Source organism: uncultured Pseudophaeobacter sp. (assembly GCA_905479575.1).
Lineage (GTDB): Bacteria > Pseudomonadota > Alphaproteobacteria > Rhodobacterales > Rhodobacteraceae > Pseudophaeobacter.
Map to the genome: position 1 here is coordinate 1 of CAJQNB010000033.1, position 41,054 is coordinate 41,054.

Annotated in this window: 36 protein-coding genes and 1 pseudogene; 18 read left to right on the forward strand and 19 right to left on the reverse strand. The window is 59.9% G+C overall.

Annotated features, from left to right (window positions below; translation table 11 throughout):
• The first annotated feature begins 47 nt into the window (after nt 1-47).
• Nucleotides 48-698 (forward strand): ATP-binding cassette domain-containing protein, encoded by a 651-nt coding sequence (locus QZ268_RS10600; RefSeq protein ID WP_295452165.1) that lies wholly within the window; start codon nt 48-50, stop codon nt 696-698.
• Nucleotides 695-1,498, forward strand: a complete 804-nt coding sequence (locus QZ268_RS10605; protein WP_295452079.1) for a substrate-binding domain-containing protein — start codon at nt 695-697, stop codon at nt 1,496-1,498. The genes QZ268_RS10600 and QZ268_RS10605 overlap by 4 nt, the downstream gene beginning before the upstream one ends.
• A 71-nt stretch (nt 1,499-1,569) precedes the next feature.
• Here QZ268_RS10605 and phnF read toward each other — a convergent pair whose 3' ends face one another.
• Complete coding sequence (gene phnF / locus QZ268_RS10610) at nt 1,570-2,319, reverse strand: phosphonate metabolism transcriptional regulator PhnF (RefSeq protein ID WP_295452080.1); 750 nt, start codon at nt 2,317-2,319, stop codon at nt 1,570-1,572.
• Between the two features lie 107 nt (nt 2,320-2,426).
• On the opposite strand from phnF, the gene phnG reads away from it, so the two are divergent.
• From phnG to QZ268_RS10625, 3 genes are read left to right on the forward strand one after another with little or no spacing between them, the layout of a single operon-like run.
• Nucleotides 2,427-2,879, forward strand: coding sequence for a phosphonate C-P lyase system protein PhnG (gene phnG / locus QZ268_RS10615; protein ID WP_295452082.1), 453 nt, complete (start codon nt 2,427-2,429; stop codon nt 2,877-2,879).
• On the forward strand, nt 2,879-3,463 hold the full coding sequence (gene phnH / locus QZ268_RS10620) for a phosphonate C-P lyase system protein PhnH (protein ID WP_295452083.1): 585 nt from the start codon (nt 2,879-2,881) through the stop codon (nt 3,461-3,463). The genes phnG and phnH overlap by 1 nt, the downstream gene beginning before the upstream one ends.
• 4 nt (nt 3,464-3,467) lie before the next feature.
• Nucleotides 3,468-4,568, forward strand: a complete 1,101-nt coding sequence (locus QZ268_RS10625) for a carbon-phosphorus lyase complex subunit PhnI (protein ID WP_295452084.1) — start codon at nt 3,468-3,470, stop codon at nt 4,566-4,568.
• A gap of 2 nt (nt 4,569-4,570) precedes the next feature.
• Here QZ268_RS10625 and QZ268_RS10630 read toward each other — a convergent pair whose 3' ends face one another.
• Nucleotides 4,571-4,750 carry a hypothetical protein gene (locus QZ268_RS10630; protein ID WP_295452085.1) on the reverse strand — a complete coding sequence of 60 codons (180 nt, stop codon included), beginning with the start codon at nt 4,748-4,750 and terminating at the stop codon, nt 4,571-4,573.
• A gap of 46 nt (nt 4,751-4,796) precedes the next feature.
• Between QZ268_RS10630 and QZ268_RS10635 the strand changes: the two genes are divergently transcribed.
• Genes QZ268_RS10635 through phnN form a run of 4 tightly spaced genes read left to right on the forward strand, consistent with a single transcriptional unit; the run spans nt 4,797 to nt 7,725 of the window.
• On the forward strand, nt 4,797-5,663 hold the full coding sequence (locus QZ268_RS10635) for an alpha-D-ribose 1-methylphosphonate 5-phosphate C-P-lyase PhnJ (protein WP_295452089.1): 867 nt from the start codon (nt 4,797-4,799) through the stop codon (nt 5,661-5,663).
• A gap of 26 nt (nt 5,664-5,689) precedes the next feature.
• Complete coding sequence (gene phnK / locus QZ268_RS10640) at nt 5,690-6,460, forward strand: phosphonate C-P lyase system protein PhnK (RefSeq protein WP_295452167.1); 771 nt, start codon at nt 5,690-5,692, stop codon at nt 6,458-6,460.
• A 12-nt stretch (nt 6,461-6,472) separates the two neighbouring features.
• Nucleotides 6,473-7,156, forward strand: coding sequence for a phosphonate C-P lyase system protein PhnL (gene phnL, locus QZ268_RS10645; RefSeq protein WP_295452092.1), 684 nt, complete (start codon nt 6,473-6,475; stop codon nt 7,154-7,156).
• Nucleotides 7,153-7,725 (forward strand): phosphonate metabolism protein/1,5-bisphosphokinase (PRPP-forming) PhnN, encoded by a 573-nt coding sequence (phnN, locus tag QZ268_RS10650; protein ID WP_295452096.1) that lies wholly within the window; start codon nt 7,153-7,155, stop codon nt 7,723-7,725. Before phnL ends, phnN begins: the two co-directional genes overlap by 4 nt.
• Here the strand turns inward: phnN and QZ268_RS10655 are convergent.
• Nucleotides 7,695-8,390: a DUF1045 domain-containing protein gene (locus QZ268_RS10655; protein WP_295452098.1), complete on the reverse strand. Its 696-nt coding sequence runs from the start codon at nt 8,388-8,390 to the stop codon at nt 7,695-7,697. The two genes, phnN and QZ268_RS10655, sit on opposite strands and share 31 nt — an antisense overlap.
• A 52-nt stretch (nt 8,391-8,442) precedes the next feature.
• Here QZ268_RS10655 and QZ268_RS10660 point away from each other — a divergent pair, with 52 nt between their 5' ends.
• From QZ268_RS10660 to QZ268_RS10670, 3 genes and pseudogenes are all read left to right on the forward strand, one after another.
• A complete protein-coding gene (locus QZ268_RS10660; protein WP_295452101.1) occupies nt 8,443-9,585 on the forward strand; it encodes an alpha-D-ribose 1-methylphosphonate 5-triphosphate diphosphatase in 1,143 nt (380 codons plus the stop codon).
• A 318-nt stretch (nt 9,586-9,903) separates the two neighbouring features.
• Nucleotides 9,904-10,101, forward strand: a pseudogene (locus QZ268_RS10665) (DUF333 domain-containing protein); the annotation flags it as partial.
• A 24-nt stretch (nt 10,102-10,125) separates the two neighbouring features.
• Entirely contained in the window at nt 10,126-12,000 is a 1,875-nt protein-coding gene (locus QZ268_RS10670) for an amidohydrolase (protein WP_349376665.1), read from the forward strand.
• A gap of 167 nt (nt 12,001-12,167) precedes the next feature.
• Here QZ268_RS10670 and QZ268_RS10675 read toward each other — a convergent pair whose 3' ends face one another.
• From QZ268_RS10675 to QZ268_RS10705, 7 genes are read right to left on the reverse strand one after another with little or no spacing between them, the layout of a single operon-like run.
• Nucleotides 12,168-12,644, reverse strand: coding sequence for a class I SAM-dependent methyltransferase (locus QZ268_RS10675; protein WP_295452104.1), 477 nt, complete (start codon nt 12,642-12,644; stop codon nt 12,168-12,170).
• Nucleotides 12,641-13,405, reverse strand: coding sequence for a polysaccharide deacetylase family protein (locus QZ268_RS10680; protein ID WP_295452173.1), 765 nt, complete (start codon nt 13,403-13,405; stop codon nt 12,641-12,643). The genes QZ268_RS10675 and QZ268_RS10680 overlap by 4 nt, the downstream gene beginning before the upstream one ends.
• A 20-nt stretch (nt 13,406-13,425) precedes the next feature.
• On the reverse strand, nt 13,426-14,562 hold the full coding sequence (locus tag QZ268_RS10685) for a glycosyltransferase (protein ID WP_295452107.1): 1,137 nt from the start codon (nt 14,560-14,562) through the stop codon (nt 13,426-13,428).
• Nucleotides 14,559-15,146 carry a histidine phosphatase family protein gene (locus QZ268_RS10690; RefSeq protein WP_295452110.1) on the reverse strand — a complete coding sequence of 196 codons (588 nt, stop codon included), beginning with the start codon at nt 15,144-15,146 and terminating at the stop codon, nt 14,559-14,561. The genes QZ268_RS10685 and QZ268_RS10690 overlap by 4 nt, the downstream gene beginning before the upstream one ends.
• Nucleotides 15,143-16,243, reverse strand: coding sequence for a glycosyltransferase (locus QZ268_RS10695; RefSeq protein WP_295452115.1), 1,101 nt, complete (start codon nt 16,241-16,243; stop codon nt 15,143-15,145). Before QZ268_RS10695 ends, QZ268_RS10690 begins: the two co-directional genes overlap by 4 nt.
• A complete protein-coding gene (locus QZ268_RS10700; protein ID WP_295452117.1) occupies nt 16,240-17,484 on the reverse strand; it encodes a glycosyltransferase family 4 protein in 1,245 nt (414 codons plus the stop codon). Before QZ268_RS10700 ends, QZ268_RS10695 begins: the two co-directional genes overlap by 4 nt.
• On the reverse strand, nt 17,481-18,707 hold the full coding sequence (locus QZ268_RS10705) for a hypothetical protein (protein WP_295452119.1): 1,227 nt from the start codon (nt 18,705-18,707) through the stop codon (nt 17,481-17,483). The genes QZ268_RS10700 and QZ268_RS10705 overlap by 4 nt, the downstream gene beginning before the upstream one ends.
• A gap of 371 nt (nt 18,708-19,078) precedes the next feature.
• Here QZ268_RS10705 and QZ268_RS10710 point away from each other — a divergent pair, with 371 nt between their 5' ends.
• Entirely contained in the window at nt 19,079-21,430 is a 2,352-nt protein-coding gene (locus tag QZ268_RS10710) for a mechanosensitive ion channel family protein (protein ID WP_295452122.1), read from the forward strand.
• 237 nt (nt 21,431-21,667) lie between these two features.
• Here QZ268_RS10710 and QZ268_RS10715 read toward each other — a convergent pair whose 3' ends face one another.
• The 5 genes from QZ268_RS10715 to QZ268_RS10735 are packed head-to-tail and all read right to left on the reverse strand — an operon-like array spanning nt 21,668 to nt 28,892.
• Complete coding sequence (locus QZ268_RS10715) at nt 21,668-23,017, reverse strand: CoA transferase (protein WP_295452124.1); 1,350 nt, start codon at nt 23,015-23,017, stop codon at nt 21,668-21,670.
• On the reverse strand, nt 23,014-24,168 hold the full coding sequence (locus QZ268_RS10720; protein WP_295452127.1) for an ABC transporter permease: 1,155 nt from the start codon (nt 24,166-24,168) through the stop codon (nt 23,014-23,016). The genes QZ268_RS10715 and QZ268_RS10720 overlap by 4 nt, the downstream gene beginning before the upstream one ends.
• Nucleotides 24,165-25,193: an ABC transporter permease gene (locus tag QZ268_RS10725; RefSeq protein ID WP_295452129.1), complete on the reverse strand. Its 1,029-nt coding sequence runs from the start codon at nt 25,191-25,193 to the stop codon at nt 24,165-24,167. The genes QZ268_RS10720 and QZ268_RS10725 overlap by 4 nt, the downstream gene beginning before the upstream one ends.
• The gene (locus QZ268_RS10730; protein WP_295452131.1) at nt 25,193-27,127 is read right to left on the reverse strand and encodes an ABC transporter substrate-binding protein; all 1,935 of its coding nucleotides are present in this window, start codon (nt 27,125-27,127) and stop codon (nt 25,193-25,195) included. The genes QZ268_RS10725 and QZ268_RS10730 overlap by 1 nt, the downstream gene beginning before the upstream one ends.
• Nucleotides 27,120-28,892, reverse strand: a complete 1,773-nt coding sequence (locus tag QZ268_RS10735) for an ABC transporter ATP-binding protein (RefSeq protein ID WP_295452134.1) — start codon at nt 28,890-28,892, stop codon at nt 27,120-27,122. The genes QZ268_RS10730 and QZ268_RS10735 overlap by 8 nt, the downstream gene beginning before the upstream one ends.
• Nucleotides 28,893-29,192: 300 nt before the next feature.
• Between QZ268_RS10735 and QZ268_RS10740 the strand changes: the two genes are divergently transcribed.
• The 3 genes from QZ268_RS10740 to QZ268_RS10750 all read left to right on the forward strand — a co-directional run bounded on the left by QZ268_RS10740 (nt 29,193) and on the right by QZ268_RS10750 (nt 31,192).
• Nucleotides 29,193-29,687 carry a class I SAM-dependent methyltransferase gene (locus tag QZ268_RS10740; protein ID WP_295452136.1) on the forward strand — a complete coding sequence of 165 codons (495 nt, stop codon included), beginning with the start codon at nt 29,193-29,195 and terminating at the stop codon, nt 29,685-29,687.
• A 100-nt stretch (nt 29,688-29,787) separates the two neighbouring features.
• Nucleotides 29,788-30,417, forward strand: a complete 630-nt coding sequence (locus QZ268_RS10745; RefSeq protein WP_295452139.1) for a glutathione S-transferase — start codon at nt 29,788-29,790, stop codon at nt 30,415-30,417.
• A 109-nt stretch (nt 30,418-30,526) separates the two neighbouring features.
• Nucleotides 30,527-31,192: a TetR/AcrR family transcriptional regulator gene (locus QZ268_RS10750; protein ID WP_295452141.1), complete on the forward strand. Its 666-nt coding sequence runs from the start codon at nt 30,527-30,529 to the stop codon at nt 31,190-31,192.
• Nucleotides 31,193-31,239: 47 nt separating this feature from the next.
• Here the strand turns inward: QZ268_RS10750 and QZ268_RS10755 are convergent, their stop codons facing one another.
• Entirely contained in the window at nt 31,240-34,662 is a 3,423-nt protein-coding gene (locus QZ268_RS10755) for an indolepyruvate ferredoxin oxidoreductase family protein (protein WP_295452145.1), read from the reverse strand.
• Between the two features lie 155 nt (nt 34,663-34,817).
• Here QZ268_RS10755 and QZ268_RS10760 point away from each other — a divergent pair, with 155 nt between their 5' ends.
• Nucleotides 34,818-35,285, forward strand: coding sequence for an Lrp/AsnC family transcriptional regulator (locus tag QZ268_RS10760; RefSeq protein WP_295452148.1), 468 nt, complete (start codon nt 34,818-34,820; stop codon nt 35,283-35,285).
• A 68-nt stretch (nt 35,286-35,353) separates the two neighbouring features.
• Here the strand turns inward: QZ268_RS10760 and QZ268_RS10765 are convergent, their stop codons facing one another.
• Nucleotides 35,354-35,749, reverse strand: a complete 396-nt coding sequence (locus QZ268_RS10765) for a DUF3307 domain-containing protein (protein WP_295452157.1) — start codon at nt 35,747-35,749, stop codon at nt 35,354-35,356.
• Nucleotides 35,750-36,008: 259 nt separating this feature from the next.
• Here QZ268_RS10765 and QZ268_RS10770 point away from each other — a divergent pair, with 259 nt between their 5' ends.
• A complete protein-coding gene (locus QZ268_RS10770; RefSeq protein WP_295452160.1) occupies nt 36,009-38,954 on the forward strand; it encodes an ABC transporter transmembrane domain-containing protein in 2,946 nt (981 codons plus the stop codon).
• Between the two features lie 223 nt (nt 38,955-39,177).
• On the opposite strand, the gene QZ268_RS10775 is transcribed toward QZ268_RS10770, so the two are convergent.
• A complete protein-coding gene (locus QZ268_RS10775) occupies nt 39,178-39,465 on the reverse strand; it encodes a metalloregulator ArsR/SmtB family transcription factor (protein ID WP_295452177.1) in 288 nt (95 codons plus the stop codon).
• Between the two features lie 177 nt (nt 39,466-39,642).
• Nucleotides 39,643-40,872, reverse strand: coding sequence for a mandelate racemase/muconate lactonizing enzyme family protein (locus tag QZ268_RS10780; protein ID WP_295452162.1), 1,230 nt, complete (start codon nt 40,870-40,872; stop codon nt 39,643-39,645).
• Nucleotides 40,873-41,054: the final 182 nt, after the last annotated feature.

Sequence of the window (41,054 nt, forward strand, 5' to 3'; positions counted from 1 at the left end):
TGGTAACACTCGACCGGATCGGCAAGAAGTTTGATCAATCCACGGTCATAGACCAACTTTCTTTCAGTGTGCACCAGGGCGAGATTTTCGGATTTCTTGGCCCCAATGGCGCTGGCAAGACCACGCTGCTGAAAATGCTACACGGGATCGTGCGGATGAACGGCGGCACGCTGGATTGGGCCTGTTCCAGAGAAGAGGCGCAGCGGCGACAGGCCTTTGTGTTTCAAACCCCGATAATGATGCGCCGCTCTGTGGTGGATAATATCGCCTATCCCCTGCAACTGATCGGTGTCGCCCGCGCAGAGGCGCGGGCGCGCGCGGCGCTGTGGGCCGAGCAGATCAATCTGGGCGATGCGCTGGACCGGCAGGCCACCTTGCTGTCCGGGGGCGAACGGCAGAAGCTGGCGCTGGCCCGGGCGTTGATCCGCGAGCCGGACTTATTGTTTCTGGACGAACCCTGCGCCTCGCTGGATGGTCGGGCCACCCGCGAGATCGAAGAGATCCTGTTGCGGGCCGCAGCTTCGGGGACGCGGCTCATTATGTCGACCCATAACATGGGGCAGGCGCAGCGCCTGGCCGATGAGATCTTGTTTGTTTTGCAAGGGTGTATTCACGAATTTTCTTTGGCCCGGGAGTTCTTTGAGGGGCCAAAGACCACACAAGCACATGCTTTTCTAAGAGGAGATATTGTAGAATGAAGCAGCTATTATTGGGTACTATTACAGGTCTGCTATTGACCGGCGCGGCCTGGGCCGATGAGATGAAACTGGCGGTCACCACCTCCTTTCACAACTCGGGCTTGGCGGAAATTTTGCTGCCGGAAATCAAGGCTGATCTGGATCTGGATGTTCAGCTTTTGGTGGTTGGCACAGGCCAGGCAATCCGTCTGGGCGAAGCTGGCGATGTGGATGCCATTCTGGTGCATTCGCAAAAGGCAGAGGAAAAATTCCTTGCTGGTGGCAACGGCACTCATCGCCGTGAAATCATGTATAATGATTTTGTCTTTATCGGTCCCAAAACCGATACTGCCGGGGTTGCCAAAGCTGAGGATGCAGCCTCCGCGTTGCAGTTGATTGCTGAGGCTTCGGCCCCCTTTGTCAGCCGTGGCGACGACAGTGGCACCCACAAAAAAGAGCTGAGCCTATGGGCTGCAGCGGGTCTGGATGCCGCAGGGTTTGACAGCTGGTACCGCGCAGTTGGTGCCGGTATGGGTGCGGCGCTGAACACGGCTTCAGGTATGGAGGCCTATATCATGGCGGACCGGGCCAGCTGGCTGAACTTTGGCAACAAGGGCAATCTGGAGCTGCTGTTTGCAGGCGATCCGGTCTTGTTCAACCAATATGCCTATCTGCCGGTGAATCCTGAAAAGCACTCCCATGCCAAAAACGATCTGGCGATGAAGCTGGAAGCCTGGCTGACCTCGGATCGGGCCAAGGAGCTGATCAACGCCTATAAGATCAACGGCGAAACCCTGTTTGTCTTTAACGCCAAACAGTAACGCCCCTGTCTATTGTAATGATTGGGCCCTCGTCTGGTGACGGGGGCCTTTTCCTTTTTGCAAGCGTCGGCCTATGGCTCTTGCCCGTCAATGGTGAGCGTCACCCGATCACCGGCAAACCAGGTGCGGCCAAATTCAACCGGGCGACCCGTTGGGTCGATGTTGACCCCCGTGGTGCGCAGAATCGGTGCGCCTTCTGAAATGCGCAGGTGCAGGGCCTGGGTTGCAGTTGCCAGTTTGGCGGTAATGCGGGTTTCCAGCCTGGTGTAATCGGCAATGCCGCAGGCCTTGAGCGCCGCCGTGACCGATTGCATATCTTCCAGAGAGGTCAGCATGTTGGGCAGAACCTGCGCGGGAAAGACGCTTTGAAACAGGGCGATGGGTTGCTCATCCGCCAGGGAGAGCCCGTCATAGACATGCACAATGTCGCCGAGTTCTAAATCCAGCGCTGCGGCCTCAGTCTTGTCGGCGGCGCGGGTTTCCAGTGCCAGAATGCGTTTGGCGGGGATCTGGCCGCCGCGGGTGATATTTTGGTGAAACCGCACCCGTTTGCCGATGGGGTAATCGGTTGGGGCGGCTGCAACAAAGACCCCAGAGCCGCGCCTGGCATGCACCAAGCCCTGCTCGGCCATTGCCGCCAGCGCGCGTCTGACCGTATGGCGGTTGACGCCAAAACGCGCCGCCAGTTGTGCCTCTGAGGGCAGTTTGTCGCCGCTGCTATAGCGCCCCTGTGCGATGTCATCCGTGAGCGAAATTGTGATGGATTTCCAAACGGCTGTGCGGTTTCCAGGGGTGGGCGTCTTGGGGCCGTTTGCGGACATGTCACTAAACTTTCACAAGGTTTCGATTGCGCTTTGGGGGCGGGCTTCGCTATGATTTGTCTAGTTGTATAGAACATGTAGACAAGCTGGCCAAGAGGCTCTGAAAGATGAAGACAGAAATTTCCGCCACGGCGCGCAAGACCTGGATGAGCCTTTTGGCCCAGGCAGATGAACGTGAGCTTAGCCAATTGTGGGGGGGCTTTGATCACGACCCCGCGTTTGATTGGCTGCGTCCCCCAGAAGCGGGCGGCGTGATGGTGCGGGGCCGCATGGGCGGCGGCGGCGCGCCTTTTAACCTGGGCGAAATGACGGTGACGCGCTGTGCGCTGACGCTGGCGGATGGCACCGTAGGCCATGCCTATGTGCAGGGGCGCTCAAAACCTAAGGCCGAGATCGCCGCCAAGGTGGATGCCTTGATGCAGACCAAAGTGGCAGATGATCTGCGCCAGGCGGTGTTGGAGCCGCTGCAGCAGGCGCAGCAATCGCGCAAAGAAGCGCGCGCAGCCAAAGCCGCAGCCACCAAGGTCGAATTTTTCACAATGGTTCGGGGAGAGGATTGATGTCCCTAGATATCGAAACCAACAGCTACGGCGGTGGCTTTGCCACGCCGCCCGTGGATGCGGCAAATGCCTTTCGCGCGGCGATGAGCGCCATGGCCCGTCCCGGCACTGTTCAGGACATCACCGGCGCAGAGCCGCCTGCGGGTATTTCTGCGGCTGCTGGTTGTCTGTTGCTGACGCTGTGTGACCCGGAAACGGGCGTCTACCTGGCGCCGGATGTCGACAGCCCTGCGCTGCGATCCTGGCTGGCCTTCCACACCGGTGCGCCCTTTGTGGCGGCTGATCGGGCGGATTTTGCCCTGGGCAGCTGGGGGGCGCTGATGCCGCTGTCGCAATATCGGATCGGCACGCCGGAATACCCGGATCGCTCGGCCACTCTGATTGTCGAACTGGCGGATTTTGCCGCTGCAAATGCCACCCTGTCCGGTCCGGGCATCAAGGAGCAGAACCATTTGGCGCTGCCGGATGTGGTGGCCTGTCAGGGCAATGCAGCGCAGTTCCCGCTGGGGGTGGATTTCTTCTTTACCTGTGCGGCGCAACTGGCGGCGCTGCCGCGTTCGACCACCATATTGGCAAAGGACTGATCCGATGTATGTAGCCGTAAAGGGTGGCGAACGCGCCATCGACAATGCCCATGCCTGGCTCGCCGAAGAGCGTCGCGGTGATACCGGTGTTGCGGAACTCAGCCTGGCCCAGATCCGCGAACAGATGAGCCTCGCCGTCAATCGCGTCATGGCCGAGGGGTCGTTGTATGATCCGGATCTGGCAGCCCTGGCGATCAAACAGTCGCGCGGGGATCTGATCGAGGCGATCTTTCTGATCCGTGCCTACCGCACCACCTTGCCGCGCTTTGGCTATAGCGAAGCGGTGGATACCGGTGTCATGGCCTGTGATCGCCGCATCTCGGCCACCTTCAAGGATGCACCTGGTGGGCAGGTGCTGGGGCCAACCTTTGACTACACCCATCGTTTGCTGGATTTCAAACTGGCCGCAGATGGTGAGGTGCCGCAGGCCGCAACCGCGCCGCCGCGTATGGAAACAACCCCGCATATCACCGAATTCCTGCAGGGGGAGGATATCATTGAGCGCGAGCCAAGCTCAGAAGCCGTGCCCGGTGATCTGACCCGCGAACCGATGAGCTTTCCGGCGGGGCGCGCCGTGCGCCTGCAGTCGCTGGCACGCGGCGATGAGGGCTTTATCCTCGGCATGGCCTATTCCACCCAGCGCGGCTATGCGCGCAACCATGCTTTTGTTGGCGAGCTGCGCATCGGCAAAGTGCCGGTGGAGATGGAGATCCCCGAACTGGGATTTGCTATCGAGATCGGCGAGGTAGAGCTGACCGAATGTGAGACGGTGAACCAGTTTAAGGGTTCCAAAACCGTGCCGCCGCAGTTCACCCGTGGTTATGGTCTGGTCTTTGGCCAGTCAGAGCGCAAAAGCATCGCCATGGCGCTGGTCGACCGGGCGCTGCGCTGGGAGGAGCTGGGCGAAGACAACCTAGGTGCGGCCGCGCAGGATGAGGAATTTGTCCTTAGCCACTCCGACAATATTCAGGCGACGGGTTTCCTGGAGCACATCAAGCTGCCGCATTACGTGGATTTCCAGTCAGAGCTGGAACTGGTGCGCAAACTGCGCCGCGAGGCGCAGGAGCTGGCGGATCAGATGGCCGCACAGGAGGCGGCGGAATGAGCTCAGTCGCCTCTCCCGTCTCCATCGACGGAAACATCATCAATGCCATGGGTGAATGTCGATCGGCTGCGCAGTTTCTTATGCGTTTTCGGGCGGTAGAACATGGCCGCCAAGATCAAGCCAATAACCACCACAACAATGGCGATACCCAAGACGGTGCCAAGCAGTTCATTGGACGTCATATCTCAAATCTCCTTTGGGAAAAATCAGCTGGGGAAAGGGCATATCATGTCTGACTACAACTTTGCCTATTTGGACGAACAAACCAAGCGGATGATCCGTCGGGCCATTTTGAAAGGTCTGGCAGTGCCTGGCTATCAGGTGCCCTTTGCCAGCCGTGAAATGCCGATGCCCTATGGCTGGGGCACTGGCGGCGTGCAGGTCTCAGCGGCAACGCTGACGCCGGATGATACGCTCAAGGTGATCGACCAGGGTGCCGATGACACCACCAATGCGGTGTCGATCCGCAAGTTCTTTGAACGCACCGCCGGGGTCGCCACCACTGAGGAAACCACCAAGGCCAGCGTTATCCAGACCCGCCACCGGATCCCCGAGGCCGAGCTCACCGAGGATCAGATCCTGGTGTACCAGGTGCCAATCCCGGAACCGCTGCGCTTTTTGGAACCGCGCGAGACGGAAACCCGCAAGATGCACAGTCTTGAGGAATATGGCCTGATGCATGTGAAACTATATGAGGATATCAGCCAGCACGGCGATATCGCCACTTCCTACGCCTATCCGGTCAAGGTCGAAGACCGCTATGTGATGGACCCTTCGCCTATTCCAAAGTTCGATAACCCAAAGCTGGAGATGGCAGCGATCCAGCTGTTTGGCGCGGGGCGCGAGCAGCGGATCTATGCGGTGCCGCCCTATACACGTGTCGTCAGCCTGGATTTTGAGGACTACCCCTTTGAAGCCACCAAAGCTGATCATCCCTGTGATCTCTGCAATTCAGAGGACAGCTATTTGGATGAGGTGATCCTGGATGATGCGGGCAGTCGAATGTTTGTCTGCTCTGACACCGATTACTGCCGCGCACGGCGCGCCGAGGGCCATGTGGGGCGTTTGGGCGAAACCGAAGGGGAGGCTGCGTGATGAGCTCTCAGACAGGAGACCAGGAGATGACCCCGCTGTTGCAGGTGAACGCCCTGACAAAAATGTACGGACCCCGCATTGGCTGCAAGGATGTCAGCTTTGATCTATACCCCGGTGAGGTCATGGGCATCGTTGGCGAAAGCGGGTCTGGCAAATCGACGCTGTTGAATGCCATGGCAGGCCATCACCCGCCGGATCGCGGCGAAGTGGTTTTTGACACCCGCGCCGATGGACCGGTGGACACGTTGAAAATGTCAGAGCCAGAGCGCCGAATGCTGGGCCGCACCGACTGGGCCTTTGTGCATCAGCATGCCCGTGATGGGCTGCGCATGTCGGTTTCGGCTGGCGGCAACATTGGCGAGCGTTTGATGGCCGTGGGAGGGCGTCACTATGGCGAGATCCGCACCCAGGCTGCCGACTGGCTGGGCCGGGTGGAAATCAGCGACAGCCGTATCGATGACCGGCCCTCGGCCTTTTCCGGCGGCATGCAGCAGCGGCTGCAAATTGCCCGCAATCTGGTCACCGGCCCGCGGCTGGTGTTTATGGATGAACCCACAGGTGGTCTGGATGTGTCGGTGCAGGCACGGCTGCTGGATCTGCTGCGCAGCCTGGTGCGCGAAATGGGGTTGAGCGCCATCATTGTGACCCATGATCTGGCCGTTGTGCGCCTGTTGGCGGATCGGTTGATGGTGATGAAAGACGGTCATGTGGTTGAAAGCGGCCTCACCGATCAGGTGCTGGATGACCCACAACATGCCTATACCCAGCTCTTGGTTTCCTCGGTGCTGCAGGTCTGAAGGATAAAGACGATGATTGAACTTGAAAATGTGAGCAAGAGCTTCACCCTGCACAATCAGGGCAGCGCGGTGATCCCGGTGATGGAGCGGGTCAACCTGGCCGTCGCTGCCGGGGAATGTGTCGGATTGGTTGGCGCGTCGGGGGCGGGGAAATCCACCCTGATGCGCGTGATCTATGGCAACTACCTGGCGGCCTCGGGGCGGGTCATGGTGGGGGATCTGGATGTGGCTCAGGCCGAGCCGCGCCAGATCATCGCTCTGCGCCGTGAAACCCTGGGCTATGTCAGTCAGTTCCTGCGGGTGGTGCCCCGGGTGGCGGCACTCGATGTGGTGGCCGAGCCGCTGTTGGCGGTTGGCACCCCGATTGAGGCCGCGCGGGATAAGGCCGCCAGTCTGTTGGCAGAGCTGAATATTCCAGAGCGGCTCTGGTCGTTGAGCCCGACAACCTTTTCCGGCGGCGAGCAACAACGGGTGAACATTGCCCGGGGCTTTGCCTATGACTATCCGGCGCTGCTGCTGGATGAGCCCACTGCCAGTCTGGATGCCAAGAACCGCGCCACGGTGCTGCGGCTCATTGAGGGCGCCAAGGCGCGCGGGGCTGCCATTATCGGCATTTTCCATGATGAGGCTGCCCGCGACCAGGTCTGCGACAGCTTTATCGATGTCTCGGCGTTTTCGCCGCAGGTGGCAGCATGACAGAAACCTCTGCAATGGGGCCGGTGATCGCTGTCGTTGGGCCTTCGGGCGTGGGTAAAGACAGTCTGATGGAGGCCCTGGCTGCTGGGGACCAAAACCTCTGCCTGATGCGCCGGGTGGTGACCCGCGCGCCAGAGGCCGGCGGCGAGGACTACGATGCAGTGAGCGAAAGCGCGTTCAGCAAGCTGGTAGAGGATGGGCATTTTGCCCTGCATTGGCCTGCCCATGGGCTGCACTATGGCATCCCGCATCAGATCGAGGCGCTGCGGGCTGAGGGCAGAGGCGTACTGGTCAATCTCTCGCGTGCGGTGTTGCTTCAGGCGCAAGAGGTTTTTGGCGATTTCATTGTTCTTTCTGTAACCGCCCGCCCGGAGGTTCTGGCAGAACGGTTGACACAGCGCGGGCGCGAGGACAGCGCCGAGGTTCAACGTCGCCTTGCCCGCGCCCGCCAGCCGCTGCCTGCGGGGTTACGGCGGCTGCACCAGATCGACAACAGTGGAGATCTGCAACAGGCGGTCGCAGCGGCACGTGCGGCGATCTATTCTACCGCTGTGCCAGAGAGGGCGTAGCGGTGGATCAGATGAAACCTGCCATCGCTGTCTTCGCCCACAAGTGCGATATCGCTGATCGCCAATGGCCGGGGCAACAAGGGCATCAAATGTGCCTCAAGGGCGGCCTCTACAGCCGGCAGCTCCGCTTTGGGAAGCTTGCCAGTAAGGGTGAGGTGAAAGCGGAACTGCTCCAGCACGTAAGGATAGCCCCAGGTCACCAGATTGGCCTCTTGCGCAGGGGTGAGCCCCGCCGCACGGCGCTTTTCCAGCTCGGTCTGCGGCGCGGGCGCACGCAAGCCGTCCAGATCCCGAACGCAGGCCGCCGCAAGCCTGCCAAGGGCGGTTTCATCACCGCTGACACGCAGAGCCAGAAAACGCCCCAGGCGGGCCAGATGCAGCCCCTCCAACACGACCGGAGCCTGGCTGGCCGCCAGGGCCGTGCAGGCCTGTTGCAGGTCGGTCAGGCTGTAGCCCTCGGCCAGCCGCATCGGCGGCTTCAGCGTTGCATGCAGCCCGTATTTGCGCGGCACTGCAGTGATGCCCGCCAGATCCAGGCCAGAAATTTCCGGTTGGGCAGCGACCTGTCCAGCCGCCATATCCCAGCCCAGCCACTGGGTTGCAAAGACGCTCCAATCGGCTGCGGCCGGGGGCGCGTAATAGATCGCATATCGCGTGAATGTCACATTGGCCTCCTATACGTGGCCATTCCTATAGCTCGAAAGACGTGAAGCCCAGATGACAGATGAAATGATCCTTGCCAATGCCACCCTTGTGCTGCCCAGTGAAACACTGCGCGGCCAGGTTAAACTCCTGGGCGGAGAGATTGCGGATATTGCTGAGGGGACTTCTGTACCCCAGGGCGCAGTGGACTGTGCGGGCGACTATCTTTGCCCCGGTCTGGTTGAATTGCACACGGATAACCTGGAGCGCCATATCCAGCCGCGTCCCTCGGTTGACTGGCCCCATGCGGCCGCCATCATGGCCCATGATGCGGAACTGGCAGGCACCGGGATCACCACCGTTTTTGACGCCATGAGGGTCGGGTCGGTCAGCCGCAAAGAGAGCCGGTATGGCTCTTATGCGCGTGGGCTGGCGAATGAGCTTCTGGAGCTACGGGCAGCAGATGCGCTGAAGATCTCACATTTCCTGCACCTGCGGGCAGAGGTCTGTTCGGATACTTTGGTCGAAGAGCTGGCAGAGTTTGGCGAGGCGGACCGGGTTGGTCTGGTCTCTTTGATGGATCACACGCCGGGGCAGCGCCAGTTTCGTGACATTTCCAAGCTGGAGGCCTATGTCAAAGGCAAGCACGGGTTTAACGACGCAGAGTTTGCGGCGCATGTTGCCCATCTGAAAGCCCTGCGCGACAGCCATGGGGATCTGCATGAGGTCGAGGCGGTCAAAGCCGCACGCCGCTTTGGCGCGGTGCTGGCCAGCCATGATGACACCACAGCTGAGCAGGTGGCCACCTCGGCCAAGCATGGCATCCATCTGGCCGAATTCCCCACTACAGTCGAGGCGGCACGGGCCTGCCATAGCCATGGCATCAAGGTGATGATGGGGGCCCCCAACCTGATCCGGGGCGGCTCGCATTCAGGCAATGTGGCCGCACGGGAACTGGCTGATCTGGAACTGCTGGATATCATCTCGTCAGACTACGTACCGGCCGCGCTGTTGATGTCGGCGGTCAAGCTGGGCGAAATCTGGGGCGATATGGCACGCGGATTGTCTACTGTCACCCAGGCACCAGCGGATGCGGTTGAACTGTCTGACCGGGGCCGCATTGCGGTGGGCAAACGGGCGGATCTGATCCGGTTCAAGCTAATCGACAACACCCCGGCGCTGCGCGGCACCTGGGCGCGGGGGCAACGGGTGGCCTAACTTGGGCAAGTGTCACGTGGATCTGCAATCTAATTTGATGCAGGTCTGTGTGGTATCCGAAATGAACTGAAGGGGGATGGTTTTGCTGGGGGCGCAGCAGAGGCGGCAGAGAAGACATAATTTGTCCGCTGTGAGCCCATTTAGACTGACGAGCATCTCGACGCCAATGTACGCTTGGACGCTTGACAGATGATTGCAACCTTCCCGATAGTGCAGGAGTGTTGTCGATTTTCCCCCGGGCCTTAGAACCGCAAGCTTGGCGGAACTCAACACGCCAACGCTACTGTGCAGATCACCTAAATAGATGGGTCCTCCATTATGCTTCGTTACGTCTCAGTTATAGCCAGCTTGATCGTGGCCTGTATTACAAGCAATGCAACCGCTTTGGAGCTCCCCAACCCAGCAGCTAAATTTTGCACTGAACAAGGCGGGACATATTTCCTCGTAGAGGATACCGCTGGCCAACGCGGGATTTGTACCCTCGCCGACGGCAGTGAGGTAGACGCTTGGACGTATTTCCGGGAGCAACATGCCTCTGCTGTGGAGAGCAGACTGATTGCCGACCAAATTTGGCTGGGCGGCCCAATCCTGACCATGAACGATGATGCGATGCACGTTGAAGCGTTGGCAGAAAAAGACGGTGAGATTATCGGCGTTGGTGACGCGGACGACGTAATGGCCTTACAGGGCCCTGAGACTGAGATCATTGATCTGGCAGGCCGCACCATGATCCCGGGTTTCGTGGATGCCCACGGCCATGTGTTCATGATCGGCATTCAGGCGCTGTCGGCCAACATGCTGCCCGCGCCTGATGGCACGGTGAATGACATCCCCACGTTGCAGCAGGTGCTGCGCGACTTTGCCAAAGCCCAACCCGAGCGTGTCGGTGCCGCAGGTCTGATCCTTGGCTTCGGCTATGACGACGCACAGCTTGCCGAGCAGCGTCACCCGACGCGAGATGAACTTGACGCTGTCTCAACCGACATACCGGTCTATGTCGTTCACCAATCCGGTCACCTTGGCGTTGCGAACTCCAAGGCGCTGGAACTGGCGGGCATCACTGCGGATACGCCAGACCCCGCAGGCGGTGTGATCCGGCGGCGCGAAGGCAGCTCCGAGCCCAACGGCGTGCTGGAAGAAAACGCGGCAACTGTTGTGATTGGCGGCTTGCTGGGCGGACTGGATCAACAGGCCAACCGCGCGATTTTCCGCGCTGGCGTCGAATTGATCTCCTCTTTCGGATACACCACAGCACAGGAAGGGCGTTCGATACCCGCTGTGGCTAACCTGATGCAGGCGGTCGCCACCGAGGAAGGGCTGGACATAGATGTGGTGACCTATCCCGATGTGTTGGTGGACCGCGACTATATTCGGGCGAACCACTCCCGCAACTATACAGACCGTTTCCGCGTCGGGGGCGCAAAGCTGACCATCGACGGCTCGCCGCAGGGCTTCACCGCGCTGCGCGACCGCCCGTATTACAACCCACCCGAAGGATTTCGGGCGGACTATGCAGGCTATGCTTCGGCATCGAATAACCAGGTCTTTGACGCCATCGACTGGGCGTTCGAAAACAACATTCAAATCCTTGTACACGCCAATGGTGAGGGCGCGTCGGATATTTTGATCGGCGCCATCGACACCGCGACGCAAACGCACGGGCCAGCCGACCGACGCCCGGTTCTGATCCACGGGCAGTTCATGCGCGAAGATCAGGTGGATGCCTATAACCGACTGGATGTTTTCCCGTCCTTGTTTCCCATGCACACTTTCTATTGGGGCGATTGGCACCGTGATCGCACGGTTGGTCCCGTGGCAGCGGATAACATTTCACCCACCGGATGGGTTCGCGAACGTGGCATGATGTTTTCAAGTCACCATGATGCGCCTGTGGCTTTTCCCGACAGTATGCGCATTCTTGATGCCACCGTGACCCGTCGGTCGCGCTCAAACGACATCATCGGTCCGGCGCAGCGGGTCGATGTGTTGACGGCACTCAAATCCCTAACGATTTGGCCCGCGTATCAGCATTTCGAAGAGGGTCGCAAAGGATCGCTAGAGGTCGGGAAACTTGCCGATCTGGTTATTCTGTCCAAGGACCCCACAGCGATTGACCCCGAAACGCTCGATACCATCGTGGTGCTGGAAACGATCAAGGAAGGCGATACAATCTATGAAGCCAGTCAGCGCGAAGGGCGTCTGAATTATCGCCCCCGCAACGACGGCACGGACCCTTATGCCGATTTTCTGCGCATCTTCACCGTGTCACACGAAATGCAGGGCGCCCCAAGATCGTTCAGTGCAATGCGTCCTTCACTTTTCGCGACCGCACCGCACTCCGGTGCCTGTATAGCGCGCACTTTGAGCGATATCATGACCGCCTCGCTTGTGACGGAAAGCTCTGGCAAAGAGTAGCTAGAGCAATGTGTTCGGCGAAATGCAGACATTTGTTCGATTTGCAGGAAAGTAAACAAAGTCCGCAAAGCTGACATTTCGAATATGCGCCTCTATGAGACACTGATGCCTTTCAGTGAACGAGATCCAGGGGGATAAGCCTGGTCGAAATTTTGTTTCAGCGGAGCTCAGGCGCGATAAAATAGGTAACGCCCTTCGGGGATGCCTTCGGGGCCTTTGAGTTCTTCAAAACCGACCAGGGGCTGACCTGACACCACGATGCCACCCTTGGCCATGACAGAGGCGATCACCGGCGACATGGCTGCGGCCTCTGCCACATCCTGTTCCTTGACGCCAAAGCCAAAGTCATAGTGGGCTAGGACAATTTTGTGGCCCTCGGATTTGAGACGTTCCAGCATCGGAACCGCCTCGCCCTGCAAAAAGTCTGCTTCGGGGGGCACACAGGAGGGATGGCACTGCAGGACCCGGTCAATGACCCAGACCCGGCGGTCGGGCAGGATTTCCCGCAGGTGGTCATAGGTGCGGCCATTGCCCAGCCCCATGTCCAGCACATGTCCAGCAACCCCTGCGATTTCTGCCGCAGCCCAGTTCAGCCCGTCGCGCTGGGCGGTAAAACGGCGCAGCATAGAATCCAATCGGCTCATTTCAGATCGTCCTTTGTGTCAAATTTCCAGACCTGTCCCGGCCCCTGCATCAGGCGCGCTATCAGCGCCTCGGTGAACTCCCAGATGGCCGCATCATGCACCAGGTGATGGGTGAGGATACCATAGGGCTCGCGGGTGTCTGCCATGCCTTTGCGGCGCGCGCGCAGCTGGTCGCAGATCTGCGCGATCAATCGCTCTGGCGCGGCCAGTGATCGGCTGCCTTTCCAGTCGATTGGGTCCAGATGGGTATTGATCTGCGCCAGCCCAGGCGCAGCCAGGGGGCTTGGGCGCGGGGTAAAGGTCGACAGGGCGGCAAAGCCCAGATCCGCGAGCGCGGGCACCAGATCCAGGGCAATCCGGTTCCAGGGCGGCACAAACATCGGCAGCAGCCGGGGGCCAAACAGCGCCTGCAAGCGGGCCAGTCCCTGCTGTATCTCGCCAAGTGCCACCTGCGCCGGGCGCTGGTCCGGGAATTCACATTTCTTTTGACCCTCGGGCGCCTGGTTCTGGTGGGCCCAGCCATGCACAACGGGAATGAGCTGAGGATGCTGCGCCACATAGGAGGCCAGTGCGGATTGCGCCGTCTCGGGGATCACCGCCAGATGGACCGGCAGCCCCAGTTTTTGCGACACCGCACTCAGCTGGTCCAATTGCGTGGTTGGCGCAATGGCATCGTCGTCGCGCCACCACAGGGGCAGCTGCAGCCCCTCGGCCTGCCATTTGGCCAGTTCGGCATCAAGCGGGCTCCAATCGGCGGTCATGGCTGTGCTCATATCCGTGCTCATACCTGTGCTTTGACCAGATCATGGGCAATCTCTACCGCACGCCGGGCGCCGTCAAACTGAAACTGATCGGCTGAGCGGCGCGGCGCGCAACGCGCCTTTCCGACGGCTGCAATCAGGCGCTCCGGGGTCAGTTCGGCGGTGCGCAAAGCCTCAAAGCCTGCCAGCGGTGTCAGGCTTTGGGCGCGCAGGCTTTGTTCTACTTCTTTGCCGGCATCAAAGGGGATGAGCACGGAAGGTGTTTCTGCCTGCAACAGATCCAGCGCGGTGTTGTAGCCGCACATGCTGACCGAGGCCGCCACATGGGTAAGCATCTGGCGAAAGTCCGGGCGGGCGGGCTCCATTTTGGCTGGCGAAGGGGTTTGGGACAGCTTTTCAATCCGGGCTTTGGCATCGCTGCCGCCCACCAGCAGGCGCCAGGGGGTGTCGGGCATCAACCGCGCCGCCTGTAGGGCTGTCTGATAGATTTCATCGCCAACACTGCCGCCGCCGGCACTGACCAGTATCTCGCCACTGCCTTCGGCCGCAGGATGTGGCCCGGCGGCGGCCGGGGCGACAAATCCTGTGTAGTGCAATTTGGCGGCCAGCAAGTCAGAGACCGGCCAGCTCAGCTCCAGCCGGGTGGCCTTTGGGTCGGAATGCACCAGAACAGCGTCATAGAACTCTGCGATCACCGCATCTGCTTTGACGGCTTTTTCCGGCTTTGAGGGCGGCGCCAGAATATCGCGGATCGAGGCAAGGATTTTTGGCGGCTTGGGAAGCGCCTTGGCTGCCCGCAGCAGGGCGCGAAATTCATGGCGCAGGGAACGACGGCCAAAGGGATATAGCTCGGAGATCAGCAGATCTGGCTGCAGGTGTTGCAGGGCCTGACACATGGCCGACTGGCGCTGGTGATAATACCGCTCACCCGCCAGCGCTCCGCCGGGGGTCAGAAGCTGGGTGAAATTCACCCCGTCCGAGCGCAAGGCAGGCAGTTGCAGCAGATCTATGTCACCGGTGGCGAGCTGCGGCGCGGGGAAGCCGCCCGAGACGATCTGCACCCGATCGCCGGCAGCCTGAAAGGCGCGCCCCAGGGTCAGCGCCCGCGACAGATGCCCGGTGCCAAGCAGATGGGTGACGACGATCATGACCTTCATGGCGTGGGCCGTTTCAACAGGCGCACTGGTTCGGCCCAGGGGGACAGATCCTCGCCGTTCAGCTCAATAACAAAAAGCCGGTTACGTTTGATGCGAAAGGGGGCGGGGCCGTCGAAATTCCACTGATAGGCCTGCGCCAGGATCATCCGCATGATGCCGATATGGCAGACCGCAACCGTGTCGCGCTCCAGGCTGGTCAGCCAGGGTTTGATCCGCATCCAGACCTCGGCGGGGCTCTCGCCGCCGGGCGGGCGGTAGTCCCAGCCCCAGTGTTCAATATCGCGAAAGCCACTGTCTGGCTCCGCTTTCAGCTCCAGGCCTTTCTTGCCCTCCCAGTCGCCCCAGAACATCTCTGTTAAGTTGGGGGCGGTTCGCGGGGTTTTGCCTGTGACCAGCTGGGCGGTTTCCACCGCCCGCGTCAGCGGGCTGGACCAGAGCGCGGCCTGATCCCAGGGGCTGGGCAGGGCAAATTCGGATAGCTCGGCACGGGCCTGGGCGTCGAGCGGGATATCGCTGCGCCCCTGGATCTGGCCTGCGCGGTTCCAGGCGGTATGGCCATGGCGCAAAAGAGCAAGGCGGATCATGGGCATTCCTCAAGTAAGGGGGTGACGGCGCGCCAGAACCGAGCGCTGGCCGCCGGGGCCAGGTGGTTGGCCGCGATCATCTCGCGGGCCTGAGTGCCTAGGGTCTGCCGCAGGCCTCGGTTGGATAACAGCTGTTGCAGTCTGGCGGTTAGCGCTGCGGCGCCAAGGGACACCTCTGGATAGTTCTCAGGCTGGTCATTGGGCGCCAGAATGTCCCGCATGCCGGGGCGATCCTGCGCCACCACCGGAACCCCGTGGCTTTGCGCTTCGAGATAGACCATGCCAAAGGCCTCGTTGACACCGGGCCAGAAAAACAGGCTGGCCTGTTCATAGGCCTTGGCCAGTTCCGTGCGGGAGAGTTGGCCCAGAAAGGTAACCCGCTGGGCAAAGGGCGCCATCAGGGCCTCAACCTCGGGCCGGGCGGGGCCATCCCCGGCGATCTGCAACTGCCAGTTGCCCTGTAGCCCCCGCAGGCTGTCTGCGATGATCTGATAGGAGGCGAGCTTATCCCCGTGGCGCATCATGCCAACACTCAGCATGGGGCCATCCAATGTGCTGGCAGGCGGCAGGTTGGCAGCTGGCAGAAACGGGGGCAGGCTGTGCAGCGATTGGTCGGGGTGTTTGTCGCGGTCCAGCGTGATCAGGTCATTGGCGGTGAAATAGAAAATCACCGCTGCGGCATCTGCGGCCGCATGGGCAGACTGGGCAAATTCCGCCCAGGGGCCGGTCAAGCGCCGGGAGGCCCGGGTGCTTTCGATCTGTACATAGGGAATACCGCGGGTCCGCGCGACCTGGGGACCAATGAGATCAGGGGCCTTGTAGTAGTTGTGATAGGTGACCCAAAAATCCACGGCGGGCATCTCGGCACAGAGACGACGGACCTCCTGGGTGGCTTTGTCCCGTAGCAGCGCCTGAAGCGCCGCATCGCCAGTCTTGTCAAAAACCTTCAGCTCGGTCACCAGATCAACCTCGGCGCCACCGGCCGCGATAATGTCGATCAGGTTGCGCGCCATTTCCCGATCGCCCGAAGGCACAGGGTGGCGCGGCGATTTCATCGGCGCATAAAAGGCGATCCGCTTGGTGCCTGCGGTGGTCATGAGCCCTGCAGCATGGTGTCCAGCCGGGTCACCAGCTGGGCAATGCCGGGGTCCATGCCAAAGTCGCGCCGCAGTCGTAACAGCGCGGCCTCGGCCATGTCTTGCGCCATCTTGGGATTGTGGGCCAGCGACAGGATCGCCTCGGCCAGGGCCTCTGGGTCATCCTTGCTGAGCAGCCCATGGGTGCCGCTGTCGATGAATTCGGGAATGGCAGAAACTGGCGTTGACAGGATTGGCAGCAATTGCGAGGCCGCCTCCATCAGCACATTGGGCAACCCATCACGATCCCCGTCCGCCGCAACCCGGCTGGGCAGGACAAACAGGTCAGAGGCCCGCATCGCCGCGATGACTTCGGGCTGATCACAGGCGCCCCGCCAGGTAATTCGCTGCGCGATACCGGCGTCCTGAGCCATGTCCTGCAACAGGTCATTGAGACCGCCGCCGCCAATATGGGTCCAGTGCCAGTCCAGATCCTGCGGCAGCAAGGCCATAGCGGCAATCAGCCGGTCAAAGCCCTTTTTCTCCACCAGGCGGCCAACCGACATCAGCTTCAGAGGGTCGCCCGCAGCCCGCCACTCTCGGGTGGGGGGGGCTGGGAAGCGTGCCAGATCCAACCCGTGATAGATCAGATCAATGCGGCTCGGGTCGTCTGACATTTGTTGCAGATGGCGGGCGCCAAAGCCGGTGCAGGTGGCCCCAAAGGCTGCGCCGTGATGCTGGCTTGATAGTTTTTCGCTGATTTCCCAGTCCGGTGAGGTCCAGATGTCCTTGGCATGGGCCGAAAAGCTCCAGGGCAATCCGCGCATGATGGCGGCATAGCGCGCCACAGAGGCGGGGGTATGCAGGAAATGCGCGTAGAGCCCCAGCACCTCGGCGGGGGCTTCGGCGGCCAGAACGCAGGCCTGGCCAAAGCGGCGGATGCGGTTGCGGCTGGGATCGCGGGCCAGATCTGCACGCCAGATGCGGTAAGCCTCTGCATAGCCCGGCAAGGCCTGCGCCACGGCGCGGGCGGCCCAGACGCGGTCAGGTTCCTGATACAGATATTCGGGCAGATAGCGCACCTTTGCCTTCAACCGCTCATGCAGTGGATGGCGTTTGACATCGGTGGGGTGGCGCAGCGACCAGATCTCAAAATCCAGGCCAGCCTCTTCCAGGGCGACAAGCTCTTGGGCGATAAAGGTTTCCGAGAGCCGTGGCCAGCCTTTGACCAAAACCGCCAGGGAAGGGTGCTCTGTGCTCATTCAGCGGCCTTTCGCGGCAAGTCGTGCAATAGGGACGCAACCCGCCGGGTGACGCAGTCCAGCCCATCCAGCAACCCTTCTGAGAAGGCGGCTGAGGGTGGTTTTTGCGTCGCCAAGGCGCGGATCGCCTTGGTCATGGCCTTTGGCGTCCAGCCATCGCGCTTTTCATCTAGCATGGAAACCAGGCCCAGCTCCTCGGCGCGGCTGGCGCGGATCCATTGTTCCAGCCGTGGCGTAGTGCGGGGCACGATAACAGCCGGTTTATCAAAGGAGAGCACCTCGCAGAAGGTGTTGTAGCCGCCCATGCAGACAACGCCCTGGGCGCCGGAGAACAGCGTCTCAATTCGCGATTCAAACCCCACAGAGGTAACCCGGCCATCAAGAGCGGCAACACGGGTCTCAAAGGCCTCGCGGGTTTCGCCAGAGAGGAAAGGGCCGTAGACCAGCACGGCGCGTGGTGACAGTGCTGGGTCTTGTTCATAGGCTGACAACACCAGATCCACCATCATGGCGCCGTCGCCGCCACCGCCGGGGGTGATCAGCACATATGGCTGCTCGGGCGGGTCATCCCAGGCCCCGAGATCGCGCCGCAGATAGCCGGTCCAGTGCATCCTTGCCCGTGTGGCCGGGCTGAGCTCCAGCCCCTGGGTTGGATCGTAGATGGTGGACAGGCCATAGACCCAAATTTCGTCGTAGTAATTTTCGGTGGCCTCAACCGCCTCTTTGCGGGCCCATTCTGCGGCCAGGACGTCAGGCTCGTCCAGCACATCGCGCAGACCCAGGACCAGCTTTGTCCGGGCCTGCTCTGCCAGCAGTTTCAGCGTCGGCAGCAGTTCACCACGAAAGCCGGTGGGTTCTTTGTCCACGATCAACACATCCGGGACATATTGTTCTGCCACGGAGCGGATCAAGCCACTGCGCAATTTGGTTGTCTCTTCGATGTTCATGCCCATGGTGCGCGAGGCATAACTGCCGTCAGAGCGTTTGATCACCCCAGGCAGGCGCATATGATCGACACGGCTGGGAAAGGCAAAACGGCCCGCCACCGGCGACCCCGTCAAGATCAGAGCCGAAGCGGAGGGATCTGCAGCAGTAATTGCCCCTGCCAAGGCTCGGGAGCGGCGCAGGTGCCCCAGCCCGAATGTATCATGGCTATACAGCATTACCCGAGGGCCGCGTTGTTTGGCATTTTGCTCGAGCGAGAGATCTTTAGTCGAAGTCATTGGCTAGCCTGCAGCTGTACTACAGTTTGGGTGGTGCAATAGGAAAGTGCCGAAATCAAGGGGGTTAACCTTTCAAACTCCCGAAATTGGGCGAAATGGCAGGCAGGTGACAGCTCTTTGCCGTCTGACAGCCGTTCCCTGGGCGCAAGCAGACACAGCAACGCGTCGGGGCTGTGGTGCTGTCTGTGCTGAATTTTCCGGGGGGCAGCCGGGGCGGAACACTGGTTCGCGACACTGAGGCGAGACATGGGCGAGGGTGCTGTTTCTGCACTCTGTTCAAATTCTCTTGTGGTGAAACCCGCTGCTTACAATTGTGGAGAGGGGGTCTTGTCGTTACCGTGAAAATACCATTTGAGCGGAGCCCGTCAGTTATGATTCATAGATTTTCCCAGTTTCTCTGTTTCAGCCTCGTGCTGTTTGTCTGCGCGGTGGTGCTCCCGGGTGCTGGCCTTGCACAGGATGCAGCGGATGCGGCCCCTGATCCGGTGGCCCGGGCGGTGGAGCTGGCGGCGGAAAGTGGTCTTGGGGTGATTATTGTCGATGGCAATGGGTCTGTCACCTCACCCTCTCCTGTGGCGACCAAGGTTGCCCCCTCGCCGATGGAAGGACATTCGTCGTTGATGAAGGCGCAGACGGAGTTTCAGGCTTTCCGCCAGGAGCTTAACAGCCGTCTTGAGGCGCTGCCCTATTCGATCTTTGAGATGAAATACATCCTGCGCCAAACCAGCCCGGACGGGCGCATCCGCACCTATGCCGAGGTCCTGGGGTGGAGCCTGTTGTTTCTGCTGATCGGGCGCTGGCTGTCGGTTGAGATCTACGGCAAACGCATTGCCAAACGCTATGTCGTGGCCCGGATCAAGGCAGAACCAGAAGGCTATTACGAGAAAATGCCCTTTCTGGTCTATCGCTTCTTTATGGGGGGAGTGGGAACCATCGTTGCGATGGTTTTTGCCTTGCTGGCCTCGTTGATCATTTTTGGTGCATCGGGCGACAGTTCCGTCGAGTTCACCGTGACCGCGATCTATACCGCGTTTTTTGTTGCCAGCATCGTGTCTGACCTGTGGCGGATGGTGCTGTCGCCCTATCTCAGCCAATATCGGATGCCGGTGTTTTCCGATAGCGACGCCAGGCGGCTGTATCTTTCGGCTTCTGTACTGGCGACCTATGATGTCTTTTCATTGATTTTTGCCACCTGGGTTCACGATTTTGGGCTGAACTACAATGTCTACGCATTGGTCTCTGGCTTTCTGGCTTTGCTTGGGGCCTTGGGCGGTCTGGCCCTGATCGGCTTCAATGGCAGGGCTATTTCAAACGCAATCCGGGCAGGGCGCAGCAAGGAAGACTGCTCCTGGCTGCTGCGCGTTCTGTCGATGGCCTGGGCGCCCGTCATGGTCGTTTATATCGTCTTTGGTTGGTTGAACCTGGCGTTTGATCTGGTGTTGGAGCGGGAGATGTCAGTGCCCTTGATGGCTGGGACCTACATGGTTCTGACCTCCATTCTGGTTGTCTATGGGGTTATAAACTACGGCATTGAGGCTGTTAGCTATCGCCGCCGTCTCCCAGAGGGGCTTGCCCCTGCGCCTGTCCTGGGCTCCGAAGAGGGGAACGCGGATGGCATGCTGTCCGAAATCTCTGAGGACGAGATCAAATCCATGTCCCAGAGGCAGGGATACAGGCTCTCGACTTTTCAGGAACTGGCGCGCCGGGTGGCGGGTATCCTCGCCTTTTTGGTGGGCGCCTATTCGCTGGTTCTGGTTTGGGCCCCCGAAGCCAGCTGGATGAAGACCACGGTTGCCGAGCGGGCGTTTGATGTCATTGTCATCCTGTTTTTGGGCTATATCGTCTATCACACTGCGCGGATCTGGATCGACAGCAAGATTGATGATGAGGTCGGTGACGTGCCGGAGGCAGAGCTTGGGGATGAAGGTGGCCATGGCGGCGCCAGTCGTCTGGCCACGCTTCTGCCGCTGTTTCGCGGCGTTATCCTGGCCGTGGTGGTAGTGTCGATCATTCTGATTGTACTGTTGGAGCTGGGGGTGAATGTCAGCCCGCTGTTTGCTGGTGCTGGTGTAGTCGGTCTGGCCGTTGGGTTTGGGTCGCAAACCCTGGTGCGGGATATCTTTTCGGGGGCATTTTTCCTGCTGGATGATGCCTTTCGCAAGGGCGAATATATCGACATTGGCGATGTCAAAGGCACGGTAGAGAAAATCTCGGTGCGCTCGTTCCAGCTGCGTCATCATCTGGGTGCGCTGCACACCATTCCTTTTGGCGAGATCAAGGTCCTGACCAATTATTCGCGCGATTGGGTGATGATGAAACTGCCGCTGCGGGTGACCTATGACACAGATGTGGAAAAGGTCCGCAAGTTGATCAAGAAGCTTGGGCAGGAATTGCTGAGCGATCCGGTCATTGGCGACAGTTTCATGCAGCCCCTGAAGTCGCAGGGGGTGATTGAAATGCAGGATTCTGCGATGATCATCCGGGTCAAATTTATGACCAAACCGGGTGACCAATGGTTGGTTCGCAAGAAAGTCTATCAGGATATTCGTGAGCTATTCGCCCGCGAAGGCATCAAGTTTGCCCATCGGGAGGTCACAGTGCGATTGGCCGAGGATCAGGTGGAGGATATGCCGCAACATAAGAAAGAAGCCATGGCAGGCGCCGTGCAGGCGGCCATTGATGAGGACATCCTGGATGTGAACGGCGAGGGGGATGATCGCTAGGCAGAGGGAAATCGCCTTACCATGACCTTGCTGCTGCAAACACCTAGGGGCCTGCATGATCGGTCTATCCATATGAAGGGGGGCTCCCGCCCCCAATGCGATCCGCTGACGCGCTTCGATTGGCGTTGGGCCGGGCGCCGGGCCTGCGGCCCGGCGGGGGCGATAGCGGCCTTGGAGTGCTAGGATCTAAACGCGGGACAGTGCCCCTTGTCCTTAGTCTTTAGGTGCCCTTGGCCCTTAGGTTAGAGGCCAGCGGGCGGGGGCGCTGCCGCAGGCCTGCGCGGGGCGGTCCCAATGCATCTGGGTGGCGCCAACCTGCAAAGCGGGGCGCAGCCGCAACGCCGGGCCCCAGCTGCTGTCTTCGACCTCGGGCGCGTAGTCTGCTGGCTGAGAGCCTGAAATCTTGGGCCCCGTGAGCTGCTGCGGTATCTGCGCCAGCTGCTCTGCCATGCGGGCGAGGGACAGTCGGGCGCTGGCAGCGCGCTGGGTTGTGGTCGCCGAGGTCAGAGCATTGAGCACAGCGGCAGCCATCATATAACCGGTGGCATGGTCCAGAGCCTGCACGGGCAGCGGGGTTGGCTCGTCAGCCCCGGCCCATTGAGCGCCCCTGTCCGCGATGCCGGCGCTCATCTGTACCAGGCTGTCAAACCCGCGCCGTCCTGCCCAGGGGCCGGTCCAGCCATAGGCATCAATTGTGACCTCTATCCGGTTGGCGGCGATGTGGTCGCGGGTGGCGAGGTCCAGTCCAAGCCCGTCGAGCGCGCCAGGGCGATAGCCATGTACCAGAACATCCGCCTGCTCCAAGAGATCTTTGAACCGCTGCAGCCCCCCGTTGTCCCGCAGGTCGAGACTGGCCATGGATTTACCCAGGGATATGTCTTGGATCACCCCTGGTTCGTCCCAGCCCGGCGGATCAATCCGCAGCACCTCGGCGCCAAAACCGGCCAAGGTCCGGGTGGCGATAGGGCCAGCGAGAACCCGCGTCAGATCTAGCACGCGCAAACCTGCCAGAGGCCGCGTGGCGGTCGCCTCGGGGCGGTCGCGCAGCAGAACGGGGCGCGGTGCAACCCAGTTTATCAGCGGCTCTTGTTGCACGGCTTGGCCCTGGGGATGCGCCAGCCACTGCTCCCTGCTGCGCATAAAGGCAGCGACACCGCCCTGGGCGACAACCGCAGTTTCAAGCGCTTCCCCCTCCCATGCGGCGACCGCTGCGGTCACGGCTGCGGGGTCTTCGGCGCAGCCCAGAACCAAAAGGGCGGCAGCGCGGTGATGGGGCAGGTTGGTATGCAGCCGGATCCAACCGTCCTTGCAGCGGTAGTTGCCGGCAATCGGATCCCACAGGCTGGGGAGCTCCCAGCCCTGGGCTGCGAAACTGTAGCCAAACCAAAGCGAGGCAAGGCGCTGATCCACCGTTACCGGCTGGGTGTGGGAGCCGAGACCTGTCGCCTGCATCAGCAGCGCCAGCTGCTGGCCAACGGCGGCGAGGCTGGCATTGGCCAGCTCGCTGACGGCATAGGCGCTGTCATAGCGCCCCGTGCCAGTGGTTTGATAGCTCTCGGGGCTGGGGAAGTCTTGCAGCTGGCTCATTGTTGATAGGGGTCCAGACTGTCGCGCAGCCCATCGCCAAAGAAGTTGAAGGCCAGCACGATGATGACAATCGGCAGCATCGGAATGGCGGTCCAGGGATAGATCTCGATTGAGGCGAGGTTTTGCGCATCATTGAGCATCACTCCCCAGCTGACCGCCGGCGCCCGCAGCCCGAGGCCGAGGAAAGACAGAGCCGTCTCGCCCAGGATCATCGCCGGGATCGACAGGGTGGCAGAGGCAATCAGATGCGACATGAAGTTGGGGATCAGGTGCTTGCGGATGACCCGACCAGAAGAGGCCCCCATCATTTCCGCCGCCCGGACGTATTCCTCTTCGCGTAGCGACAGGAATTTGGCCCGCACAGACCGTGCCAGCCCCGGCCAATCCAGAATGCCCAGGATCACCGAGATGATGAAGAACACCGCCACCGGTGACCAGTTCGATGGCACTGCTGCCGACAAGGCCAGCCACAGGGGCAGCTCTGGCAGCGAGCGCAGGACCTCGATCACCCGGTTGATTACCCAGTCAATCTTGCCGCCAAAATAGCCCGCAATCGAGCCAAAGAAGATGCCCAGCACAAAGGAAACCGAGATCCCGATGAGACCAACCGTCAGCGACAATTGCGCCCCGTAAAGAATGCGGCTGAAAATATCACGCCCCAAGCGGTCAGAGCCCCAAAGAAACAGCGTCGCCCCTTCGGGTGCACAGAACAAATGGGTGTTTGATGGGATCAGCCCGGCAATATTGTAGCGCTCTGCCTGGCAAAAGAACTCAAGCTTGAGCGGATTGTCGAGATCCGGTTTGAACACCCATTGAAAGGTCTCCAGATCCGCCTCGGAGGTCATGGGATAGATGAAGGGGCCGATAAATTCGCCGTCATGGAAGAAGTTGATCGACTGCGGTGGCGAATAGAGGTTTTCGCTCATCCGTTGGTTTGGGCCATAGGGGGCGATAAAGCCGACGACAGGCAGCAAAAGATAGCAGATCAGCAGGAAGGCACCCGAGATCAGCCCCAGCTTATGGGTTTTGAACTTGCGCCAGATCAGCACCCAGTTGGGGGCATCCAGATCCTTGCGCTCCAGCTCCAGCAAGGAGGCCTGGGGATCATAAGGCGCGTCGTCAACAAAGCGTCCGTCAGGCAGTTGGGTCATGCGTCACGCCCCTCGTAGCGAATGCGGGGATCCAGCAGGACCAGCAGCACGTCTGAAATCATCGTTCCAATCAGCGTCAGCAGGGCGACAAACATCAAGACAAAGCCGGAAAGAAACATGTCTTGGGTTTTGAGCGCGGTCAGCAGGGTGGGGCCGATGGTCTGCAATCCCAGAACAACGGAGACCAGAACCGAGCCGGAAATCATCGCCGGCAGCAGGTTGCCAATATCGGCGACAAAGGGGTTAAAGGCCACCCGCAGGGGGTATTTTGCCAGCATCCGGGCAGGCCCCATGCCCTTGGCCACGGCGGTTTCCACATAGGGTTTGCCCAGCTCGTCCAGCATGTTCGCGCGCAGCCGCTGCATCATCGCCGAGGCCCCGGAGGTGCCGATGACAAAGGTCGGCACAATCAGGTGGATGAGAATGGATTTCACCTTTTCCCATCCCATGGGCTCGCCCTCAAAGGCGGGGTCCATCAAGCCACCAATAGGCAGGTTGAACCAGCGGTGCCCGTAATAGAACAGGATCAGGGCGAGCAGGAAATTTGGTGTGGCAAGGCCAAGGTAGCCAATAAACGCAGAGGTATAATCGACCCAGCTGCGCGCCCGCGCCGCCGCCAAAACCCCCAGCGGCAAAGCCACCACATAGACAAACACCACCGCCGCAAGGTTGACCAGAACGGTGAGCCAGAGACTGTCGCCGACGATTTCCGCCACCGGACGGTCAAATTCAAAAGACCAGCCAAAATTGCCCTGCACCAAACCAGAAAACCCATGCGGGCCGGGCAGGAAGCCAACCCAGATGAAATACTGCTGCCACAGGGGTTTATCCAACGCGTATTCGCTGCGCAGGAATTCGGCCTTGGCAACGCCGGCAGACTGGCCGCTGGCGCGCAGCTCTGCGATCTGATTGGAGAGATAATCGCCGGGGGGCAGGTTGATGATGACAAAGACCAGGATGGAGACCACCCAGAGCGTCAGCAACATGGTGCCAAACCGGTAAAAGGCGTAGCGCAGAATCTCCATCAGCCTTCACCGTCCTGAAAATAGAATTCGTCGGGGCGATAGACGCCAAAATGGGCACCGGGTTCCCAGGCCCAGATGGCCTGTTCGGGTACATTGTGCAGCCGGTTTGACACCACCACCGGCTGCGGCGCAGCTGCGACAATGCCAATGCCATAGACCTGATCCGCGTGGATCGAAAGCATTTGGTGCCAGATTTCGGCCCGTTCAGCGTCGTCGTCCGCCAGCTCCCACTCATGCAGCAATTCCATCAGGCGCTGAGCGGGCTCCATGTCCGGTGCCTCGCCGGCGGCGCCACCAGTCTGGTAATACTGCCCCCATTTGGGCCAGGCCAGAAACACCTGATCGGTGGGCGCAAGAAAAGCGGGAGAGGTATGTTTTTGCGGCAAGCCATTGTCCCAGCCGTACCAGACCGAGGCCATGGTGGTGCCGGAAAACACCCGGTTGCGCAGAATGTCGCGATCCAGCGGCCGCATGATCAGCTTGACGCCAATGTCGTTCCAGTCGTCGGTGATGATCTGTAGCGCATTTTCCACTTCCTGGCGTTCGCCTGCGGTCTCGACCACCAGCTCCATGCGGCGCCCATCGGGCAGATGGCGAATGCCATAGCCGTCCTTTTCGGTAAGCCCGGCCTGATCCAGCAGTTCGTTTGCCTGTTCAGGGTCAAAAGAGGCCCAGGCCTCGCGGAATTCTGGTCTAAAGAAAGGGCTTCGTTCCAGCACTGACATTGCCCCGGGCTTGGCCAGTTTGAAATAGAGCGCCCGGTTGATGGCTGCCCGGTTGATTGCCAGCGATAGCGCTCGACGCACCCGCACATCACGCAGGGTGTTGCGCCAGACCGGGTCGGCGGTGTTCAGGTTTGGATAGATGGCGATCTGTGATGCAGCGCCGGTTCCCCAAAGGTAGGTCTTGTAGGTGTCCCCGTCGTTTTCGCCCTTACGCAGGATGGGGATGTCACGAAAGCCAAGGCCGCGGGCCTGCAAATCTGCCTGACCTGCGTTGGATTTGGCCGCGACCAGACCACCGGCCACGATCTCCATCTCGACGGTGTCAATATAGGGCAGTTGTACGCCCCGGCTGTCGACCCGGTGATAATAGGGATTGCGGACAAACTGATGGCGGATGCGTTTGCCGGCAGTGGCATTCATCCAGGGTTGCAGGGTTGGCAGCTCGTGATTGTCGAACTTGTACATGTTGTCGTATTTATTATGCAGGGCGGCCCAGCTTTTGACCCGGGCATAGTCCACCTCTTCGGCCAGGGTGTCGGCATCGGCATAATCGGCGTGGAATTGTTTCAAGTAGGCCGAAGGGCGGTAGATGAAGGGGGGGCGCGCCTGAGCCAGGTTTTGCAGGAACTGCGGATGAGGCACCTGCCACTCAAAGATAACGGTGGTCTCATCCGGGAAACTGACCTGGGGCAGCTTGCCCTCTGCAAAGAGAAAATCCGGTGGCCCGGCGGGGCTCAGCAGCGGATTATTGGCGATGTCTTTCCACCAATATTCAAAATCAGCCGAGGTAAAGGGATCCCCATTGGACCAGCGATGGCCCGGACGCAGCCGCAGGGTGTAGCGCTTGTTTCCTTCATTTTCATAGCCCAGCAAAATATCGGGCTGCAATTGGTAGTCTTCGCTATAACCCACCAGTCGGGCATAGCCGTAGACCACCATTTGACGGATGTCTTTGGAGCGGGTCACCATGGTGTTGAGCGTGCCGCCCTGCACACCAAACTGGCGCCCCTTAGCTGCCAGATCCACAACCAAGGGCGCATGCGGCAAGCGTTCAGAAATGGGGGGCAGATTGCCGGCGTCAACTTCTGGTTTCCAGAAGCCGCTTTCGACAAAACTGGGCCCGGCATGCCCTGACAGTGGCAGCAGCAAGAGGCTGGCAGCAAGCACCGCAGAGGCACGGGTGAGAAGTTTTTGTGTGGCTTTAAACATGGCAGCGTACCTTGTGTCCGGGCTCGAGCGGCACAAGCGGCGGCGCGTCAGAGCCAGAGAATCTAAAGTGTTCGGGCCAGTCCTCGGGGCGACCTGCCCCCTGCGCCACCAATTGCAGATTGATCGGGCGGTGAATGTCCGGCTCGGGTTGGGCTGCAATCAGGGCCTTGGTGTAGGGGTGCTGAGGATTGTGAAACAGGGTTTCGGGGGTCGCTTGTTCGACCACCAAGCCACGCCGCATCACAGCGACCTCGTCTGCGATCCGCGCCACTACCGCCAGATCGTGACTGATGAACAGATAGGAGAGTTGTTTTTGATCGCGAATTTGCTCCAGCAGGCGCAGAATTTGCTCCTGCACCGACACATCCAGCGCCGAGGTGGGCTCGTCGCAGACCAGCAGGGACGGATTTAGCATCAGAGCGCGGGCAATCGACAGGCGCTGGCGTTGCCCCCCGGAAAAGGCATGGGGATAGCGCTGCAGCATGTCTTCGCTCAACCCGACCATTTGCAGCATGTCGCCAGCCTTTTCACGCCGTTCAGCCCGGTTGCCGATGCCGTGGATTTCCAGGGGTTCTACCATGGTGTCCAGAATACGCATTCTCGGGCTCAGCGAGGAGTAGGGATCCTGAAACACCATCTGGGCCTCGCGCTGAAAGGCGGTGCGGGCGGTGCGATCCATCTTGTGCACTGCGATGGGGTCGGCCCCGGCTGTGGAGCGAAACAGCACTTCGCCGCCGTCGTCCGGCGGTTCGGCCCCCAGGGCAATCCGCGCGGCTGTGGTTTTGCCTGAGCCGCTTTCACCGACGATGGCCAGGGTTTTTCCACGGGGCAGCTGCAGATCAATGCCGCGGCAGGCATAGATCAGGCTGGGGGCTTTCCAGCCTTTGCCGGCCCGCATGCTATAGGTTTTTGAAACCGCGTTCAGCTCCAGGATCAGGTCTTTTTGTTCTGGCATGGCCTTGGGGGCTGCGGCTGCGGGAATTTTTGGCGCGGCCTTGATCAGCGCCTGGGTATAGGCATGGGCTGGGCTGGACAGCAGCGGCTCGGCGGCGCCGGCTTCCATCACCCGCCCCTTGTGCATGACCACGACCTGTTCGGCCATATTGGCCACCACGCCCAGATCATGGGTGACCAGGATCATCGCCATACCCGTGTCGCGCTGCAGCTCTTTCATCAACCCCAGAACCTGCGCCTGGGTTGTCACATCCAGCGCGGTTGTCGGCTCATCTGCGATCAACAGCTTGGGCTTGGCCACCATGGCCATGGCAATCATGGCGCGCTGCCGCATACCGCCAGACAGTTCAAACGGATAAGAGCTGTAGGTGCGTTCTGGATCGGGGAATCCGACGCGTTCAAAACAGGCAAGCACCTTCTTTTTTGCTTCGGCCTCGCTTTGGCGCCCATGCAGCCACAGCACCTCGGCCACTTGATTGCCAATGCGGTGCAGCGGCGACAGGGAACGCATCGGTTCCTGAAAAATCATGGCAATCTGGTTGCCGCGCAGATCGCGCATTCCAGCCTCGGGGAGGTGCAGCAGTTCTTTGGAGCTGGCGCCATCGTTAAACTGGATGCTGCCAGTGCGGATTTGCGCTGCCTTTGGCAGAATGCGCAGAACTGCGCGACAGGTCACAGTCTTGCCGGATCCGCTTTCACCGACCAGCGCCAATGTCTCGCCGGAGGCGACGTCAAAACTGACACCGCGCACAACAGAGTCATCCTTGCCAAAGCCGATGCTAAGGTCCTTTACCGAGAGCAGAGGCGCCATTCAGTGCTGCCCTTGGTGATGTCGTGATCCGGTCATTATGTCCCGTCTTTCCCTGTTTTTTTGCGCTCACCTTCGCGCGGGGGTGGTGGTCTAGTCAAACCCCATTTGCCCTGGTGGGGTTTTGCAGAAACAAAATTGATGAAACGGCACCTGTGCGCCACAATTTGCTCTGGCGGCCTGAGCATAGGCAGCAAGTGCTACACATTTGTTTCAGGATCTGACAAAGCAGGGCGGGACTAAGGCGCGGTGGCGCTGTGCCCAAGCCATCCGACCTTGCAGGCATGCCAGAGGAGACCTGATATGAGCACCCGATTGGACCTTTTTATAGACCGCATGGTGTCGCAGCGCGCCTGTCTGGATTTTGGAATAGCCCAGACCGCTGATATGCAGGGGCCAGTGTTTGAGCTGGGGCTGGGCAATGGCCGCACCTATCACCACATGCAGCACAACATCAAAGGCCGCGATCTTTATGTGTTTGAACGTGCCGTGGCCTCGCATCCCGACAGCACCCCACCAGAAGAGCTGACCATCCTCGGTGATGTGCGTGAAACCCTGCCAGCAGCCTTGACCCGCTTTGGCGCCACTGCCAGCCTGATCCATGCGGATCTTGGCGGTCATAACCGGGCCAAGAATGACGCTTTTGCGCAGCTGATCTCGCCGCTGGTTGAACCTCTGCTGGCTGTCGGCGGGCTGATGGTCTCGTCAGACCGGATGTATTTTGAGGCGCTTACCGAAATGCCTCTGCCGCCCGAAGCCGTTGAGGAGCGCTGCTTTATCTATCGCCGCGACAGCTAAGAGTGGGAATTGTGGCGGGACGTTGGGTTACTCTGGCCCTCGCCCGCCAGCGCCGCCTAGGTTGGGGCCTGACCAAACCGGTGACCAGGGAGGCCAACCGATGATTTTTTATGATTGTTCCACCGCACCCAATCCGCGACGGGCGCGGATGTTTTTGGCGGAAAAGGGCCTTGCGCCGGAAAGCCACGATATCTCGATTGCCAAGGGAGAGCAGCTGAAACCAGAATTTCGCGCAGTGAATCCACGGGCGACCATTCCGGTACTGGTGACGGATACGGGCTGCGTTTTGACGGAAAACCTCGGCATTGCGGCCTATCTGGAAGCCCATACGCCGGAGCCCGCCCTGATGGGGCGCACGGCGGATGAAAAGGGCCTGGTGCTGATGTGGAATTCCATTGTCGAGCAGCAAGGCGGCATGCCCATCGCCGAGGCGCTGCGCAATACCCATCCGGCCTTTAGTGATCGCGCTATTCCTGGCCCCGACAATTACGCCCAGCTGCCGGAACTGGCAGAGCGCGGCTTGGCGCGGACCCAGGCCTTTTTTACTCTGTTGGAAGAGCGTTTGCGCGAGAGCCCTTATCTGGCCGGTGAGGCGTTCACCTTGGCAGATATTTCGGCCTTTGTGTTTGTTGAGTTTGCCCGTGTGATCCAGCAGCGGATCCCGGAAGAGAACACCGCCAGCCTGGCCTGGTACAAGGCAATCAAGGCACGTCCCAGCGCGCAGCTCTGACGTCTTCGGGCAGGGGCGGGCATGACAGGTCTGGACAACATCCTGCGCCCGCCGCAGGATGTCGCAGCCCAATGCTGGATGGCTCCACCCCAGAAAAAGATGAGTTTTTATGCCACCAAAGCCGCTTTTGCACCGTGACAATCCCAGCGCCGAACCGCTGGTTGGCAATGTCAAAGTCACCCGGGACGACTGGCTCAATGTGGCGATGGATGTGCTGATCAGCGATGGTGTCGAGCAGGTCAAGGTGCTGGCCCTGGCTGAGCGGATGAAGGTGTCACGCTCCTCCTTTTATTGGTATTTCAAGTCCCGGCAGGATCTGTTGGATGCCTTGCTGAAAACCTGGGAACAGACCAATACCGCCGCGATGTTGGCCCGTGCCGAGGCTCCGGCAGAGGCCATCACGGGCGCGGTTCTGAACGTGTTTCACTGCATAGCCAATCCGGCCTTGTTTAACACCGCGCTGGATTTTGCGGTACGGGACTGGGCGCGGCGATCCGGCAAGGTCCGCAGTCTGTTGGATCGTTCGGATGCGCGCCGGGTTGAGGCCTTGACGCAGATGTTTCTGCGCTACGGCTATGCGAGCCTAGAGGCCATGACCCGCGCCAAGGTGCTGTATTACATGCAGCTGGGCTACGACATGGCCGAACCCAACGAGAGCTACGCCCATAGGTTGGAAATGACGCCGCAGTATCTGAAGGTCTTTACCGGGCGTGAGCCCAGTGCGATTGAACTGGATGAATTTTCAGAGTTCACCCGCAAGCACTGGGATTTGTAATCCGGTTTGACCTATAAGAAATGGCCCCGGTTGGGGCCATTTCTTATTCATAGCTTTTCGAGCAGGTGGGTGGCGTTGGCGCGGTGCTTATGGGCGGCCTCCAGTCGCACCGGACCATAGCCACGGATCTCCATCGGGGCCTCTAGGATCTGCAGGCAGTCCTGGTGCTTATCGCTGCTGTAACTGGCCGCGACCCTGTCCAGGGCTGCCTCGTACCAGGCCAGCAGGCTGCGATGCAGGCGGGCTTCCTCGTGGTAGCCAAAGGGGTTGAGCCGACTGGCGCGCAGCACCCTGGCGCGGCTCAGCACCGACAGGGCAGGGCGCAGCCAGGGGCCAAAGCTCTTTTTGAGCGGGCGACCGCGGGCGTCTTTTTTGCGGCTCAGCAGGGGCGGGGCCAGGTGGTAGTTGACGCTGTAGTCGCCTTCGAACTCCTGGGCGATCTGATCTTTGAAGCCGTCGCCGGTCATCAGGCGCGCGACCTCAAATTCATCTTTATAAGCCATCAGTTTGAACAATGACCGCGCGGCGGCCTCGGTGAGCTCCTCCTTGGCCTGCTCGGGCAGCTGGTTGCGAAAGCTGTCCAAAGTGCTGGTAAAGCGCTGGGCATAGGCGGCATCCTGATACCCCGTCAGGAAAACCGAGCGGCGCTCGATGATCTGGTCCAGTGTTTCGGTGCTCTCTGGGGCTTCGGCATAGAATTGCGCCACCAGCTGGGGATCCGTGGCCATGGCGCGGCCAATGGTAAAGGCAAGGCGGTTTTTGTCGATGGCCACGCCGTTCAGTTCGATCGCCTGATCCAGTGCCGTGCCGCTGACTGGCACCAGCCCCTTTTGCCAGGCAAAGCCCAGCATCATTACATTGGCCAGAACCGCATCGCCCAACAGGGTCTCGGCGGCCTCGTTGGCGTTAAAGCCGCTGAGGTTTTCAGGACCCACTGCCGCTGCAATTTGTTGTTCACGCACCCCTGCCATCAGATCGGCGTCACGGCGCAGCACCAGATCCCCTGTGGGCATCTCGGCGCGGTTCAGCACAATCCGGGTGCCCGCGCGATAATGGGCCGAGGCCTTGGGGGCAGAGCTGACCACCACATCACAGCCAATCACCGCATCTGCGGCGGCCTGATCAATGCGCACCTGGTTGAGGCTGTCTGGGCTGGCAGAAAGGCGGATATAGCTGAGCACAGTGCCGAATTTCTGCGCAAAGCCGGTAAAGTCCAGCACGCTGGAGCCTTTGCCCTCCAGGTGCGCTGCCATGGTGATCAGCGCGCCGACCGTGACAACGCCGGTGCCGCCCACCCCGGTGACCAGCAGATCAAAGGGTGTCTCCAGCGCTGGCAACTCAGGCGCGGGCAGTTTTGCGGCCAGGGCATCGCGATCCAGACCTGCAGGCAGTTTTTTGCGTCGGCTGCCGCCCTCAATGGTGACAAAGCTGGGGCAGAAACCGTTCAGGCAGGAGAAATCCTTGTTGCAGCTGGACAGGTTGATCTTACGCTTGCGACCAAAGGCTGTTTCCTTGGGTTCAACGCTCAGGCAGTTGCTCTCAATCGAGCAATCGCCGCAGCCTTCGCAGACCAGATCATTGATAAAGGCGAACTTCTTGGGGTCTTCCATGGTGCCACGCTTGCGGCGGCGGCGTTTTTCGGTGGCGCAGGTCTGTTCGTAGATCAGGGTAGAAACCCCCTTGATCTCACGCAGCTCACGCTGGACCAGATCCATATCGGCGCGGTCATGGAAGATGGTGCCGGCAGGAAAATCGCCGCGGTTGAATTTGTCGATATCATCAGAGACCAAGGCAATGCGCTGCACCCCTTCGGCGCGGCAGGTCTGGGCGATGCCGAGGACCGAGACCGGGCCGTCGACGGGCTGGCCGCCGGTCATGGCAACCGCGTCATTATAGAGGATCTTATAGGTGATATTGGTGCCTGCTGCGACCGCCTGTCGAATGGCAAGCGAGCCAGAGTGATACCAAGTGCCCTCGCCAAGGTTCTGGAAGATATGCTTGCCACCATTGTACTGCGAGGCTGCCGTCCAGGTGACGCCTTCGCCGCCCATCTGTGCATAGCCGGAGGTTTCGCGGTCCATCCAGCTGGCCATCACATGGCAGCCGATGCCGGATTTGGCCTCGCTGCCGGTCGGCAGTTTGGTTGAGGTGTTATGCGGACAGCCCGAGCAGAAATAGGGGGTGCGGTTGGCCCCGGGCACATTGATCAGCTTGGGTGGCTCGGCCAGCAGTGCAGCAGCCTTTGCGGGCAGGCCCTCATTTGGGAAAAAGCTGTCCAGACGTGCGGCAACGATGGGGGCCAGCATCAAGGGGCTCAGCTCGCCGGTCCAGGGGATCAGCGGCTCGCCTGCGCTGTCGTATTTGCCAACCATCTTGTTGGGTTTGTCACCGGGCCAGTCGTAGAAATACTCTTTGAATTGGCTCTCAATGATGCCGCGCTTTTCTTCGACCACCAGCACTTCGTCTTTGCCACGCATGAACCGCAGGGCTTCGGGGCGGGCGAGAGGCCAGACCATGCCAACCTTGTAGATGTCGATGCCGAGACGGCGACAGGCGGCTTCGTCCAGGCCAAGCAGGCGCAGGGCCTCCATCAGGTCCAGGTGCCCCTTGCCGGTGGTGACAAAGCCAAATTTGGCCGTTTCAACATCATAGATACGGCGGTCAATCGGGTTCGCCTCGGCAAAGGCGCGCACAGCCTTGATCTTGGCGCGGATGCGGGTCTCGATCTCGGGCGAGGGCAGGTCGGCGCGACGAATATGCAGCCCACCAGGGTAGTCTGGCAGCTCAGGGTAGGTAAAGCTGCGGTCCTGTTGCAGTTCAACCGAGCGGGCGCTTTCAACGGTTTCGGACACCGCCTTAAAGCCAACCCAGGTGCCAGAGTAGCGCGACAGGGCAAAGCCATACTCGCCGTAGGTGAGAAACTCGGAAACATCGGCCGGGTTCAGCACCGGCATGAACCAGGACATGAAGGCGACGTCGGATTGATGCGGCATGGAGGAGCTGACGCAGCCATGGTCATCACCTGCCACCACCAGAACGCCGCCCTTAGCGGAGGAGCCATAGGCATTGCCATGTTTCAGCGCATCCCCCGAGCGGTCAACGCCGGGGCCTTTGCCATACCACATGGAAAACACGCCCTCGACCTCGCAATGGGGATCCAGAATGGCCTGCTGCGCCCCCAGAACCGCCGTGGCACCAAGATCTTCATTGACGGCAGGCATAAAGGTGACGCGGTTGTCTTCCATCCGCTGGCGCGAGCGCCAGAATTCCAGATCCACTGCACCCAGCGGCGACCCGCGATAGCCAGAGACAAACCCGGCGGTGTTCAGCCCGGCGCTGCAGTCTCGCCGCGCCTGATCCAGCATCACCCGCGCCAGAGCCTGGGTGCCGGTGAGGAACACTCGGCCTTTGGTCTGGTCGTAGCGGTCATCTAGTTTGTAGCTGCGGAAATCATGGCTCAGCTCGGTCATTCTGGTGATCCTTGCGGGTGGTATGGCTGGGAAATGTGCTCTTTGAGGCAGAATAATCCGTCTGAGGTGAATAGATCTGTCTGAATTGCTGGTTTTTGCCGGTGATTTGGATATATTGACCGAAACTTAGCCAATAAATGGATAGATTATCACTCATGCAGCTTATCGACGACCGTGACAGGCATATTTTGCGGCTCTTGCAGGAGGATTCCCGCATTTCCAATGCCGAGCTTTCTGAAAAGGTGGGCATGTCGGCCTCGGCTCTGTGGCGCAGGGTGCGCGCGCTAGAGGACACAGGCGTGATTGAGCGCTATGGCGCGGTGGTGAATGCCAGTGCTATGGGGCTGGATTTTCAGGCAATTGTGCATGTGCAGCTGACCCGCCATGACCCGGAAAAGCTGGCGGAGTTCATTCGTGCGGTCGAACAGAGCCCCTTGGTACAGGAATGCTATGCCACCACGGGCCAATCGGATTATCAAATGCGCGTCCTGGCGCCTGATTTGGAATCCTACAACCGGTTTCTTGAGGAGTTCCTGTTTCGCCTGCCTGCAGTTGCCAGCGCGCAGACCAATTTGGTTTTGCGCACCATCAAACGGGATCGCTCGGTGGTTTCACAGGGGTAGATGGGCAGAACCGGGGGCCTGGAAGGGGGCAGCTGGCAGGCGTCACAGGGCTGGCGTCACTGGCTGGCTCACTGGCAGGCGACGCATTTCACCCAGGCGGCAGTCATGGCGAGATAGGTCAGCTGGTGCAGGCATTGATCCGTGCCCATGGCGCGCCAAAAAGACGCCTGCTGGGGGTTGAGCTCTTTCTTTTCGGAATAATGCGCCTTGCCGTAATCGATGTGAAAATGCACCACCCATTCCGCAACGCAGATCAGCAGGGTAAAGCCAACAGGTGCGCCCATCAGGACAAACACAATCACCGAAAACAGCGCATGAACCCCGGCGTGTTGCGCTCGTCCTGCATGCAGGTATTCGTCCCGGCCGGATAGCATTTTGGGTGTCTGCAAAAAGAAGTCGGCAAACAGATGTTTGATCTGTAACAGGCAGAGCAAAATCAATACGGATCCGACAAGTCCTGGCAAGACATTCCCCTGTACAAAATTCTCTGGAACCATACGGATTTTTTACCAGCTGGCAAATACTGTGTAGCAGGGATGCCGTAACGGGACAGTGACCTTCATCACAGGCGCAACATTTGCTCTGCCCATTGCCTGTCAGGTGCAAACCGCGCTAGGCATGAAGAACTGTTTTTGCTGCAGCCAAAGTTGGAGCTCTCCCATAGAACCGTCTCTCTTCCGTTTTATCTGGAAATATTCCAAACGCGACCAAGTTATCCTGCTGATGGTCACCGGCTGTTTGTTTCCGCTTTTGTATCTCACACTGGAACTGCCCAAACGGATCATCAATGACGCCATTGGCGCGCAGACTGACCGTATTGACCTGTTTGGCTACTCGATTGGAAAACTCGATTACCTGTGGATTCTCTGTGCCGGTTTCCTGATTGCCGTGCTGCTGCACGGATTGCTGAAAATGCGCATCAATACCATGAAGGGTGTACTGGCTGAACGCATGTTGCGGCGGTTTCGCTACCGGTTGATTGCCCGGGTTCTGCGCTTTCCTCAGCCCTATTTTGAGCGGGTAAGCCAGGGTGAACTGGTGTCAATGATTACCTCCGAGAGTGAGCCGATGGGGGGCTTGATGGGGGATGCGGTCAGCCAACCTGTGTTGCAGGCCGGACAGATGCTGACAATTCTGTTTTTCCTTTTCACCCAAAGCCCCTGGTTCGGATTGGCGGCAGTGGCGCTAATCCCGCTGCAGGGCTGGCTGATCCCGATGTTGCAACGCCAGATCAACCTGCTGAACAAGACCCGGATTCATCAGGTACGGGCGCTGGCCTCTGAGATCGGTGAAAGTGCCGCTGGTGCTGCGACGCTGCGCATCAATGGGGGCTGGCGCTACCGGATGGCGGTGATCACCGATCGGCTGGGCCGTCTCTATGACATTCGGTTCCAGATCTATCAGAAAAAATTCTTCATGAAGTTCCTCAACAACTTCATTACCAATCTGACCCCATTCTTCTTTTACTCCGTGGGCGGCTATCTGGTGCTGCAGGGGGAAGTCTCCCTTGGGGCGCTGGTGGCAGCTCTAGCGGCCTACAAAGACCTTGCCTCCCCCTGGAAAGAGCTTTTGGCCTATTACAACCAGACCCAGGATATGGCCCTTCGCTGGGATGTGATTCTGGAGCGGTTTGCCCCGTCGGGCATGGTGCGCGAAGAGCTGATGTCCGGCGAACCGGATGAATTTGTCCGGCTCAATAGCGATGTTACGCTCAATTCGGTCAATGTGCGGGATGCAGATGGGAATCTGGTACTGGAAGACCTGAATGCAACCCTACCGGCGGGGCGGGTCATTGGCATTGCGGCCCCCTCAGAAGAGGATCGACGGGCCATGGCCGCGTTGTTGACCCGTGAAGTTTTGCCGTCTGCCGGACAGGTGACCGTCGCAGGCCAGGATATGCGGGATCTGCATCAGGCGGTACTGGCGCTGCGCGTCGGCCACGTGACGTCCCGCCCGGTGCTGTTTCAGGGCTCCTTTGGCGATAACGTGATGATGCCAATGCGCCAACGCCCCATGGGCAGCGCCCATGATACCGGGCGCTTTCGGGCCGCGCAGCTGGCAGGCAATAGCGCAGATGCCTTTGATGCTCCCTGGCTGGATCCGGAACTGGCGGGTTTTGCGACCGAGCATGATCTGCGCGACTGGTGGGTTCAGCTTCTGGCCGGCATCGGTACCGACAGCGCCCTATTTCGGCGTGGGATGGAACAGAAATTTGATGCCATCCAACACCCGCGCTTGGCGCAGTCTCTGGTTGATCTGCGGCCCAAGGTGCGTGCAGCCATCGCAAAGTCGGAACTGGGCGCGCAGGTACATGGCCTGGCCCCGGATGCCTATAACCCCGCCTTGCCAGTGGTTGAAAACCTGCTCTACGCGACGCTGAGCGAGCCTATCTCCGAGGAAATGCTGAGCCAGCACGTCGATTTCCTCGACCGTCTGCGAGAACTGCAACTGCTCGATGATCTGGTTGCCCTGACACAGGACGTCGTGGACATCCTGCGGCAGATTTTTGGCATGGATGGCACGGATCACCCCCTATTTCGCAAGCTGGGACTTGATCCCAAGGCCTATGAACGGGCCTCTGCCCTGGTTGACAAGACCCGCAGCAAGGGCACCGAGGCGCTGGAACAGGACGAGCTGGCGCAATTGATGATCGTTCCCTTCAGCATTTCGGCTGAACAGATCGGCCCGGCTTTCACGGATGAAATGAAGGCCCGGATCCTCGCCTTTCGCAAAAGCCACGCGGATGAACTGTTGGGGACCTTGTCTGATGTTTTTGTGCGCCTAGACGAGGCGAGCTTTGCCCCGGGCCTGACGGTTCTGGAAAACGCTCTCTTTGGCAAGATTTCCGACAGCTCCGGCGCGCGTGGGGATGAGTTGCGGCGGTTGGTGTCGCAGGTTCTGGTCGAAAACGGCGCCCGTGACATGGTGGTAGAGCTGATCTTTGATTTGCCCATTGCACTGGGCGGCCAGGGGCTGCCTTCCAGCTATGCGGAACCCCTGGCCTTTGCCAGGGCCACGATCAAGCGACCGGATATCCTGCTGTTGGATTCGGCTTTCTCCAGCTATGATCTGGACACCCGGATTGCGGTGCATAAGAACCTGCGCCGCCTGTTGCCCGATACCACGCTTGTTTATCTCGAGTCGGCGTTTGATCGCGTGGATGTGTTTGACGCCTTCTATGAATTGCGCCAGGGCAGGCTGGTCAGTGATGACCCGGACGATCATGTGGTCGAAGACAGTGCCGCCAGCCAGGATCTGGCGCGCAAGCTCCGGGCATTGGAGGAGACAGAGCTGTTTTCTGGCCTGAACCGGCGGCAGCTGCGGTTATTGGCCTTTGGCGCACGCTGGTATTCAGCCCAGGCCGGGGATGCGGTTTTCCTAAAGAACGATGTCGCCAGTGATGGTGTCTACATGATTACCGAGGGCCAGGCCGGCCTGTTCCTGCCACAAGAGGGGCACGAGGATCATAAGGTCACTTCGGTTGGGCCGGGTAAGTTGGTGGGGGAATTAGGTCTCATCCGCAAAGAACCGCGGGCACTGAGCATGATTGCGGAAACCGAACTCACCTGTTTGCGGATCGGTGAAGAAGAATTCCTAGCCGTGGTCGAAAACGATGCCAATACGGCCTTCAAACTGCTGCAGGTGGTCTCCGGCTACGTTGGAAACTGATTTCTGGTCCCTCCCATGTCCTTGGCGCCTTAACGGGCTGGTGTAGGCCGAAGACAGGGGGGAAGACAGGGGGAGGGTGGATCGGGCCAAGAAGGATAGGAGCATGACTGGATGAAGCCTGTTTCTGCAGACGCATACAGGCAGGGAAGCGCCTCCAGAAAAACGCTCCCAGAAAAAAGTCGGCTGAAAAAATGCCTGGCGATAGCTGGCAGCTGGTGCGGGTTTAGCTGTCGGGGCTGCAGAACTGTCGGTAAAGCAGGGCAATGAGCTCTTGCGTGTTTTGGTCCTTGAGCGAGTAGAAAATGGTTTTCCCCTCTCGCCGCGTTTGCACCAGCCCCTCATCGCGCAGCCGCGCCAGCATCTGGCTGACAGCGGCCTGGCGCATATCCAGCAGGGACTCCAGGGTGCCTACGGATTTTTCGCCGGCACCAAGATGACATAGAATCATCAGCCGTCCCTCATGGGCCAGCGTCTTGAGAAAGCCTGCCGCCTCGGCAGCGCGTTCTGCCATGTTGATGGGCGCTTCCGGGTGTAATTCTGTTTCGACCGTCTCTGCTGAGGTGGCTGCGTCAAGGAGAGGCTCTGGGGTCTGAAGGGTCACGTATCCAACATCCTGCACTGGTTGATGGGCGCATAATGCCCCACATCCCATAGCAAAGTCACCCCCTGCAATGACGTCTGTCGTGGGTTAGGTCTCTAGTGGCGGAGCGCCGCCGGCAAAACTGTTGCCATTTTGATAGTCGCAGGGCTCTTCGCGCATGTTGAGATGCAGATCAGTGCCGGTAAAGGGGTGCGCGCGAGCGAGAGCCTCATCAACCTGAATTCCAAGTCCAGGGGCATCAGGTACGGTGATGAAGCCGTCCTCCACCCGGATGCTGCCTTGGATCAGCGCGTCGTGAAATGGCGTTTCGATGCATTCAGCCATCAGGATGTTTGGGATCGAGGCGGCCAGTTGGATATTGGCGGCCCATTCCACCGGGCCGGCATAAAGATGCGGCGCGATCTGGGCATTGTGAACCTCCGCAATCGCGGCGATTTTTTTGGTTTCAAGGATGCCGCCAGAACGGCCAAGCGCCGGTTGCAGGATCGACACGCCAGCACGCAGGGCGGCGGCGAATTCGACCTTGGTTGTCATCCGCTCCCCTGTCGCGATCGGGATGCGGACGGCATCGGCGACTCGGGCAAACTCGGCGATATTGTCGGGCGGGATCGGTTCCTCGAACCACAGCGGATCATAGGCTTCCAGCCGCCGCCCCAGCCTAATGGCCCCTGATGTGGTGAACTGGCCGTGGGTGCCGAACAACAGGTCGGCCTTGCTGCCCACCGCCTGACGGATCGCGGCGCAAAATGCGACCGAGGTTTCGATATCGGTCATTGCCGGCTGGTGGCCGCCGCGCAGGGTATAGGGGCCGGCGGGGTCGAATTTGACCGCCGTGAAGCCCAGCCTGACCATTTCGGCGGCACATTCCGCGGCCATGTCAGGGCTGATCCAGAAGTCGCTGCTTTCCTGATGGGCCAGCGGATACAGATAGGTGTAGGAGCGGACCTTTTCATTCATCATCCCGCCGAGCAGCGCGTGAACCGGGCGGTCATGCGCCTTGCCAAGGATATCCCAACAGGCGATTTCAAGGCCGGAAAACGCGCCCATCACGGTCAGATCCGGGCGCTGAGTGAAGCCGCTGGAATAGGCCCGGCGGAACATCATTTCGATGTTTTCCGGGTTTTCGCCCTGCATGTGCCGCTGAAACACATCCGTAATCACGGCCTGCATCGCATCAGGGCCGACCGAGGCTGCGTAAACCTCGCCATAGCCGATGATGCCGTTATCGGTGGTCAGCTTGACAAATATCCAATAGCGCCCGCCCCAGCCCGGCGGCGGGGTGCCAACGACGAATATTTCCAGATCCTTCAGTTTCATGCGATCCCTCCTGCCAGCCGCGTGTCTTGGGCGATAGTGTAAGCGCTGGTTTCAGGTTTCCAGCAGAATTTCGCAAGGTTAGCCCTTTACGTCGGAGATGAAACAAAATAGGCGGTTTGCGACCTTTCTACCCATTCCTCTTTGGCGCAAAACGGGTCATGAACGCGCCTTTCTTCCCCAAA

Bases quoted from the DNA above. Each gene is read 5' to 3' on its own strand.
- QZ268_RS10605 (WP_295452079.1), top strand. From the start codon at position 695: ATGAAGCAGCTATTATTGGGTACTATTACAGGTCTGCTATTGACCGGC.
- phnF (WP_295452080.1), bottom strand. From the start codon at position 2,319: ATGTCCGCAAACGGCCCCAAGACGCCCACCCCTGGAAACCGCACAGCC.
- phnG (WP_295452082.1), top strand. From the start codon at position 2,427: ATGAAGACAGAAATTTCCGCCACGGCGCGCAAGACCTGGATGAGCCTT.
- phnH (WP_295452083.1), top strand. From the start codon at position 2,879: ATGTCCCTAGATATCGAAACCAACAGCTACGGCGGTGGCTTTGCCACG.
- QZ268_RS10625 (WP_295452084.1), top strand. From the start codon at position 3,468: ATGTATGTAGCCGTAAAGGGTGGCGAACGCGCCATCGACAATGCCCAT.
- QZ268_RS10630 (WP_295452085.1), bottom strand. From the start codon at position 4,750: ATGACGTCCAATGAACTGCTTGGCACCGTCTTGGGTATCGCCATTGTT.
- QZ268_RS10635 (WP_295452089.1), top strand. From the start codon at position 4,797: ATGTCTGACTACAACTTTGCCTATTTGGACGAACAAACCAAGCGGATG.
- phnK (WP_295452167.1), top strand. From the start codon at position 5,690: ATGACCCCGCTGTTGCAGGTGAACGCCCTGACAAAAATGTACGGACCC.
- phnL (WP_295452092.1), top strand. From the start codon at position 6,473: ATGATTGAACTTGAAAATGTGAGCAAGAGCTTCACCCTGCACAATCAG.
- phnN (WP_295452096.1), top strand. From the start codon at position 7,153: ATGACAGAAACCTCTGCAATGGGGCCGGTGATCGCTGTCGTTGGGCCT.
- QZ268_RS10660 (WP_295452101.1), top strand. From the start codon at position 8,443: ATGACAGATGAAATGATCCTTGCCAATGCCACCCTTGTGCTGCCCAGT.
- QZ268_RS10675 (WP_295452104.1), bottom strand. From the start codon at position 12,644: ATGAGCCGATTGGATTCTATGCTGCGCCGTTTTACCGCCCAGCGCGAC.
- QZ268_RS10680 (WP_295452173.1), bottom strand. From the start codon at position 13,405: ATGACCGCCGATTGGAGCCCGCTTGATGCCGAACTGGCCAAATGGCAG.
- QZ268_RS10685 (WP_295452107.1), bottom strand. From the start codon at position 14,562: ATGAAGGTCATGATCGTCGTCACCCATCTGCTTGGCACCGGGCATCTG.
- QZ268_RS10690 (WP_295452110.1), bottom strand. From the start codon at position 15,146: ATGATCCGCCTTGCTCTTTTGCGCCATGGCCATACCGCCTGGAACCGC.
- QZ268_RS10695 (WP_295452115.1), bottom strand. From the start codon at position 16,243: ATGACCACCGCAGGCACCAAGCGGATCGCCTTTTATGCGCCGATGAAA.
- QZ268_RS10700 (WP_295452117.1), bottom strand. From the start codon at position 17,484: ATGAGCACAGAGCACCCTTCCCTGGCGGTTTTGGTCAAAGGCTGGCCA.
- QZ268_RS10705 (WP_295452119.1), bottom strand. From the start codon at position 18,707: ATGACTTCGACTAAAGATCTCTCGCTCGAGCAAAATGCCAAACAACGC.
- QZ268_RS10710 (WP_295452122.1), top strand. From the start codon at position 19,079: ATGATTCATAGATTTTCCCAGTTTCTCTGTTTCAGCCTCGTGCTGTTT.
- QZ268_RS10715 (WP_295452124.1), bottom strand. From the start codon at position 23,017: ATGAGCCAGCTGCAAGACTTCCCCAGCCCCGAGAGCTATCAAACCACT.
- QZ268_RS10720 (WP_295452127.1), bottom strand. From the start codon at position 24,168: ATGACCCAACTGCCTGACGGACGCTTTGTTGACGACGCGCCTTATGAT.
- QZ268_RS10725 (WP_295452129.1), bottom strand. From the start codon at position 25,193: ATGGAGATTCTGCGCTACGCCTTTTACCGGTTTGGCACCATGTTGCTG.
- QZ268_RS10730 (WP_295452131.1), bottom strand. From the start codon at position 27,127: ATGTTTAAAGCCACACAAAAACTTCTCACCCGTGCCTCTGCGGTGCTT.
- QZ268_RS10735 (WP_295452134.1), bottom strand. From the start codon at position 28,892: ATGGCGCCTCTGCTCTCGGTAAAGGACCTTAGCATCGGCTTTGGCAAG.
- QZ268_RS10740 (WP_295452136.1), top strand. From the start codon at position 29,193: ATGAGCACCCGATTGGACCTTTTTATAGACCGCATGGTGTCGCAGCGC.
- QZ268_RS10745 (WP_295452139.1), top strand. From the start codon at position 29,788: ATGATTTTTTATGATTGTTCCACCGCACCCAATCCGCGACGGGCGCGG.
- QZ268_RS10750 (WP_295452141.1), top strand. From the start codon at position 30,527: ATGCCACCAAAGCCGCTTTTGCACCGTGACAATCCCAGCGCCGAACCG.
- QZ268_RS10755 (WP_295452145.1), bottom strand. From the start codon at position 34,662: ATGACCGAGCTGAGCCATGATTTCCGCAGCTACAAACTAGATGACCGC.
- QZ268_RS10760 (WP_295452148.1), top strand. From the start codon at position 34,818: ATGCAGCTTATCGACGACCGTGACAGGCATATTTTGCGGCTCTTGCAG.
- QZ268_RS10770 (WP_295452160.1), top strand. From the start codon at position 36,009: ATGGTCACCGGCTGTTTGTTTCCGCTTTTGTATCTCACACTGGAACTG.
- QZ268_RS10775 (WP_295452177.1), bottom strand. From the start codon at position 39,465: ATGGCAGAACGCGCTGCCGAGGCGGCAGGCTTTCTCAAGACGCTGGCC.
- QZ268_RS10780 (WP_295452162.1), bottom strand. From the start codon at position 40,872: ATGAAACTGAAGGATCTGGAAATATTCGTCGTTGGCACCCCGCCGCCG.